The sequence below is a fragment of the Acidobacteriota bacterium genome (assembly GCA_018001935.1).
Classification (GTDB): Bacteria; Acidobacteriota; JAAYUB01; order JAAYUB01; family JAAYUB01; genus JAGNHB01.
This window is the reverse complement of record JAGNHB010000037.1, coordinates 1-56,602: the sequence shown is the minus strand read 5'-3', so window position 1 is coordinate 56,602 and position 56,602 is coordinate 1. Positions and strand designations below refer to the sequence as shown.

The 56,602-nt window shown below is 67.2% G+C and carries 41 protein-coding genes; 24 read left to right on the top strand and 17 right to left on the bottom strand.

Features of this window, described 5'->3' with window-relative positions:
• Positions 1–1,012: 1,012 nt before the first annotated feature.
• Positions 1,013–3,232 (bottom strand): HAMP domain-containing protein, encoded by a 2,220-nt coding sequence (locus KA419_13850; protein ID MBP7867021.1) that lies wholly within the window; start codon positions 3,230–3,232, stop codon positions 1,013–1,015.
• Complete coding sequence (locus KA419_13845; GenBank protein ID MBP7867020.1) at positions 3,229–3,759, bottom strand: DUF4390 domain-containing protein; 531 nt, start codon at positions 3,757–3,759, stop codon at positions 3,229–3,231. The genes KA419_13850 and KA419_13845 overlap by 4 nt, the downstream gene beginning before the upstream one ends.
• 110 nt (positions 3,760–3,869) lie before the next feature.
• Here KA419_13845 and KA419_13840 point away from each other — a divergent pair, with 110 nt between their 5' ends.
• The 21 genes from KA419_13840 to nikR all read left to right on the top strand — a co-directional run bounded on the left by KA419_13840 (position 3,870) and on the right by nikR (position 28,222).
• Positions 3,870–4,721, top strand: a complete 852-nt coding sequence (locus KA419_13840) for an ATP-binding protein (GenBank protein ID MBP7867019.1) — start codon at positions 3,870–3,872, stop codon at positions 4,719–4,721.
• Between the two features lie 429 nt (positions 4,722–5,150).
• Positions 5,151–7,817, top strand: coding sequence for a pre-peptidase C-terminal domain-containing protein (locus KA419_13835; protein ID MBP7867018.1), 2,667 nt, complete (start codon positions 5,151–5,153; stop codon positions 7,815–7,817).
• Between the two features lie 386 nt (positions 7,818–8,203).
• The gene (locus KA419_13830) at positions 8,204–8,836 is read left to right on the top strand and encodes a DUF1566 domain-containing protein (protein MBP7867017.1); all 633 of its coding nucleotides are present in this window, start codon (positions 8,204–8,206) and stop codon (positions 8,834–8,836) included.
• A 25-nt stretch (positions 8,837–8,861) separates the two neighbouring features.
• Positions 8,862–10,823, top strand: coding sequence for a cation:proton antiporter (locus KA419_13825; protein ID MBP7867016.1), 1,962 nt, complete (start codon positions 8,862–8,864; stop codon positions 10,821–10,823).
• Between the two features lie 667 nt (positions 10,824–11,490).
• Complete coding sequence (locus KA419_13820; GenBank protein ID MBP7867015.1) at positions 11,491–11,700, top strand: hypothetical protein; 210 nt, start codon at positions 11,491–11,493, stop codon at positions 11,698–11,700.
• 294 nt (positions 11,701–11,994) lie between these two features.
• The gene (locus tag KA419_13815) at positions 11,995–12,582 is read left to right on the top strand and encodes a TetR/AcrR family transcriptional regulator (protein ID MBP7867014.1); all 588 of its coding nucleotides are present in this window, start codon (positions 11,995–11,997) and stop codon (positions 12,580–12,582) included.
• A 158-nt stretch (positions 12,583–12,740) separates the two neighbouring features.
• The gene (locus KA419_13810) at positions 12,741–13,031 is read left to right on the top strand and encodes a hypothetical protein (protein ID MBP7867013.1); all 291 of its coding nucleotides are present in this window, start codon (positions 12,741–12,743) and stop codon (positions 13,029–13,031) included.
• Between the two features lie 23 nt (positions 13,032–13,054).
• Positions 13,055–14,059: a tetratricopeptide repeat protein gene (locus KA419_13805; GenBank protein MBP7867012.1), complete on the top strand. Its 1,005-nt coding sequence runs from the start codon at positions 13,055–13,057 to the stop codon at positions 14,057–14,059.
• A 57-nt stretch (positions 14,060–14,116) separates the two neighbouring features.
• Entirely contained in the window at positions 14,117–15,331 is a 1,215-nt protein-coding gene (locus KA419_13800) for a glycosyl transferase (GenBank protein ID MBP7867011.1), read from the top strand.
• A 9-nt stretch (positions 15,332–15,340) separates the two neighbouring features.
• Complete coding sequence (locus KA419_13795) at positions 15,341–16,171, top strand: HAD-IIB family hydrolase (GenBank protein MBP7867010.1); 831 nt, start codon at positions 15,341–15,343, stop codon at positions 16,169–16,171.
• A complete protein-coding gene (locus KA419_13790; protein MBP7867009.1) occupies positions 16,168–17,433 on the top strand; it encodes a glycosyltransferase in 1,266 nt (421 codons plus the stop codon). The genes KA419_13795 and KA419_13790 overlap by 4 nt, the downstream gene beginning before the upstream one ends.
• The gene (locus tag KA419_13785) at positions 17,430–18,134 is read left to right on the top strand and encodes a hypothetical protein (protein ID MBP7867008.1); all 705 of its coding nucleotides are present in this window, start codon (positions 17,430–17,432) and stop codon (positions 18,132–18,134) included. Before KA419_13790 ends, KA419_13785 begins: the two co-directional genes overlap by 4 nt.
• 157 nt (positions 18,135–18,291) lie before the next feature.
• Positions 18,292–19,989, top strand: a complete 1,698-nt coding sequence (locus KA419_13780; GenBank protein MBP7867007.1) for a DUF389 domain-containing protein — start codon at positions 18,292–18,294, stop codon at positions 19,987–19,989.
• A 332-nt stretch (positions 19,990–20,321) separates the two neighbouring features.
• On the top strand, positions 20,322–21,632 hold the full coding sequence (locus KA419_13775; protein MBP7867006.1) for a cation:proton antiporter: 1,311 nt from the start codon (positions 20,322–20,324) through the stop codon (positions 21,630–21,632).
• 40 nt (positions 21,633–21,672) lie between these two features.
• On the top strand, positions 21,673–24,387 hold the full coding sequence (locus KA419_13770; GenBank protein ID MBP7867005.1) for a cation-transporting P-type ATPase: 2,715 nt from the start codon (positions 21,673–21,675) through the stop codon (positions 24,385–24,387).
• Positions 24,388–24,686: 299 nt separating this feature from the next.
• Positions 24,687–25,223 carry a sigma-70 family RNA polymerase sigma factor gene (locus tag KA419_13765; GenBank protein ID MBP7867004.1) on the top strand — a complete coding sequence of 179 codons (537 nt, stop codon included), beginning with the start codon at positions 24,687–24,689 and terminating at the stop codon, positions 25,221–25,223.
• Positions 25,224–25,468: 245 nt separating this feature from the next.
• Positions 25,469–26,326 (top strand): hypothetical protein, encoded by an 858-nt coding sequence (locus KA419_13760; protein ID MBP7867003.1) that lies wholly within the window; start codon positions 25,469–25,471, stop codon positions 26,324–26,326.
• Positions 26,327–26,417: 91 nt separating this feature from the next.
• Positions 26,418–26,954, top strand: a complete 537-nt coding sequence (locus KA419_13755) for a sigma-70 family RNA polymerase sigma factor (protein MBP7867002.1) — start codon at positions 26,418–26,420, stop codon at positions 26,952–26,954.
• A gap of 1 nt (position 26,955) precedes the next feature.
• Entirely contained in the window at positions 26,956–27,345 is a 390-nt protein-coding gene (locus KA419_13750; GenBank protein ID MBP7867001.1) for a hypothetical protein, read from the top strand.
• A 70-nt stretch (positions 27,346–27,415) separates the two neighbouring features.
• Complete coding sequence (locus KA419_13745; GenBank protein ID MBP7867000.1) at positions 27,416–27,610, top strand: hypothetical protein; 195 nt, start codon at positions 27,416–27,418, stop codon at positions 27,608–27,610.
• Between the two features lie 183 nt (positions 27,611–27,793).
• Positions 27,794–28,222, top strand: coding sequence for a nickel-responsive transcriptional regulator NikR (nikR, locus tag KA419_13740; protein ID MBP7866999.1), 429 nt, complete (start codon positions 27,794–27,796; stop codon positions 28,220–28,222).
• A gap of 231 nt (positions 28,223–28,453) precedes the next feature.
• Here nikR and KA419_13735 read toward each other — a convergent pair whose 3' ends face one another.
• From KA419_13735 to KA419_13720, 4 genes are read right to left on the bottom strand one after another with little or no spacing between them, the layout of a single operon-like run.
• Positions 28,454–29,164: an ABC transporter ATP-binding protein gene (locus tag KA419_13735; GenBank protein MBP7866998.1), complete on the bottom strand. Its 711-nt coding sequence runs from the start codon at positions 29,162–29,164 to the stop codon at positions 28,454–28,456.
• A complete protein-coding gene (locus KA419_13730) occupies positions 29,161–29,904 on the bottom strand; it encodes a hypothetical protein (GenBank protein ID MBP7866997.1) in 744 nt (247 codons plus the stop codon). Before KA419_13730 ends, KA419_13735 begins: the two co-directional genes overlap by 4 nt.
• A gap of 6 nt (positions 29,905–29,910) precedes the next feature.
• Complete coding sequence (locus KA419_13725; GenBank protein ID MBP7866996.1) at positions 29,911–30,510, bottom strand: hypothetical protein; 600 nt, start codon at positions 30,508–30,510, stop codon at positions 29,911–29,913.
• Positions 30,507–32,462 carry a TonB-dependent receptor plug domain-containing protein gene (locus KA419_13720; protein MBP7866995.1) on the bottom strand — a complete coding sequence of 652 codons (1,956 nt, stop codon included), beginning with the start codon at positions 32,460–32,462 and terminating at the stop codon, positions 30,507–30,509. Before KA419_13720 ends, KA419_13725 begins: the two co-directional genes overlap by 4 nt.
• Before the next feature lie 474 nt (positions 32,463–32,936).
• Here KA419_13720 and KA419_13715 point away from each other — a divergent pair, with 474 nt between their 5' ends.
• Together KA419_13715 and KA419_13710 are read left to right on the top strand one after the other, a co-directional pair.
• Positions 32,937–34,226 (top strand): calcium/sodium antiporter, encoded by a 1,290-nt coding sequence (locus tag KA419_13715; protein ID MBP7866994.1) that lies wholly within the window; start codon positions 32,937–32,939, stop codon positions 34,224–34,226.
• A gap of 621 nt (positions 34,227–34,847) precedes the next feature.
• Entirely contained in the window at positions 34,848–36,947 is a 2,100-nt protein-coding gene (locus KA419_13710) for a hypothetical protein (protein MBP7866993.1), read from the top strand.
• Between the two features lie 18 nt (positions 36,948–36,965).
• On the opposite strand, the gene KA419_13705 is transcribed toward KA419_13710, so the two are convergent.
• The 9 genes from KA419_13705 to KA419_13665 all read right to left on the bottom strand — a co-directional run bounded on the left by KA419_13705 (position 36,966) and on the right by KA419_13665 (position 50,993).
• A complete protein-coding gene (locus tag KA419_13705; GenBank protein MBP7866992.1) occupies positions 36,966–37,187 on the bottom strand; it encodes a hypothetical protein in 222 nt (73 codons plus the stop codon).
• A 1-nt stretch (position 37,188) separates the two neighbouring features.
• Entirely contained in the window at positions 37,189–39,345 is a 2,157-nt protein-coding gene (locus tag KA419_13700) for a B12-binding domain-containing radical SAM protein (GenBank protein MBP7866991.1), read from the bottom strand.
• A gap of 1,127 nt (positions 39,346–40,472) precedes the next feature.
• Positions 40,473–43,184, bottom strand: coding sequence for a SpoIIE family protein phosphatase (locus KA419_13695; protein MBP7866990.1), 2,712 nt, complete (start codon positions 43,182–43,184; stop codon positions 40,473–40,475).
• A gap of 14 nt (positions 43,185–43,198) precedes the next feature.
• The gene (locus KA419_13690; protein MBP7866989.1) at positions 43,199–44,800 is read right to left on the bottom strand and encodes a hypothetical protein; all 1,602 of its coding nucleotides are present in this window, start codon (positions 44,798–44,800) and stop codon (positions 43,199–43,201) included.
• A gap of 145 nt (positions 44,801–44,945) precedes the next feature.
• Positions 44,946–46,742, bottom strand: a complete 1,797-nt coding sequence (locus KA419_13685) for a hypothetical protein (protein MBP7866988.1) — start codon at positions 46,740–46,742, stop codon at positions 44,946–44,948.
• A gap of 642 nt (positions 46,743–47,384) precedes the next feature.
• Positions 47,385–48,434: a zf-HC2 domain-containing protein gene (locus KA419_13680; protein MBP7866987.1), complete on the bottom strand. Its 1,050-nt coding sequence runs from the start codon at positions 48,432–48,434 to the stop codon at positions 47,385–47,387.
• Complete coding sequence (locus KA419_13675; GenBank protein MBP7866986.1) at positions 48,431–49,321, bottom strand: sigma-70 family RNA polymerase sigma factor; 891 nt, start codon at positions 49,319–49,321, stop codon at positions 48,431–48,433. Before KA419_13675 ends, KA419_13680 begins: the two co-directional genes overlap by 4 nt.
• Positions 49,318–49,593, bottom strand: coding sequence for a hypothetical protein (locus KA419_13670; GenBank protein MBP7866985.1), 276 nt, complete (start codon positions 49,591–49,593; stop codon positions 49,318–49,320). Before KA419_13670 ends, KA419_13675 begins: the two co-directional genes overlap by 4 nt.
• Before the next feature lie 449 nt (positions 49,594–50,042).
• Complete coding sequence (locus KA419_13665; GenBank protein ID MBP7866984.1) at positions 50,043–50,993, bottom strand: decaprenyl-phosphate phosphoribosyltransferase; 951 nt, start codon at positions 50,991–50,993, stop codon at positions 50,043–50,045.
• A gap of 842 nt (positions 50,994–51,835) precedes the next feature.
• Between KA419_13665 and KA419_13660 the strand changes: the two genes are divergently transcribed.
• On the top strand, positions 51,836–53,665 hold the full coding sequence (locus KA419_13660; protein MBP7866983.1) for a hypothetical protein: 1,830 nt from the start codon (positions 51,836–51,838) through the stop codon (positions 53,663–53,665).
• Here KA419_13660 and KA419_13655 read toward each other — a convergent pair.
• Both KA419_13655 and KA419_13650 read right to left on the bottom strand, forming a co-directional pair.
• Positions 53,638–55,005, bottom strand: a complete 1,368-nt coding sequence (locus KA419_13655) for a hypothetical protein (GenBank protein ID MBP7866982.1) — start codon at positions 55,003–55,005, stop codon at positions 53,638–53,640. The genes KA419_13660 and KA419_13655 overlap by 28 nt on opposite strands.
• A 630-nt stretch (positions 55,006–55,635) precedes the next feature.
• Positions 55,636–56,295, bottom strand: coding sequence for a hypothetical protein (locus tag KA419_13650; GenBank protein ID MBP7866981.1), 660 nt, complete (start codon positions 56,293–56,295; stop codon positions 55,636–55,638).
• Between the last annotated feature and the right edge of the window lie 307 nt (positions 56,296–56,602).

Here is a 56,602-nt window from a genome sequence, read left to right as displayed (position 1 = left end):
TTTTCTTTCTATAGAATAAAGCCTTCTTTAGAGGCCGGGCTATAGAGTTTATTACCGCCTCTCCGCGGATGGGGCTGGCCCAATCCCTGACCGTTGCTCTTGGCCTTCTCCCTCACCGGTGCGGAGAATAGAATAAACGCGCCATCCCTACCCCCGACCCCGAAGGGGTCGAATGTGAATAGAATGAACGCGCCACCCCCCCCCCGACCCCGGAGGGGTCGAACGTGAATCACATCTCCGCACGTTCGACCCCTTCGGGGTCGGGGGGATCGGTTCTCACCTCGTCTATTCACGTCCGACCCCTTCGGGGTCGGGGGATACGATTCTCACCTCGTCTATTCACGTTCGACCCCTTCGGGGTCGGGGGGATCGGTTCTCACCTCGTCTATTCACGTCCGACCCCTTCGGGGTCGGGGGATACGATTCTCACCTCGTCTATTCACATTCGACCCCTTCGGGGTCGGGGGGAACGATCCTCATACCGTTCTATTCACGTTCGACCCCTCCGGGGTCGGGGGGAACGGTTCTCACCTCGTCTATTCACGTTCGACCCCTCCGGGGTCGGGGGGAACGGTTCTCACCTCGTCTATTCACATTCGACCCCTTCGGGGTCGGGGGGAACGATTCTCACCTCATTCTATTCACGTTCGACCCCTTCGGGGTCGGGGGGAACGATTCTCACCTCATTCTATTCACATTCGACCCCTTCGGGGTCGGGGGGAACGATTCTCATACCGTTCTATTCACGTTCGACCCCTCCGGGGTCGGGGGGAACGGTTCTCACCTCGTCTATTCACGTTTGACCCCTCCGGGGTCGGGGGGAACGGTTCTCACCTCGTCTATTCACATTCGACCCCTTCGGGGTCGGGGGGAACGATTCTCATACCGTTCTATTCACGTTCGACCCCTCCGGGGTCGGGGGGAACGGTTCTCACCTCGTCTGGCCTGGCCGATCCCCACGATCTCCCGCAGTGCCATCGACCCCGGCCGCGGAAGGCACCACATCTCCCGGCTAGAAGTTCTGGAAATCGATAACCATGCGCAGGCCGTGGGGGGTCACCGGCTCGGGGCGGATCCCGGCCTCGTGGTCGTCGAGGATCTTCTTCACGATGGTCAGCCCCAGGCCCATGCCCGTCTGCTTGGTGGAAACGTACGGCAGGAAGAGGTTGTCCTGGGCGTCTTCGGGGACGCCTTTCCCCGTGTCCTCCACGACGAGGACCACCCGGCCGTGTTCCCGGTCGTGCCGGGTGCCGAGGGTGATCCGGCCCCCTTCCGCGATCTCGCGGATCGACTCGGCGGCGTTGTCCACGAGGTTCACCAGGACCCGGCGGATCAGTTCGGCGTCCAGGTAAGGGAAGGGGAGGTTCGCCTCGAGGTCGAGGTCGAAGGCGATTTCCGGGTGCAGCGGCTGGCAGCGATCCCGAATCTCGGTCACCAGTGCGTTCAGGTCCTCGGGTTTTAAAACGGGTACGGGGAGCCGGGCGAACTTCGAGAACTCGTCCACCAGGTACTTGAGGTTCCGGGTTTCCCCCTGCACCGTCTGGAGCGCTTCGGCCAGCATCTCCCCGAAGGCGCGGAAAGGCCCGGCCTCCCGCTCGCCGGACGGGATGCAGGCCTCCTCCAGTTTCCGGTACTGCTTCGCCACCCGTTCCATCGAAAGCTGAATGGGCGTCAGGGGGTTCTTGATCTCGTGGGCCAGCCGGCGGGCCACCTCCTGCCAGGCGGCGGCCTTCTCGGTCCTGAGCAGTTCCGTCACGTCGTCGAAGGCGATGACGTAGCCCGTCTTCCGCTGCTGGTCGTCCCGCATGGGGGTCACCGTCACCGCGAAGTGGAGGGTGCGCTTCCCCGCGTGGAAGAGGACCTCCTTGCTGACCCGGCCGTGGAAGTCCGAATCCTTGAGGAGGCGGACGAGTTCCTCGGCCTTCTCCCTGGGCAGCACGTCCTGGAGCCGGCTCCGCCCGTCGGTGATGGCGAGCGGGCGGAGCAGGCTCGCCGCGGCGGCGTTGGAGATGGTGACGAGGTGCTCCTGGTCCACGCAGACCACCCCGGCGGCGATGGTGTCGATCACCGTCTCGATGAAGGTGTTACGGGACTCCAGCTCCTGGTTGATCCGGACGAGTTTGAGGTTGGCGTCCTCCAGCATCGCCTCGTTGCGGCGGATCTCCTCGGTCATCCGGTTGAAGGACTGGATGAGTTCCTCGAACTCGTCCCGCGTCTCGCACGCCACCGGGGTGGACAGGTCCCCGGAGGCGACCCGCCGCGACCCCTCCAGGAGCGCGTTGATGGGCGTGGTGATCTTCCGGGAGATGTAGACGCCGAACCAGCTGAAACCCAGCAGGATCATCCCCCCGACCCCGCCCACCACCAGGAAGTAATTGGCCCGGATCAGCTGCACCTGGTTCTTGAGCTGGAAGTACTCCTTGTAAGCCTCGTTGATGAGGTAGGCGTGGTAGGCGGGGGAGGACGGGACCTTCTGGGCGAAGACGATCACGCGGGCGGGGCGGCCCGGCATCTGGGCGAAGGCGATGATCACGTCCTCGGAGGGCCGGCTCTCGAGGTAGTGTGAGGCGGCGGCGGGTTTCGCGTTCTGCAGGATCAGGGGGACGTTGTCGGGGATGTAGGGCTTCCCGGAGGCGCCGGGGGTGTCGTCCCGGAAGACGACGGCGCCCTGTTCGTCCAGCAGGAGGACGGTGTCGATGCGGCGGGTGCGGCGGAACGTCCGCAGGGCCTCCTCCGGCGCCCCCGGGGCCGGGGCTTCGAGGTAGTCGGCGAGGAAGGCCTTCGTCCGGTCGATCACCGACGCGTAGTAGGACTGCGCCAGGTCCTCGGCGTGGTTGAGGACCGCCTCCGCGGGGGCGGAGAACCACTGGTTGACGCTGTGGCTGATCAGGGTGAAGGAAAAGAACATGAACAGCCCGGCCGGGACGACGGCCAGGAAGGCGAACGCAAGGATCAGCTTGGTGCGGACGCTGGTGTGAAGGGTCCGCCCGCGTTTTTCGAAGAAGAGCTTGATGAGGTAGCGGACCAGCACCGAGACCAGGAGCAGGAGGGCCAGGGCGTTGATGACCGTGAGGACGGCCAGGAGGACCACCTGGAGATTGAAGGTGGGGGAGTCCTCCGCACCGCTCCCGGGGGTCCGGGTGATCAGGAGGAGGGAGACCAGGAAACCGGCGACCAGGAGGCTGAGGACGACGCCCCGCCGCCCGAAACGGAAGGGGACTCTCGGTTTCATGGGCAGTACAGCTTGACCCTTTTGACGGGCGAGACGGTCTCGTACGGGACGACGAAGAGGAGGCGGCGCTTTTCCATGAGCACCTTGACCTGGAGGACGATGGTGCTCTTCTGCCAACCCGCGAAATCGGGGGGCGTGATGCGGCCCTTGAGGGTGGACAACCACTGGAGGGCGCTGTCGAGGTCGCCGAAGAGGACCTCCGAGCGACCCAGGCCCTCGGAACGTCCCAGGAACTGGCGGGTCAGGTTGTTGTAGCTGAGGGACTGGTTGACGTCGACCTCGTGGAGGGTCTCGTTGAACCAGAACCGGCGCTCCCGGTAGAAGCCGAGGTGGAAGGTGAAGACCACCTCCTCCCCGGAGGCGAGGCTCTTCCACAGCAGGCCCCGGTCCAGGCCCGTCATCCGGCACAGGACGTTGACCCCCCCGTTGGCGAACGTGGCGTTCAACTGGGTGATTTCGCCTTTTTCGCTGCTGAGCAGGCCGAACAGGTTCCAGACCGACAAGAAGGCGAGCAGGGCGTGGTGCACAGGCAGAAGGTCCTCTCAAGGAGTTGGCGTCGCGAGGGTGAATCCGGTATAATGGCATCGTCCCGCCGGCCGACGCGGGGACATTTTACGAGATCGGGCAGGATTTGGCAATGCGGAAGGTTGACCACGCGTTGAGAGGAATTTTCGACGCCTACTTCCGGGAGAAGTGCCCCCATTGCGGCGGCACCTCCTGGGTGGTGGAGGAGAACGTCGCCCGCCGCTGCGAGTGCTTCACCCGGGACCTCGACCACAACCGGAAGGCCTTCGCAGGGATCCCCCCCGCCATGATGAACTGCACCCTGCAGAACTTCTACCCCCAAAACGATGTCCAGATGGAAGCCCTCACCACCGTGGGGCGGTACGTCCGCAACTACGAGGAGACCTTCGGCAGCGGGGCCGGGATGCTGCTGCGGGGCCCCGTGGGGACGGGGAAGACCCACCTCGCCGTGGCCGTCCTGAAAGCCCTCATCGAAAAGGGGTTCACGGGTGTTTTTCTCAACTTCGTGCACCTGATCGAACAGATCAAGATGAGCTTCGACGCGGACGCGGACCCGTCGGTCCCCGACATGACCCGCCGCCTCCGTCACTGTCACGTGGTGGTGATGGACGAACTGGGGGCCGTGAACCCGACCCCCTTCGTCTTCGACAAGCTCTACGACGTCATCAACCAGTGCCTGGCGAACAACGTGTCCCTGGTCTTCACCACCAACTTCTTCGACGAGGTCTCGCCGCACCGGCCGAAAAGCCCTCACCGGAGCGATTTCGAGAACCCCGACGAGCTGGCCCGGCCCTCCCTCCAGGCCGGGCGCACCGCCGGGCGTTTCCACACCCTCTCCGAGCGGATCAACGACCGCCTCCACTCCCGGATCCTCGAGAAGTGCGCCGACATCACCCTGGAAGGGCCGGATTACCGGCGTCTCAAGCGCCAGGGTCCCCCGAAAAGCTCCCCCCGGGCACAATGAGCGCAATAGGATGACAGGCCTTCAAAATACATTGAAACCTATGAGTTCGGGCCTTCTTTGTGTGTCTTTGCGTTCGGTGTGGTTTGATGGGTCCGGTCTTTCCGCGAGGATGTCAAGTTCGCAACACGCCAAGAAACAAGAGGTTGCGAAAGGTGTTTTCTGATCGCCTGGAAGGCCGTCCCGCCGCCCCCGCTGCAAACATTTCCCCCCAGGACGGGGTGTGGACGCGGCGGCGTTCGACTCCCGAAGGCGGGAAAAATGCGCCCCGGGGCCCCATCTCCTCGAACGCCCCCCGGCCCGGGAGAGAAAAGGGCCTCTTGCGACCGCGTCACGTTTGAACGCTTTCGGATTTTCACCCCTGACCGTTTCCCTGTTGACAACCTGGTGACCTCTGTATAAAATTTCATCACTATCTCTTTGGGGGAAACCATGGACTCAAGGCGTCTCCTTTTCCTGTTCGTCCTTGCCGTTCTCGCGGCCGTCACCCTCCTCGCCGGCGTTGACAACCCGGCCGACAGCCGGCATCCCGACGAAGCCCAGTTCGTGCGGAGCGGCAAGAGCCGGATCCACCTGCCGGCCCTGACCACCGAACCCGACCCGGACGTCCGCCGCCACCTGCTCTTCGAGTTGTCCCTCGCGCCGCGGGAGGAGGTCGAGTACGTGCTCCGCAGCCTCTTGGCCCTGTTCCCCTCCGAGCAGGACGAGAAGGTCCGCCTGGCCTACCTTCCGGCCGTGGCCACCCTGCTGGAGAAGACGGACCCGGGGGCGCTCCAGGTGAGTTCCGCCGATTTCCTCCGGCGCTGCGCCGCGACGGACCCGTCGGACTCGGTGCGCATCCTGGCCTTCAACATCCTCTCGTTCACGGGGATGGCCGACCCGTCCACCCTGCCCCGGATCACCCGGGTCGAGGGCCTCGACCCCGCGGCCCTCCACGGCCTGCCCGCGGCCCTCCTCCGCGTCAACGCCACCCAGGCCCCCGCGATCCTGCGGTCCCTGGCAGCCTTCGAACAGGACCCGCTCCTGGCGCTGGAAACCGCCGCCTGCCTGCAGCAGGTGGGGGACCTCACCCCCGCCGACCTGATCGGCAAGGCCCGCCAGGTCGTGGAGGCGGTCGGCGACGAGAAGACGGCCGTCAAGGCCGCCGCGATCCTGCTCGACCTTTCCCGGCGCCAGCCCAAGCTGGGCGGGGCGGTGACCGAGGTCCTCCAGGAGTGGCAGGAGCGGGGCGCGGAGAGCTATTCCGGCCCGGTGTTCGGGGAGATGCTGGAAAAGCACGGCATCCCGCGCACCATGGCGGTCCTGGCCTACACCCCGTCCAACGCCTACGCCTACGCCGCCGACTGGTGGGACAGCTGCAACCACAGCTGCTCGTCCAGTTACTCCAGCTGCACCCCCTGGTCCTACTGGGGCGGCGAACTGTGCGGCTACTCCAGCCACGGCGGCGACTGCGCCGACTTCGTGTCCCAGTGCCTGATCGCCGGCGGCCACGGCTACCTCAACAGCGGCGACCCCTGCCGGGGCTACCCCTGCGGCAAGGAGGAGATCGGGGCCACCAAGCTCGGCCAGTGCCTGGTCCTGAAAGGGTGGACCCGGACCTGCGGCTACAAGCAGGCGCCGCCCTCCAACATCGCCGTGGGCGACGTGCTGATCTACCACGGCGGGTCCTGCTCCGACTACGACGCCCACGCCACCTTCGTCATGTACGTCAGCGGCTCGGACGTGCGCATCGCCTGTCACTCCTCCATGCAGTGGAACAAGGCCTACACCTACCTCGCGTCCACCAAGCCCTACTACGAGTGGCTCCACAACCCGAACTCGAGCAGCGAGACCGTCTCCGCCCCCGCCAAACCCACGGGGACCGCCGCGGGCAGCACCGGCACCACCTACACCTACACCACCAGCGGCGGCGCCTCCAGCTTGGGCCACAGCCTCCAGTATTCCTTCGACTGGGGTGACGGCACGACCTCCGGCTGGCTGGCCGCCGGCGTGAAGTCGGCCTCCCACCCGTGGTCCACGGCGGGGACGTACGCCGTCAAGGCCCGGGCCCGCTGCGCCACCCATACCAGCATCGTGTCCGCCTACTCCGCCGCGCTGTCGGTCACCCTTACGACCCCCTGCACCGACGCCTACGAGCCCAACAACACCTCCACGGCCGCCTACGGGCCCATCACCGCCGGCACCACCTACGGCGGCAAGATCTGCACCGCCGGCGACGTGGACTGGTTCAGGATCACCACCCCGTCGAAGGGGACCCTGGCCATCACCTGCACGGTGCCCTCCGGCAAGGACTTCGACCTGGAACTGTACAATCCCAACTGGGTTGCCGGGTCCTACAACGCCGCCGGCGTGACGGAGTCCATCTCCACCAACCAGCCCGCCGGAACCTACTCCGTCCGGGTCTACGGCGACGGCGGCGCCTACAGCTCCACCGCCTACGGCCTGCGCTACACCTTCACGCCCGACGAGACCGTCTCGGCCCCGTCCACGCCCACGGGGACCACCGCCTGCAACACCACCTCCACCTACACCTACACCGTGAGCGGCGGCGCCTCCAGCCTGGGTCACACCCTCCAGTACTCCCTCGACTGGGGTGACGGCACCAACACCGGCTGGCTGGCCGTCGGGGTGAAGTCGGCCACCCACAAGTGGACCGCGAAGGGGACCTACGCCGTCAAGGCCCGGGTCCGGTGCGCCACCCACACCAGCATCGTGTCCGGCTACTCGGGCGCGCTGTCGGTGACCGTCACCGCCCCCTGCACCGACCCTTACGAGCCCAACAACTACTCCTCCGAGGCCAAAACCGTCTCCAGCGGCGTGAACTACGCGGGGTACCTGTGCACCTCGGGGGACGTGGACTGGTTCAAGTTCACGGTGGCGAGCCAGAAGACCGTCACCCTCACGTGCCAGGTCCCCTCGGGCACCGACTACGAGATGGAACTCTACAACCCCGACTACGTGACCGGGTCCTACAACGCCCCGGGCACCACCGAGTCCGTCTCGCGCACCCTCGCGGCGGGGACCTACTACGTGCGGATCTACGGGTACAGCGGGGCCTACAACCCCAACTACCCCTTCACCCTGAAGGTGGTCTACTGACGGCCCCGCGCTCTCGACGCGCGGGCGTGGATCGTCGAACGGCCTCGTTCAAGGCGGGAAAGGACAAAGGGACCCAAAGGACATAACGACCAAAAGGACAGCCGGGGGCATGCGAAGGCGGTGCGCAGGGGGTGCGTTTTCCCGGCGGCGCCTTCGGCAGCGAGGCGGATAGTCGGCGACCCGGCCGCTGTGGAAGGCGCAGCGGGGATGCAGGGCGTTTGCTTGACGGTCCGAGGTCAACGATTCAACTCTGACGGGTTCGCAAAAAGTCGGAAAACGAGCGGGAAAGTGTCTGTAAGACCTTTGTTTGAGCCATCACCCGGAGGGTGATGGCACTCTTTGCGACCGCGTCAACTCTGGGCGAGGGTTCGCATTCCGGAGGTGCCGTGAAGAAAACGCTGTGCTTCGTTCGCGGTCTGGCCCTGGGGGTGATCCTCGGGGCCTTCTGGGTGGGGGTGGCGGGCGGGCCGCCGGATTCGCCGGCGGCGGATGTTCGGGAAGGAAACACGTCCTGGAGTATCGACCCTGCAGCCTCCGGCCCCCGGGCCGGGGGGGCTTCCGGCTGCTTCACCTGCAACGGTACGCTCAGCCCGGGGGGCCGCTGGTGCGACAACGGCGACGGCACGGTCACGGACATGAGCACGGGGCTGGTGTGGCTGAAGGACGCAAGTTTTGTGCCCATGAGGGTTATCTGGCTCCCGGGGGAATACCCAGACTGTGCCCTGAGCATCCCCAGCCGCATCGCGGCGAATTCTCATTCTCTGAAGGATGGCTCCAGGAGCGGGGAATGGCGCCTGCCGACCGTGTACGAACTCCGCGGGCTGGCTCACGGAGACGAGGCGGTCCGCAGTGACAACATGTACTTCTTCCTCAATGTGCAGCCCGAAAGATACTGGACGATCACGACCTTCGTCCAGGACTTCTTCGAGGTGTACTGTTTCGACATGGCCAACGGCGAGACCGTCCTGACCACCGGAAATCACGAGTATTTCATATGGCTCGTACGCAACCGCCGGTGAAAGGGCGCAAACGGGAATCAACCGGATGGGCATCGCCACCGACATCATCCTGCTCGTGCTGTTCGCGTTCCTGTGCGGGCTGGTGTTCCGCCGCCTGGGACAGCCCCTGATCCTGGGCTACGTCCTCGCCGGGGTCCTGCTGGGGCCCCACACCGGCGGCCTGACGGTCTCGAAGGTCCACGACATCGAACTGCTGGCCGAGATCGGCGTGGCCCTGCTCCTCTTCGCCCTCGGGCTCGAGTTCAACCTGAAGAAGCTCCGGCCGGTGCGCCGGATCGCGCTGCTGGGCACCCCGATCCAGATCGCGGCCACCGTCGGCCTGGGGATGGCCGTCGGCCTCGCCTGGGGCTGGGACTGGAAGCGCTCCCTGTGGCTGGGCGCCCTGATTTCCCTCTCCAGCACCATGGTGCTTCTCAAGACCCTGGAGTCCCAGGGCTGGATGGGCACCCTCTCCAGCAAGGTCATGATCGGCATGCTCATCGTCCAGGACCTGGCGGTGGTCCCCATGCTGGTCATCCTGCCCAAGCTGAACGACCCCTCCCTGGGGATGCTCGACCTGGGGTACGCCGCCGTCAAAGCCGCGGCCTTCATCGCCGGCATGCTCCTCTTCGGGGCCCGGCTGCTCCCGCGCCTGCTCAAGGAGATCGCGGCCTGCGGCTCCCGGGAGCTTTTCCTCCTGGCCATCACCGCCATCGGGCTGGGGACGGGTTACCTCACCTGGCTGTCGGGGCTCTCCTTCGCCTTCGGGGCCTTCGTGGCGGGGATGGTGCTGAGCGAGTCGGACTACGGCCACCAGGCCCTCGCCGACATCATCCCGGTGCGGGACCTCTTCGGACTGCTGTTCTTCTCCTCCGTGGGCATGCTGCTCGACCCCCGCTTCCTGCTGGACAACCTGGGGTCCATCCTGCTTCTCGTCCTCATGGTGAGCCTGGGCAAAGGCGTCATCTTCGCCGCGCTGAGCCGCCTCTTCGGCTACGGGAACGTCGTGCCGCTGGCCGTCGGGCTCGGGCTCTTCCAGATCGGCGAGTTCGCCTTCGTTCTGGCCCGGGTGGGCGTCGCCTCCCGGTCCATCGACGCCGACCTCTTCTCCCGGATCCTGACGGCCGCCGTCGTCACCATGGTCCTCACACCCCTGGTCTCGGGCCTGACTTCCCGGCTCTACGCCATCCGGAAGCGCCGCTTCCGGCACGAGCCCCTGGAAACGGTCAACCTGCCCCGGACCGGTCTCCACGGCCACGTGGTCATCGCCGGCGCGGGCCGGACCGGGTCCCAGATCGCCCGCGTCCTGCAGCGCCTGGACCTCCGCTTCGTGCTGGTGGAACTGAACCAGCTCCGCTTCCAGGCGGCCCGCGACGGAGGGCACCCCGCCGTCTTCGGCGACGCCTCGCGGGAGACCGTGCTGGAAGCCGCCGGGGTCCGCGAAGCCAGTCTCTTCCTGGTGACCCTTCCCAACATCGTGGCCGCCCGGGCCGCGGCCGCCGAGGCGAGACGGCTGAACCCGGGGCTCGACGTGGTCGCCCGGGTGTCGGACCCGGAAGCCCTGGCCGACTTCCGGGACCTCGGCATTCTCGAGGCCGTGGTCCCGGAGTACGAGACCGGACTGGAGATGGCCCGGCAGGCCCTGCTGCACCTGAGGGTCGACCCGGTGGAGATCCAGCGCTACGCCGACGCCGTCCGCCGCGACCTCTACGCCTCACTCTCGGAGCAGGCCGAGCCGGCCCGGCTGCTGAGCCTCCTCCACGGCGCCGGCACCGGGCTGGAGTTGGAATGGGTCTGCCTGGACCCCGGCAGCACGCTCGCCGGGCGCTCCATCGGCGAGGCGGAGGTCCGAAAGCTCACCGGCGCCTCGGTGGTGGGCGTCCTGCGCGAGGGAGCCATGCTCCCGAACCCGGACGCCCACTTCGTCCTCCGGGAAGGGGACAAGGCGGCCGTCATGGGCACCGCGGACGCCCGCGACGCCTTCCGCGCCCTCGCCGCCCCGCGCTGACGCCCCCCAAACGGCCATCGCCCCCCGGGCGATGGCTCAACCAAAGGCCTTGCAGACACTTCCCCGATGGATTTCCGGCGTTTTACGACTTTGCACGTGAAGAACCGCAGTCGGAATTCGTTGACACCCGGAATTTAAGTACGCTAGAATCGATCTGTCGATGCACGGATCATTCGTCCGGCATCTGAAACGCCAAGGGTGTGACCGTCGAGCGACGTCACAGGCCAACCGCGGTGGTCGGGCCGTCCCCGCAGGACCGGAGTCCCCCGGTGCCGGCCGGTGTTCCCCGTCGGGAACCCGGCAGGGCGCGAGGGCAGGGTCCTCGGAGGCCTCATGCACGCCGACGCGCCCCGCGGCGTATTCACCCCCCGGTTTTCACGGGCAGGCTCAGTCCCGGGCTTTATTTATTCCCGCAGAAGCGAGGCAGCGCCCCCGGTGGGCCGACCGGACGCCGTGAACCCCTCCAGGCCCCCTGCCGCCCCCTCTGCCGCCCTCCGTCCGCCCCCCCCGGAGCAGCGCGCGGGGAGCCGTGCGCCGCCGCACCGGCCTTCACACCCGCGCTCTCGAACCCGCTGCCGACCCTTCACCTCGCCCGACGTTACGGGTGCGGGGCTCCCCACCGCGCCGACTTGCGAAGCGCACCCCTTTTTCGTTGAGGAGGAAACCCATGGATTCCGTTCAGATTTTCGGCATCGTCCTGGCGGTGCTGTTCTTCACCTTCGTCGTCTTCGTCGCCCTCCGGAGCAAGCGGGCGGAATCGGAGCAGCCCGCGGCGGGCGTCCCCCCAGCCCCGGCCGAACCGGAGCCCGCGCCCGAGGCGCCGCCCGAGCCCCGCAAGGCCCGGCGCGGGAAGTCCCGGCCCAACCCGGGCGCCTGACGGGACCTCACCCAGAGGACGGTTTCAGGATCTCGCAGAGACACAGCGGCACGAAGTGGAATCGTAAAGCGTTTTTATCTATAAGATTTAGGTTTCGTTTCTCCGCGCCTCCGTGCCTCTGCGAGAGAAACGCCGGGTTTCGGGAAAAACAGCTTGACAACCCCGGTCACGATTGATACGATGGTCATGGATGAACGTTAGTCATGGATGAATGATGACCACAAAGGAGAGCCGACCTTGAACCGCCGGGACCGAAAAAAGGAGCAGACGCGGGCGAGCCTTCTGGAGGCCGCCATGGCGCAATTCGTCAAGCAGGGGATCTACACCACCCGGGTCGAGGACATCACCGACGGGGCGGACGTCGCCAAGGGCGCCTTCTACAACTACTTCGCCTCCAAGGCCGACCTGGTGGCCGAACTGCTCCTCCAGGGGATCCGGCTGCTCGACGAGACCTACCTGCGGCCCGCCGCCCGCAGGCGCAATGCCCCGGGAAACCGCGTCCGGGACTTCGTGGAGCGGCACGAAGCCTTCCTGAGCGAACACCCCGAATACGCGCTGCTCTTCCACCAGTCCCGGGGGATGCTCCTCCTCGAACCGGATGCGTCCCCGAAGCTGAACGAAGCCTTCCGGCGGTACCTGGAGTGCATCGTCTCCAAACTCGGGGACGGGGCGGAGGCCGGGGCCGGGGAGGAGGAGGCGTTGCAGCACGCGGCGGCCCTGGCCGGCCTGATCGCCGGTCACCGGTCTTTCGCCGCGGCGGCCGGGCTCTCCGCGGACCAGCGGCTGACCCTTGAACTTGCCGTCAGGGGCTTTTCGAAAACGGCCGAAGACCGGCCGATCGCGAAGGGCGTGACCCCACCCCTTCCGACCCGGCACGACTGAACCATCCCGGGTGCGGCGCACGAGTGCGCCGCAGGACCAATCGGGTGGTCGGGCCGCCACCCGGATGGGCGCCCCGCAACGGGACGCCGTCGACGCACGGTTCCAACGGGGGAGCAACCGCTGTCCCCGGGCGCCGGGCGCAGCATCCGGAGGTGGCCATGCCTTACGAATTCACGACCAACCGTTACGAGGGGATCAACGACCTTTTCGTGCGCATCACGGGCGCTCTCGACCGGGACGAGGTGGCAAAGGTGACCGGCTTCCTCTCCAGGAAAGGGAAGATCCGCTTCCTTTTCCTGGACTCCCGGAAGCTGGAGTCCGCCGACCCCGACGCCCTTTTCTCCTTGGAGAACTGCCTCGCGGACCTTTCCCGCAAGGGGGTCCGGGTGGTGATCAGCGACGGCCGCATCCGGATCTCCCTCGAGGCCCGAGGTCAGACCGTCAATTGAATCCATCTCAAGGGGGGACAACCATGACCAGACGCCTGCCCACAATCCATCTCCTTCTCTTCGCCCTCGCCGTTCTCTGCCCCGCGGCCCCGGTTGCCGCGGAAGACAAACCCGCCTACACCCCTTCGGAGTACAAGGCTTACCTGAAGGCTCACGAGGCGTCCGGTCTCGACGAGAAGGAGGCCGCCGTCATCGACTTCCTCGACTGGCACGGAAAGTCGACCCTGCTGCCCAACGTCCTGTACGAACTCCAGGTCTGCTTCGAAGCCCGGCTGAAGAACCAGGAGACCCAACGGGCGGAGGAAACCGCCAAGCGGCTCCTGGCCCACTATCCCGTGGCGAGGGACCTGGCCGAGCGCGTTCTGGCGAAGATCCGGCTGGACCGGGGGGAGTACGGGCCCTACCTCGACCTGGCCGAGGCCATCTACGCCCGAAACCCCGTCCCCCGCATGGCGGCCGAGATGGTCCTGATCGCCGATAAGGCCAAGGACAAAGCCCGTTGCGAAAAGTACGCAGCACTCGTGGAGCAAACGGGGAGTTCACGGGAGACAGCCGACCTCTTCTTCACCCTCAGCCGGAACCGCCTTGAGGGAAAGGACGACGAGGGGGCTCTGGCCTGGGCCCGGCGCGTCGCGGCGGTCCTGGACGTCCCCGAGAAGCCGGCCGACTTCACCGGCGAGTGGGAAACCTACCAGGTCCAGGTCCTCAACCCTTCCCTCGGCCTGATGGGCATGGCCTGTCTCAAGGCGCAGGACTACCCCGGGGCGATCGCGATCTTCGACAAGATCCTCGCCCACAATCCCCGGGAGGCGGTGACCTACTACTGGCGGGCGGCAGCCCACGTGAACCGGGGCGAGCCGGAAAACGCCCTCCCCGACTTCGCCCGCGCCGCGGTCCTGAAGGACGAAACCGTCTCGATCAAGGCCCTGGAGATGGTGCAGAAGATCCTGGAAGCCCGGGGGGAAGACCCCTCCGGGGCCGAGGCGCACCTGGACGCGGCGAGAACCGCCCTGGGCATGCAGGAGTGACCCCGGCACCCACCCGGACAGGGCCGGCCCTGCCGATTTGAACACAAGGAGGATCCCATGGCTGATTTTTACCAGACCGGCGTCGTCGCCACCCTTCACCGCCTCGTTGAGAAGGGCCACGAGGGCCTGGAACGCGAACTGGCCGTCTACGCCCGTCAGCGGCCCGTGGCCCTGGTCCTGCCCGCCCTCTTCCGGGAGTTCGAGGGGCCGGCCATGCCGAAGATCATCGCGGACCTCAAGGAAGTCCCCTACCTCCGCCAGATCGTCCTGACCCTGGCCGGGGCCGACCGGGAGCAGTACCGCCAGGCGCGGGCCATGATGGCGGAACTCCCCCAGGAGGTTCGTTTCATCTGGAACAGCGGCCCCCGGATGCAGGACCTCTACAGCCGCTTGCGAGCGAACAACCTGCCCATCGGCGAGGACGGGAAGGGCCGGTCCTGCTGGCTGGCCTACGGCTTCGTCCTGGCGGACCGCACGTGCGAGGTGATCGCCCTCCACGACTGCGACGTCCTCACCTACGACCGGGAACTGCTGGCCCGCCTGTGCTACCCCGTCACCAACCCCAACATCAACTTCGAGTTCTGCAAGGGCTTCTACGCCCGGGTCACCGACCGCATGCACGGCCGGGTCACCCGACTGCTGATGACCCCCCTGACCCGGTCCCTCCAGCGGATCCTCGGCCACGTGCCTTTCCTCGACTTCCTGGACAGCTTCCGATACCCACTGGCGGGGGAGTTCGCCATGCGCACCGACCTGGCCCGGGTCAACCGCATCCCCGGCGACTGGGGACTCGAGGTGGGCGTCCTGGCCGAGATCTTCCGCAACTGCTCCCTCAAGCGGATCTGCCAGGCGGAACTCTGCAGCACCTACGAACACAAGCACCAGGCCCTCTCGGCGGGGGACCCGTCCAAGGGGCTCATGAAGATGGCGGTGGACATCGCCAAGACCATCTTCCGCGTGCTGGCCTCGGAGGGGGTCGTGCTCTCCGCCGGCCTGTTCCGGACCTTGCAGGTCACCTACATCCGCACGGCGGAGGACACCATCACCCGCTACCACGCCGACGCCCTCATCGACGGGCTGGTTTTCGACCGGCACGCGGAGGAGGTGGCGGTGGAAACTTTCGCCCAGAGCATCCGCCTCGCCGGGGAGTCCTTCCTGGAGGACCCACTGGGGCAGCCCCTGATCCCCAACTGGAACCGGGTCACGGCGGCCATGCCCAGCTTCCTGGACGAACTCCGGGACGCCGTGGAGGCGGACAATGCACCCGAGTGACCCGCGGTGATGCCCATCTTCTTCACCGACCTGGACGGGACGCTCCTCGACGAGCGGACCTACTCCTTCGAGGCCGCCCTGCCCGCCCTCGAGCGCCTCCGCGGGCGCAGGGCCCTGCTGGTGCCCTGCACCAGCAAGACCTGCGAGGAACTCCGCCCCATCCTTGACGAACTGGGTTTTCACCACCCCTTCATCGTGGAGAACGGCGGGGCCTTCTACTTCCCCTCCCGGCTTTTCGGGGCGAGCGTCCCCGGCGCCGAGCGCGGCCCCGACTGGATCCGCGTCGAACTGGGGGCGCCCTACGCGCGCCTCACGGAGTTCCTCCGGCGGATGCGGGAGGAGAAGGGGCTCCGGATCACCGGGTTCAACGACCTCACCCCGGAGGAGATCGTCCGGGAGTGCGGGCTGACGTACGAGGAGGCCTGCCGCGCCGCCGTCCGGGAATTCGACGAGCCCTTCCGGCTGACCGGGCCGGACCCGGAGACGGACCTGCGCATCCTCTCCGCCGAGGCGGAAAAGGAGGGTCTGGCCCTGTCGCGCGGAGGCCGCTTCCACCACGTGTTCGGGGGCAGCGACAAGGGCAAGGCCATCCGGATGCTGACCCAACTGGTCCTCCAGTGCCGCTTCGAGCCGATTTTCACCGTGGGCCTCGGCGACAGCCCCAACGACATCCCGATGTTGAAAAACGTCGATCTGCCGGTGATCGTCCAGCGCCCATCGGGCGAGTATCACCCGGACCTGCTGAGGGAGGTCCCCGGGGCCCGCCGGGCCGGCGGCATCGGGCCACAGGGGTGGAATCGCGCCGTTGGGGAGATCCTGAGGGAGAAGAGGCTGCCATGACGGACAAAGCGTGCCCCGAACTCGAGGCCGTCGGGCAGGCCGACATCGTGGTGGGGATCCCGAGCTTCAACAACGCCCGGACCATCGCCCACGTGGTCCGCGCCGTGTGCGCCGGTCTCGCCAAGTACTTCCCCGACCGGCGGGGGATCCTGGTCAACTCCGACGGGGGCTCCGCCGACGGGACGCCCGCCGTCGCGAGGGAAGCCGCCGTCAGCGATTACCGGGCCCTGTGCATCGCCCACCCGCTCTTCCCCATCCACCGGATCATCACCCCCTACCACGGCATCCCCGGGAAAGGCAGCGCCATCCGGACCATCCTCGAGATCGCGGTCAGGCTGGGGGCAAAGGCCTGCGTCGTGGTGGACGCGGACCTGCGCTCCATCACCCCCGAGTGGGTGGACCTCCTGGTCAGCCCGGTCCTGCGGGAGGGCTTCGATTTCGTGGCCCCCCTCTACCTCCGGCACAAGTACGACGGGACCATCACCAACAGCATCGTCTACCCATTGACCCGGGCGCTCTACGGACGCCGGGTGCGGCAGCCCATCGGCGGCGACTTCGGGTTCTCCGGGGCCCTGGCCTCCCACTACCTGGCCGGGGACGTCTGGCACACCGACGTGGCGCGGTTCGGCATCGACATCTGGATGACCACCACGGCCATCGCCGGCGGGTACCGGGTCTGCCAGTCCTTTCTCGGTGCCAAGATTCACGACGCCAAGGACCCGGCCACGGACCTCAGCGCCATGCTGACCCAGGTGGTGGGCTCCGTCTTCGCCCTCATGGAGACTCACCACCGGTCCTGGGCGACCCTCCGGGGCTCCCACCCCGTCCCCCTCTTCGGCTTCGAACACGCCGTGGGCCTCGAGCCGGTCTCCGTCAACACCGGGCGCATGCTGGCACGGTTCCGCGATGCCGCCCGGGACCTTCGGGGAATCTGGGAGAGGATCCTGAACCGGCGCACCCTCGAGGGCATCCTTTCCCTCGCCGCGCTCGGCGACGGGGACTTCCGCTACCCCGCCGACCTGTGGGTCCGGACCGTCTACGACCTCGGCCTGGCCTGGCACCGCGCTTCCATCACCCGGGAGCACATCCTGGGCGCCCTGACGCCGCTCTACCTGGCCCGTACCGCCTCGTTCGTCCTGGAGACCGCCGACGCCGACGCCGACGCGGTGGAGAAGAACCTGGAGGACCTGTGCCTGACGTACGAGGCCGGGAAACCCTTCCTCGTGGAGGAGTGGGACGCCAATGGAGGTAATCGCCCATGACCAATTCAATCAAGGATATCCTGGTTTCAACCTGGGAGAATCTCCGCGACGGTTTCCTGGCTTTCCTGCCCGGCTTTCTCTCCGCCCTGCTGATCATCCTCGCGGGGCTCGTGGTGGCCTGGGTGCTCAAGCGGATCGTCCGGTCCCTCCTCCGCGTGACCCGCTTCGACCGCTTCTGCGGGAACGCGGGGCTGACCCACCTCCTGGCCCGGGCCGACATCCGGGCGAACCCGTCGGACCTGGTGGGGAGAATCCTCTTCTGGCTGGTGTTCCTCCTCTTCACCGCCTCCGGGATGAAGGCGATGGGCATCGAGGCGTTCAAGCGCTTCAACACCGAACTGATCCTCTACCTGCCCAACATCGCCTCCGCCGTTCTCATCCTCATCCTGGGCGCCCTCGTGGGGTCCTTCCTCTCCCGGGCCGCCCTGCTCGCCGCGGTCAACTCCCACATCCCCTCCCCCGGCATCCTCGGTCTCGTGGTAAAATGGCTCGTGACGGTCCTGGCGTTCGCCATGGCCCTGGAACAGTTGAAGATCGCCAGCAGCATCGTCACCTCGGCCTTCACCATCGCCTTCGGGGCCGTCATGCTGGGCCTGGCCATCGCCTTCGGCCTCGGGGGGAGGGACATCGCCCGCCGGGCCCTGGAAAAGGGTCTGGAAACACGGGAGGAGAAGGAAACGGACGGCTTCTCCCACCTGTGAGCGGGGTCGGCAGGGTGGCCGTCCACCCGGCCGAAAGCCTGTAGCATCGCCCTCCGGGCGATGCACTTAGACCGTCCGTCGCCTGGAGTTTATCCCCGGAGTCCATTGCCCGGAGGGCGATGGTACGGAAGAACGTCCTTTTCCGGAGAGGAGACATATGAGGGTACAGGACCGACTGTCACGCCTGCTGGGGATCGAACCCGAAAACCGGGTGGGGTCCCTGATCGACCTGTATCAGGCCACCGAGCGCCACCCCCTGGCCTACTGGCTGCAGCTGGCCATCGCCGCGGGGATCGCCCACCTGGGGTTGGTGCTCAACTCCACGGGGGTCGTGATCGGGGCCATGCTGGTGTCCCCGCTCATGACGCCCATCGTCCAGGTGGGCGTCTCCTTCAGCATCGGGCACCCCTACCTCGCCGCCCGGGCCACCACCCGCACGCTCAAGAGCATCGTCTTCGTGGTGGGGCTCGCCGCCCTGATGACCCTCCTGCTCCCCTTCCAGGAGGTGACGTCGGAGATCCTGGCCCGCACGCAACCCACGGCGCTCGACCTGGCCGTGGCCCTCTTCTGCGGACTGGCCGCCGCCTTCACCGCCGCCCGCAACGCCCACGACGTCTTCACCGCGGCGGCGGGCACGGCCATCGCCATCGCCCTGGTGCCGCCCCTGTGCGTGGCGGGTTTCGGGGTCGGGACGGCGAACGCCGCCGTGGCCACGGGCTCGCTGCTGCTCTTCACCGCCAACCTCTCCGCCATCATCCTGGTCACCGACCTCTTCTTCCTTGCCCTCGGCTTCGGGCGGGAAAACTCCCAGAAGGTGGAACCGGAAGCCCTCAAGGACGAGGACCGGCGGAGCCTCCTCTTCCGGTTCTTCGGATCGACCCGCATCAACGGGGTCCTCGCCCGCTGGCACCATCTGCGCCTGATCCTCCCCCTCCTCTTCGTGGTCGTCGTGGCCTTCCCCCTCGGGGTCGCCCTGAGAAGGGTCACCTGGGAGATCAACACGAAACACCGGGTGAGCACCGTGCTGGACGACTTCGAGAAAAAGCACCGGGTCCTGCGCCGGCAGAGCATCGTGAGCCACGGCGCCGTCACCGTCCGCTTGACGGTGGTGGGCACACCGGGCTCCGAGACGGCCCTCCGCGGGGAACTCCTCACCCGCCTGGCCGCCGCCGCGGGGCGGCCGCCGAACCTGGCCCTCGAGGTGATCCCCTCGTCGGAGTACATGAACCGGAGCCTGCAGCAATCCAGCGAACAGCTCAACCGGCAACTGGCGGAACTCCGGTTCGGGATGAACGGGGCCGACGGGCCTTACGACGTGACGCTGCTGGCAAAGGCCCCGTCCCCGGCCCTCGAGGAGGCCCTCCGCGGGAGGTGCCGCGCGTTCTTCACCTGGCTCGGGGAGACGGACCCCGCCGCGGGGTGGTACGGGTGGGCCCTGGAAATCGGCGACCAGGGGGATGTCCTCACCCTGGGCCGCCTGGTGGGGAAGGACACGCCGACCGCGGACACCACCCTCCTCGCCGCGGTTTTCGAGAGGGAAGCGGGCCTCAGCGTCACGGTCCGGGAAGAGCGGGTCGATGCCACGGTGTTCGCCTCCGAGCGGCCGGTCAACGGGACCGGGTCCCTGGATCCGGCGTTCCGGGCCCTCGACGGCTTGGCCGCCGGGGTCCCCTTCCGCGCGAGGCTGGAACTGCGCGACCCCGCCGGGGCCCGGGGTGCCCGGACCCGGTCGGCCTGGGAGCGGATGAACGCGGAACTGACGCGCCGGGCGAAGGAACGTTTTCCCGGAGACCGCCTGGACGTCGTTGCCGACGGGGAGCGCTGGGCCCTGATCCTGCTCCCCGCCGCACCGTAGGCGCCTGCGGTACGCGCCATCTGCCGGCCGTACGCGCCATCTGCCGGATGGCGCACCCGCCCCGCGGCCGAAACCGCGCCGCCCGGCAGGCGGCGCCTACGGTACGCGCCATCTGCCGGATGGCGCACCCGCGCTCCGGCCGAAACCGCGCCGCCCGGCAGGCGGCGCCTACGGTACGCGCCATCTGCCGGATGGCGCACCCGCGCTGCGACCGGAACCGCGCCGCCCGGCAGGCGGCGCCTACGGTACGCGCCATCTGCCGGATGGCGCACCCGCGCTTCGGCCGAAACCGCGCCGCCCGGCAGGCGGCGCCTACAAAAGAAAAGGAAACCATGAACCCAAACCGTTTACTCCTCCTTCTCGCCCTCGCCGCCCTCCCGGTGTCCTACGCCTTCGCCGGGGGGGGCGCTCACGGCGACCCCTCGGCCCACTACGCCCTGGTCCTGGCCGCCGTCCTCGCCGTTGCGAAACTGGGGGGTGAGGCGGCGGTGCGCCTCGGGCAGCCCGCCGTCCTCGGTGAACTCCTGGCCGGAGTGCTGCTCGGCAACCTCCGCCACGCGGGCGTCACCCTTTTCGAACCGGTGAAGACCGACCCCTTCGTGGCCGTGGTGGCCGGACTCGGGGTCCTGCTCCTCCTGTTCGAGGTGGGCCTGGAGTCCACGGTAAAGGAGATGATGTCCGTGGGCCTGCCCGCCCTGGTCGTGGCGGTTCTGGGCGTGGTGGCCCCCATCGGTCTCGGGTGGGGCGTGGGGGTGTTGCTCCTCCCGGACGCCAGCACCTATCTCCACCTGTTTCTCGGGGCCACCCTGTGCGCCACCAGTGTGGGGATCACCGCCCGGGTGCTCAAGGACCTGGAGTGGTCGCGCCGGATCGAATCCCGCATCATCCTGGGGGCGGCGGTCATCGACGACGTGCTGGGCCTGGTGGTGCTGTCGGTGACCACCGGTTTTGTCGTCGCGGCCGGGACCGGGACCGCCCCCTCGGCCGGGGCGGTCGGCTGGATCGCTCTCAAGTCCTTCCTTTTCCTGGGGGGCGCCATCGTCGCGGGGTCTTTCCTCGCCCCCGGCTTCATGAAGGCGGCCTCCAGGCTGAGGAGCCGGGGCGTGCTGCTGACGGCGGGGATGGCCATCTGCTTCGGTTTCTCCTGGGCGGCTGACGCCGTCGGCCTGGCCGCCATCGTGGGCGCCTTCGCCGCCGGCCTGATTCTGGAGGAGTCGCAGTACGAACGCTTCATCGAGCGGGGCGAACGGTCCCTGGAAGACCTGGTTCACCCCCTATCCCTGTTCCTGGTCCCGGTCTTCTTCGTCCTCATGGGGCTGCACACCGACCTGGCGGCCTTCGGCGACCCCCGGGTCCTGGGCCTCGCCGGCGCCCTCACCGTGGCCGCCGTCATTGGAAAGCAAGCCTGCTCCCTGGGCGTCTGGACCAAGGGCATCGACCGCCTGACGGTGGGGCTGGGGATGATCCCCCGCGGCGAGGTGGGCCTCATCTTCGCCAATGCCGGGCTCACCCTGACTCTTGGCGGGGCCCCGCTGATCTCCCCGGCGGTCTATTCCGCCCTGGTGGTCATGGTCGTCGTCACCACCCTGCTCACGCCCCCGGCGCTGGCCTGGCGGATCAACCGGCTCAAGGCGAGGTCCTAGCGACCGACTGCCCTGCCGGATCGAAACCGGAGTATCAACCATGCAGACACTGCTCGGCAAACACTGGCACCATCTCCCCCGGGAGGAAGTCCTCGAGATCCTCAGCGTGGATCCGGACAAGGGGCTGGACCGCTTCGAACTCGGTCACCGGAGGGAGCACTTCGGCCCGAACCGACTGACCGAGAAGCGCGCCCGAAGCCCCCTGGTGCAATTCCTGCTGCAGTTTCATCAACCGCTCGTCTACATCCTGCTCGCCACCACGGCTGTGACGCTCGCCTTCGCCGAACTGGTCGAGTCGGCCGTCATCTTCGGCGTCGTCCTCGTGAACGCGATCGTGGGCTACCTGCAGGAGGCCAAGGCGCTGCGCGCCATCAGCGCGCTGGCCGGGAGCCTCACGAGCGAGGCCGCCGTGCTCAGGGCGGGACGGAAGGAGCGGGTCCCCTCGGAAGACCTCGTCCCGGGCGATGTGGTGTTGCTCCAGTCGGGCGACAAGGTCCCCGCCGACCTGAGGCTCGTCGCGGTTCGTGACCTCCAGGTCAACGAGTCGGCCCTCACCGGGGAATCGGTTCCCACCCCCAAGGAAGAGACCCTTCTGCCCCGGGACCTTCCGCTCGGTGACCGCCGGAACATGGCCTACTCGTCGACGCTGGTCACCTACGGCACCGCCGTCGGCGTGGTCGTCGCCACCGGCGACGCCACCGAGATCGGCCGGATCTCGGAACTCATCTCCTCCACGGAAGTCCTCCAGACCCCCCTGACGAAGAAGGTTCACGCGTTCTCCAACCTGCTTCTCGGGGTGATCCTCGGCCTGGCCGCCCTGACGTTCGCCGCCGGCATGCTGCATGGCCAGAAGGCTTTCGAAATGTTCATGGCGTCGGTGGCCCTCGCCGTCGGGGCGATCCCCGAGGGGCTTCCCGCGGCCGTCACCATCATCATGGCCGCGGGCGTGGCGCGGATGGCCGCCCGTCGGGCGATCATCCGGAAGCTCCCGGCAGTCGAGACGCTCGGCAGCACCACCGTCATCTGCACGGACAAAACCGGGACCCTCACGCAGAACCAGATGACGGTCCAGGTCATCGTGGCCGGCGGGGAGACCTTCTCCGTCACCGGCACCGGCTGGGACCCGGTGGGGCAGCTGGAAGACGGGGGGTCGAGGATCGAGCCGGAACACCACGCGTCCCTCCGCGAATGCCTCCGGGCGGGGCTTCTGGCGAACGATGCCGAGGTGGTCCACGACGGAGGGCGGTGGACGGCCCAGGGGGACCCCACCGAGGCCGCCCTGGTGGTCGCCGCCCGCAAGGGCGGTTTTCGGCCCGAGGACGCCCGTCGCGAGTGCCCCCGCCTCGACGCGATCCCCTTCGAGTCGCAGCACCAGTACATGGCCACGCTCCACGACGCCGGCCCCGGCCTCCCGCGGGTCGTCTACCTCAAGGGCGCGCTGGAGAAGGTCCTCGAGCGGAGCGGGGCGGCCCTCACCCCGGACGGCGTCGGGCCCCTGGACCCCGACACGATCCGGAAGGCCGCGGACGGCCTCGCCGCGTCGGGCCTTCGCGTTCTGGCCCTCGCCCGCAAGGAACTTCCCGAGGAAACCCGCCGGATCGGCCATGGGGATATCGGGGAGGGAATGGTCTTCCTCGGGCTGCAGGCGATGATGGACCCGCCCCGGCCGGAGGCGGCCGCCGCCATCGCGGCCTGTCGCCGGGCCGGCGTCCGCGTGAAGATGATCACCGGCGACCACGCCGTCACCGCCGCGGCGATCGCCCGTCAAATCGGCATCGGGGAGGGGGAGGCCGGCGGCCCGAAGGCGCTTTCGGGCCGTGATCTCGACGGCCTCGCGGACGCGGAACTCATCGAAGCCGCCGATCGGGTCGACGTCTTCGCGCGGGTCTCGCCCGAGCACAAGCTGCGGCTCGTCGAGGGGCTGCAGGCTCGCGGGAACGTCGTCGCGATGACCGGCGACGGCGTGAACGACGCGCCCGCCCTCCGGCGGGCGGATATCGGCGTGGCCATGGCCCTCGGCGGGACCGAGGTCGCCCGCGAGGCGGCCGACATGGTGCTCACCGACGACAACTTCGCCACCATCGAGGCCGCCGTCGAGGAAGGGCGGGGCGTCTTCGACAACCTGCGAAAGTTCATCGTGTGGACGTTGCCGACCAACGGGGGAGAGTGCCTCGTGCTCCTCACGGCCATCCTTCTCGGCGCAACCCTGCCGGTCGTCCCGATACAGCTTCTCTGGATCAACATGACCACCGCCGCCGCGCTCGGGCTCACGCTGGCCTTCGAACCGAAGGAACCCGGGCTCATGGACCACCCCCCGCACGACCCCCGCCTGCCGCTCCTCGACGGGGTGTTGATCGGGAGGGTGGTCCTGGTCTCGCTGCTCCTGTGCGGAGCCGTCTTCGCGCTCTTCGAGTGGGAACTCTGGCGAGGGAGCGATGTGGTCACCGCGCGGACGTCGGCGGTGACGATGATCGTCGTCGGCGAACTGGTCTACCTCTTCAACTGCCGCTCCCTCTCCCGGTCCGCCATCGCCGTCGGCCTTTTCTCCAATCCCTGGGCCTGGGCCGGCGCCGGGGTCATGCTGACCCTTCAGCTCGCCTTCGCGTACCTGCCGACCCTGAACCGGCTGTTCGGCTCCGCCCCGATCGATGCCCCCGCCTGGGGGGTCATCGCGTTGCTGAGCCTGGCGCTGTCGGCCGTCGTGGGCCTCGAGAAGAAGCTCAGAAGCCGGGTGCGCCGCCGGGCAGGGGCGTGATTTTCACGGGGGCACGGACGGGGTGACGTCGAGCTCAGGTGGAGTGCGGCGCGGAGGTTGCCGGAGCGCCGCTTTCCCCGTGCCGCGAAGGCTTCCGCAGCGGCGCGGGGATCTCGCCGATGGGCGGCGGTCCGACGCTCCGTGAAGTCCGGCCACGGGGTGTTTCAAGACCCAGAGAGCGCCATTCGCCGGCTGTAAGGAAGACATGGTTCTTCGGCCGATTGGCAATTTCCGGCCCCACGGGAAAAATCCGATGAACCGTTGAGGCTGCCGGGCGGACTACTTCTAGAGAGGCACGGATGAAGCCGAGAAGCCGGGTCGTCGATGAACTGCTGGTGCTGGAGGCCCAGGCGGGCCGGGTCGAGGCGTTCGAACGCCTGGCGGCCCTGTGGCACCCGCGGCTGCTCGGTTACGCGTTTCATCTGACCGGCGACCGGGAGGGGGCGCGGGAGGCGGTGCAGGATGCATGGATGTCGGTGGTACGAGGACTGTCGAGGCTCAGGGACCCTGCCGGCTTTCCCGGATGGGCGCTCAGCATCGCCCGACGACGATGCGCGGACTGGGTTCGGCGGCGGCAACGTTCGCGCCGGGGTGCCGAGGGGCTGAACGACGCCGCCCGGCTCGCCTCGCCCACCACCTCTTCAGAAGAGCAGACCGAGCGCTTGCGCGAAGCCATCCGGGGTCTCGACCCGGAATCGCGCTTCCTTGTGGAGATGTATTATCGCGAGTCCCTCTCCGTGGGGGAAATTGCCCGGGTCCTCGGGATCCCTGCAGGGACCGTCAAATCAAGGCTTTATCACGTCCGCGAACGACTGCGGACGATTCTGGAGGTGTGACCATGTCGCAAAAAGCCAGTGTGGACGACCTCATCCGGGAGGCCCTGGAGACCGAAGGGGTGAAGGACCTCTTTCACGGAAAAAAATAGTAAATGAACCGTTGCAGCTCAAGAATAGACCTGATTCTTAAGAGGCTCGGATGTGCTACGCGCTGCGGTTGACCGGCGGCTTCGGGGAATTGGCCCGACAATTCAGAAACTCAGATCTACTATGATTTTTTAGCCAAAGGCCGGAAAGGAGGAGTTATGTCGGTTTTTTACAAAGTGTTTGCCGGTGCTCTCTTCGCATGCTTTGCAAGCTGTTGCATTTATGCTGGAAGTGTTGCCAAAGATCCCGACCTGCTTAAAGGTTCTGCTTCAATTGATCTAAAAGCCGCTACCATCAAAAGCGTCAGCCCGCTGAATGTTCTGCCTGGTACTTTAGTCAGTGTCGAAGGAAACGGTTTCGGAACTAAACCCGGAATCGTCAAGCTAGGCGGTACCGTCATCGATTCATTCATTTACTGGACAGATATCGCCATTTTCTTCCGTGTTCCCCAAGCCGGACTGAAAGAACGGACCAAAGTTCAAGCCGGTGCCAGTTATTCGGAGGATCAATTGCGCCCGGCTCCGGAAGGCTCGATTACTATCCGATGGAACGTCAATATCGCCAGGCTGGATGAAGTCGTCGCCGTCCAGTGGAAGGCCTGCAGCGCTCCCGTCAAACCGGTTTTCAAAGCTCCGCTTTATGTCAAAGGCGAATGGGTCAAATCGGGTGAATTGTACGGAAATTCGGCAGTTGGCGACTGGGATGGTGGGAGCCGCCGAGCCATGGCCTTGGATCAATCCGGAAAAATCTGGTACGCCGAAGTTGTTCTGACCCCGGAAAACATCGCCACCTTCGGCATCAAGCTGTTGAAATTCGCTTTCGAGGATGGTGAAAACGATTCCCGCGCTCTCTCGCCTTTCGAATCCGATTACACCTTCATCCTGAAGAGAGACTGGGCCAAAACCGACAGCTACGCCGCGGTCATTTTAGACCCGGCTGTCACTCCCAGTAAGAAAGATGCATTGTTTGACGAGAAGACCAGCACCATCAATCTGGTTTACCCCGTCACGGAGTAATCTGAGTTGATCAGAATCCAGCGGTTGATCGAAACAGCGGTTAAGTGAACCAGAGCAGTTCGAGCACAGACCTATTCCATGGAAGGCTGTGATGCGCTCACGTAACCGGATCATCGAAGAGTTGTTGGTGTTGGCCACCCAGAGTGGGAGGGCCGAGGCGTTCGCGCGCCTAGCCGAGTTGTGGCACCCGAGGATGATGCGCTACGCGTTGCGGCTGACTAGCGACCGGGAGGGGGCGAGGGAGGCGGTGCAGGACGCCTGGATGGCCGTCGCGCGGGGACTGATGCGGTTGCAGGACCCCGCCTGCTTCGCCCCGTGGGCGCTGTGCATTGTCCGCAGCCGTTGCGCAGACTGGATCAGGCGGCGGCAGTGCCTGCGGCGGGAAAACACCGGCTTGGACGCCGCCGCCCCCTTAGCGGCAACGGCCGAACCCCGGGGCGACAACCGGTACCGTTTGCGCCGGGCCGTTCGGGGCCTCGACCCTGAACCCCAGGCCCTGGTAGAGATGTTCTATCTCGAGTCCCTGACCGTGGCGGAAATCGCCCGGATTCTCGAAATCCCGGCCGGGACCGTCAAGTCCCGGCTTTACCACGTCCGCGAGCGGCTGCGGGCGATCCTGGAGGTGTGAAATGTCGGAGAAAAAAAGCGCGGACGACCTCATCCGCGAGGCCCTGGAGGCCGAAGGGGTGAAGGACCTCGAACTGTCCGGGGAGCCGGGCATGCAAGATCTGGTGACCGGGATCTTTCGGGGTCGGATGTGGTGGGCGGGCATCATCATGACGGCGAACCTCCTGGCCTGCGCGGCGCTCGCCGTGTTCTGCGGGGTGAAATTCTTCGGTGCCGCGGAGGTTCCGGTCATGCTCCGATGGGGCGCCGGCTTCTTCCTTTTTGTGATCCTGACGGTCGGGTGCAAGCTCTGGTACTGGGCGAGGCTGGAACGCTTGGCCGTGACCCGGGAAATCAAGCGGGTGGAACTGCTCCTCGCCCACCTTGCAGCGGAACTCCGGGACCGGCAATGACGATGCCGGCTCACCGGGTGAAACCCGTGCATTGCCCCTGCAAACCCTCCCGTTCTTTCCGGGTGCGGCTATGACCGGGTGGCTCCTGTTCGCCGGCGGAGACATCCTCCTCTGCTTAGGTTCGAGCGGGTTCGCGGGGGGCGCGTCCACCCTGGCCGCCTCCCTGCGGGTTGCCGAAATCCTGCGCACCGAGCGGACCATCAACCGGGGGAAGGGTGCGGCTCTCCGGACGCTTCACGTTCTCACCAGCGCCTGGATCGCGTAGAAGGGGCAAGGAAACGTCCGACTCGCACGCGGAAACGGGAAGCGAGGCTTTCGGTCAGCGGAGGGAGCCTGGAGGCATCAACGCCTGGGCAAGGACAGATGGGAAACAGTTGGGGCCGCATCCGGCGTTGACAACCCGTGAGAGTCTGTGCGAGACTCCCCCCGATTCACGGGAGGTTGTGACATGACCCATCTGGTCCGCTTTGGCGTTTCCCTCGAGAAGAACCTCCTGGACCGGTTCGACCGGCTGATCCGGGAGCGGAACTACACCAACCGCTCCGAGGCCTTCCGGGACCTCATCCGCCAGGAGCTGGTGCGCAAGGAGTGGGACGAGAACCAGGAGGTGGCCGGCGCCGTCACCTTCATCTTCGACCACCACCGCCGGACCCTCCTCAACCGCATCACCGACCTCCAGCACGACCACCAGGCGCTGATCGTCTCCGCCCAGCACATCCACCTCGACCACGACCACTGCCTCGAGATCGTCGCGGTGCGCGGGACGGCCCGCGACATCCAGCACCTCGCCGACCGGCTGAGATCCCTCAAGGGCGTCGAGCACTGCCTGCTCAGCGTCACCTCCGCGAAGGCCGATCCCGACCATCCCGCGGACTGACCCCAACTCTCTTTTCCCCTTCTGCTGATTACGTCACCGGAAACCGGGTATTGCGCGCCCCGAAGGGGAGGGAGAATCGGTGGGGATCGGGTTTGGACGTTCGATCGCCCCGCCCCGAAGGGGAGGGGGCATCCCAGCCGGGGGCCAGGCGCGGGCGCCGGCCACGAACGGTCCGAGAGGCGGAACGGCCCGGGCGCCCGCGCCGCCGCCCCCGGAACGCGGCGGAGGGCGTCAGCCCACGGGCCCGCCCGGGCCGTCCCACCGGCGTTCGACCCGGGACGCGTCGGCGGTGTCCTCGACGATCCGTCCGCCTTCCAGGAGAACGTTGCGGTCGACCAGGCGCGCGGCGAAGGCCAGGTCGTGGGTGGCGACGAGCTGCGCGGCGGGGAGCGAGCGAAGGGTGCCGGCGAGGCTGCGTTTCCCCGGCGGGTCCAGGCCGGCAGAGGGCTCGTCCAGCAGCAGGAGGGACGGCCCCGTGACCAGGGCCCCCGCCAGGGCCACGCGCTGCTTCTGGCCGTGAGACAGGTGGTGCAGCGGGGCATCGGCCAGGTGGCCCACGCCCAGGTCACCCAGCACCGCCCGGGCGGCGGCGGCGGCCTCGGGGGGCGCAACCCCCCGACGGCGGAGCCCGAAGGCCGTGTCGTCGATCACCCGGGGGAAGAGCAACTGGTCCTCGGGGACGTTGAACAGGAAGCCGATGCCCTTCCGGACCTCCGGCAGGGTTCGTCGCCCCAGGGCAAGGCCCCCGACGCGGATCTCCCCCTCGTGCGGCACGAGCCCGGCCACCGCCAGGAGCAGGGTGGTCTTCCCCGACCCGTTCAGGCCGAGCAGGGCGACCCGCTCCCCGGGGGCGATGTCCAGGGTGATCCCCTCGAGCACGGCCGGGCCGCCGGGTTCGTAGCGGACACTCACATCCTGCAGGCGGAGGGCGGGCTCGTTCACGCGCCCCCCCGCCACCGGAGCCAGGCGGCAACCCCCGCCCAGGCCAGGGCCAGCAACGGGACCGCCACGTCGGCCGCCCTCACGGCGCCCCCGCGGGGGATGGGCCCCGCCCCGTCGTAGCCGCGGACCTCCATGGCCATGGCCAGGCGCTCCGCCCGCTGCAACAGTCTCGGCAGCCACACCGTCGGCAGGGCGACCACCAGGCGAAGGGCCGCCGCCCCGCCCCCCGAGGCGCCCCGCACGGCCAGGGCGGACGTCAGCCGGCGGGTCTCCGCCGCCAGGTGGCCGGACTGGTGCACGATCTGGCCCAGGATGGCGCGCACGATCCGGGGAAGCGGCAGTCGCGCCAGCCCGTCGTGGAAGTCGGCCACCCCCAGGGCGGCCACCGTCCCCAGGGAAACGAAGAGGCACCCGAACCCCTTCGCACACACACTCCAGGGGACGGTGAAACCGGCGGGGCCCGCGGAGGTCGGGGGCAGGAACGGGACGAGGAGGAAGAAGGGGCCGAACAGGACGCAGCCCAGCCCCGCCGCGGCGAGGGTCCTTCGCGCCGGGGGCCGGCAGGCGGCGAGCCAGGCCAGAACGGTCGCGGCGATCGCCCCCGTCCCCGGCCACGACGCCGCCGGGGCCAGGAGGCAGGCCGCGAGGGCCCCGGCCCCGGCCAGCAGGCGGGCCCGGGGTTCGAGCCGCTTCACCGGTCCCCGGCCGCACCCCCACAACTCATGCCAGGACGTCCGCACGGCGGCTCACCTCCCGTTTCCCGCGGTCGCGGCGGCGGTGGGAGCGCTTCCCTCCCCGTCCGCGTTCACGGCCCCTCCCCGTTGGACGGCCGGCGGGAGTGTGGTTCGGCGGAGCCCGCCCCGCACCGTCACCGGGATCACGGCCATCATCAGGAGGATCCCGGGCCACCCGCTGAGGAACGAGAGACCGGCCAGGAAAGCCGCGGGCAGGTCCATGAACCGGGCCAGCCCGTACACCAGGGCGACGTTGAGGGCCCGGCCGAGGAGCAGGACCGGGACCAGGACCGCCCACGTGTTGACCCCCGGCCATCGGGTTCGGACAGAAGCCACCAGGGCGGCCATCACCCCCAGTTCCATCGCCATCACCAGGGCCACCGGCGGGTAGAAGGGCGGCATGCCCGTCACCGCGCCCGAGAGCAGCGGCGTCATGACCGCCGTGACGGCGGCGGGAAGGGGGCGCACGTGGAAGCTCAGCAGGACCAGGGGCAGATACATGGGCATGAAGGCGGACCCGAGGCTGACCATGTGGAAGGCGACGGGCAGGAGGAGGGCGGCGGCCCCCAGCACGCCGCAGTAGGCCAGGTCCCGGGGGCGGGTGTCCCTCATCGCCCACCGTCCAGGGCCAGCCGCAGCCCGCACTGGAAGGTCGCCCCGGGCATCTCGTAACCGGGACGGTACTCGTAGCGCGCGTCGGTGACGTTTTCGACGCCGGCGTAAACCACCAGCGCCTGGGTCCAGGTCCGGGGCGAGACGGTCCAGCGCACCCGCGCGTTGAGGAGGAAAAACCCTTCCATGTAGGCCTGGGGGCCGGGGTAGCGCGGGTTCCCGCTCCAGCGCCCCCCCACGTACTGGGCGTCGAGGGACAGGCGCAGGCGGCGGGACGCGTCCCAGTTCACGCCGAACTGGGCGGTGTGGCGGGGGGCGTAGGGGAGCCGCTCCGGCTCGGCGTCCAGGAAGGTGTACCCCGCGAACGCGTGGAGGGAGTCCAGGGGGTCGGCCCCCACGGCGACCTCCACGCCCCGGGTGCGGTAGGACCCGATGTTGTCGTAGTGGGGCGGCGGCGCGGTGAAGCGGAGGGCGTCGGTCCCGCGGTCCCGGAAGAGGGTCAGGTCCAGGCGCAGCCGGTCGTTGAAGGCGTGGGAGACCCCGCCTTCCAGGTGGAGGACCTTCTCCGGGCGCAGGGACATCCACCGGTCGCCCTGGTTCCATTCGGCGGTGGAGAACACGGCGTAGACGCCCGGCAGGTTGAAGCCGCGGCCGGCGGAGGCGTGCAGCCTCGTCCGCCCGAAGGAGAGGGCGAACCCGGCCTGGGGGGCGGCGAAGGTCCCGAAGTAGCGGCTCACGTCGTACCGGACGCCCGCCACCGGGCCGAACTTCACCCGGTTGCCCCACTCCGCCTCCGCCAGGAGGTAGGGGGCCGCGTTCCACATCCGGACCTCGTCCTTGACCTTGACGGTCGTGCCCAGGGTCTCGCGGAAGGACCCCCCGTAGTTGTCGCCGTCGAAGCCCGCGGTCACCTTCAGGCCCCGCAGCAGGGGGAAGGTCTGGCGGGCCCGGAAGCCCCAGTTGGCGTAGTCGGTGTCCGAGTCCAGGGGGAGGTTTTTCGCCGCGTTCCACTGCTCCCACCGGATGGCCCCCTGGTCCCGGTAGAAGCGGAAATACCCCCGGGCGCGCGGCGTGTCGTTTTCCAGCGTCGCCGTCACGGTCCAGTCGCGGATGGCGAACTTGCCCCGCGGCGGCGGGGGGGCGCCGGCGGGGCCGGGGTCGTCGGCGTAGCTGTCGGTCCGGGAGAGGGTGAAGTCCAGCCGCCACCCCGGGGACAGCGTGTACCCGGCTCGGCCGAAGAAGTCTTCCACACGCCCGTCCGACTGGGGTCGGTGCCCGTCCGAGCTCCGGTACCCCGCCGTGACGTAGGCGTCGAAGGCCCCCCTCCGGAACCCGCCGTCCAGGTGGGTCAGGAGCGTCCCGAACGAGCCCCCGCCCGTGGAGATGGCGCCTTCCGAACCCTCCCGTTCCCGGCGCCGGGTGCGGATCTCCACGGCGCCGAAGCTCATGTTGCCGTAGAGGACCGGCGAGGCCCCCTTGACCACGTCCACATGCTCCACCGAGTCGAGGGAGAGGACGTCCATCAGCGGGTGGGTCCACACGCCGCTGAACTTGGGCACCCCGTCCACGAGAAACTGGACCTCCCCCCCCGGCCGGCCCGAACCCATCCCCCGGATGAAGAGCGTCCCGCCGTCCCCGCCCCCGTAGCTCCCCACGACGTTGTAGCGGGAGATCAGGACCCCGGGGGTCATGCGCAGCCCGGTCAGCAGGTCCACGGCCTGCAAGTCCTCCATCTGCGCCTTCGACACCCGGGAGGCGGAAACCAGGTCCACCGTCAGCAGGTTTTCCTCCACGAGGGGCGCCTCGGCCCGCACCTCGATTTCCGTCCGGATGGCGGGCGCCGAGGCCTGCTCCTCCGCGGGGGCGCCGTCCTTCCGGGGTTCGCTCTCCGCAACCGCAACAGGAACAAAAAGGTTCAGACCAAGCGAGAGAACGGTGAGCCAGGTTATCATGCGAGTCCTCGTGTTACGTATTTTCATAATGTGCCACGATAACCGAAGGCCGGGCGCGTGTCAACCCGAAAAGCACGGCGCGGTGCTCCGTCCCGCGCACGGCCCGAAGGCGGCGGGGGGAAGACACTCCGGGAAATCAAAGGCGTATCCGCAACGCCGATTCTTCCGCCCCTGCCTCTTCGGGTGCCGTCTTCCGGTTCGGGGGTTTGCCACCTTTCCCGCACCCCTTCAGGGTGCGTTTTCCATCCCCCTCCACCGCGTCCCGGGGGCGGCGACGCGGGCGCCCGGAACCCTCGTCACGCTGCATGCTCGTGTCCGGAGCCCGCGTCTTGCCCCCGGCTGTGACGCTCCCTCCCCTTCGGGGCGGGTCGACGTTCTTGAACGTCCATTCTCTGTTTGATTTATACCCCCCCGGACTCCACGGGGGGAAATAACCTTTCAGTTTGGGGAAAGCCGCGGAGGCCCATCCCGCCGATGACTCTTTCCTTTTCCCGCCCCGCGGCCCTTTTCATCCCCGGGTTTCAGCGTTCCTGTTGGTCCTCTTCGTCCTTTTTAATCCTTTCGTCCCTTCGCAACTCCCCCCCCGGGCAAGCGGGGCCGCCCGAAACACCGGCTTGCGTTTCCCTCGCTTTTCCGGTAGATTTCCCGCATGAAAATATCGGTTATTATCCACCTCGGCTTCGCGGCCAGACACACCGGAAAGCGTCTCCCGGCCCGGCGGGGGCGGTGGGTCCCTGCGTCCGCGATGAGGCGGGGCCGCGAACTTCCGCCGCCGGGCCGGGGGCGGCCGTGACCGGCTGGCTCCTGCTTGTCGTCGGCGGCGTCCTGCTCTACTTCGGGTCGAGTTGGTTCGTGGGGGGGGCGTCCGCCCTGGCGGCGTCGCTGAGGGTCCCGGAGATCGTGGTGGGCCTCACCGTCGTGGCCTACGGAACCTCGGCCCCCGAGATGATCGTGGGCATCCAGGCCGCCTTGTCAAACCATGGCGACATCGCCCTGGGAAACGTGGTGGGGTCCAACATCGCCAACATCGGCCTCATCCTGGGACTGACCGTCTTGGTGTGCCCGGCCCGGGTGGACGGCTCCCTGCAGCGGCGGGAGATGCCGGTGCTCCTGGGCAGCGCGCTCCTGGTCCCCCTCCTCCTCCTCGACCGGCAGATCTCCGCCTGGGACGCGACGGGGCTTCTCGGGATCGCCCTCCTGTACACCCTGTGGATGGTGCGCACCGCCCGGGTCGCCGGCGTCCGACGGTTGGCGCTCGAGAGCGCCGACGTCACGACCACCGCGTCGGACGCCGCCGGGGCGCCCCGGCTGAAAACGGCCTCGCTGGCCGCTCTGGCCGTGTTCGCCGGCCTGGCCGTACTGCTGGCCGGCGCGCACCTCTTCGTGGAGGGAGCGGTGGCCGTCGCCCGGGCCCTGGGCATGAGCGACCGCCTGGTGGGCCTGACGGTGGTGGCGGTGGGGACCTCCCTGCCGGAGCTGGTCACCAGCCTCGTGGCCTCGGTCCGTGGGCACCCCGACATCGCCGTGGGCAACGTGATCGGCTCCAACATCTTCAACATCCTCCTCTGCCTGGGGGCGGCCGCCCTCGCGGGACCCCTCGCCGCGGACCCGGCCGCCGTGAGGATCGACCTCGTCGCCCTCCTGCTGATGACCGCCCTGGCCGCCCTCTTCATCCGCACGGCCCGCACCATCACCCGGCCCGAGGGCGCCCTCCTTTTCGCGCTCTACGCAACCTACATGGCGTGGATCATCGGGAAGGGATGACGCCGTCCACGGCCATTCATGTCCTGACCGGTCCCCGCCAGGTGGGAAAACCACCACAAGAATGAGCGCCTCACACCACCCCCGACCCCGGAGGGGTCGAACGTGAATAGAATGAACGCCCCACACCACCCCCCGACCCCGAAGGGGTCGAACGTGAATAGAACGAGCGCCCCACCCCACCCCCGACCCCGAAGGGGTCGAACGTGAATAGAACGAGCGCCTCACCCACCCCCCGACCCCGAAGGGGTCGAACATGAATCAACTCTGCGCACATTCGACCCCTTCGGGGTCGGACGGAGGTGATCCTCGTTTCGTTCTATTCACGTTCGACTCCTTCGGGGTCGGGTGGAATTGATCCTCGTTTCGTTCTATTCACATTCGACCCCTTTGGGGTCGGGGGGGACGGGCCGGCGTCGTTCGATTGCGGCCCTGTCGGGGGTGGACCGTGGGCCTGGGGTCGGCGCACCCCCCGCCGGCCCGTTTCATGGCCCCTCTTTGCCGGCCACGATGCCGAGGCGGGCCTCGCCATGCTTGTCCGCCTGGGCCTGGCCGATCCCCTCGATCTCCCGCAGTCGATGTCGGTCTACTGGCAGAGGACTTTCACCTCCAAGCAGGTGCACCATGCCGGGTGCACAAAGCCAGAAGCCCTTGATTTCTCAAGGGCTTCTGACTTTGTCGTCCGTTGCCGGACAAACGATTGGTGCGAGGGACGGAATCAAATTGATTCAATCCACACCAGTCTATGCGACCAGCATGATCTGCTCCCGAACGGACCCATCACGTGTCTTCATCTGCAAAGGGACAGGAGGGGTGGATTCCATTTATCGGAATGTGAATGAATGGCAGATTGAGGGGGAGATTCCAGGTACGAGATCGATACTGGGTGAGCATATCATCGAGAGTGATCCAGGCCAACTATGGATTGGGACTGTCGATCAGGGTGTTTTCAGAGTCACATTCCCATCTAATGGGAATTCAGGCCTCAGAGTACCGAAACCACATGTAGAGCAATTCGGGGACAATCAAGGCCTACCGCCCGCAAACAGAGTCTTTGTTCACAAGATTGGGAACAACATCGTGGCTTCGACAGGAAAAGGCATTTTTCGGTTCGACAAGGAAACAAACAAATTCTCACTCGATAATCAGTTCACTGCGCTCTTTCATGATTCGCCGAGACTGATATATGAATTGAAAACTGGTCTTCAAGGGCGGATATGGATGCACACCCGAAACGAATCGGCCATCGAGGAGGTCGGGTTAGCTATCCCTCGAACAGGGAACTCCTACCGTTGGGAAGACTACCCTTTCAAGCTCTTGTCCGGAACCCGCATCGAGGAGATTTACCCCGAAAACGATGGAGTGGTCTGGTTCGGCGGTTCAGATTGTCTCTTTCGCTTCGCCCCCTATCGAGTACCAAGCCCAAGCTCCCGTTTCCCGACCCTCGTACGCAGAGTAAAAACAGCCGGGAATCGCCTTCTCTTCGGAGGGGCCTGGAAAACAGGCGCCCAGGAGGAGAATCAGATCCCTATCCTGGATTACGAGGAGAATGCACTGCGCTTCGATTATGCGGCGATCTGGTATACCCGGGATGATGCCAATCAATTCTGTATTTTTCTTGAAGGTCTGGACGAAGAATGGTCGACTTGGTCGAATCAAGCGTTCAAAGAATATAACAATTTACCTGAGGGAAACTACACCTTTCATGTCCAGGCCAAGAACATATATGACCATAAAGGGTTGGAATCAACCTACCGTTTCAGGATTCTTCCGCCATGGTATCGGACCCGATTGGCCTATGCCGGTTACGTCCTCCTCGCAGGTCTCTTCCTTTTCGTTATCGTGCGAGTCAATACAGCAAGACTCCGTAAAGCCAAGATCCACCTGGAGCAAACCGTGGAAGAGCGAACGGCCTGTCTCCGGTCTCGGACTGAGGAACTCGCTCAGGCCAATGCGCAACTGAAAGAGCTTGATCAGGCGAAGTCTGACTTTCTCAACATGGCGGCTCACGATATCCGCACTCCCATTACCTCTATCGTGGGTTTCGCCAAGCTCATTCAGAAGAAAATAGGTGATATCGTCCATCCTGGGGCCGAAGAAACACGACGTGCCCGCAGCATCAGGCAGGTGACCGAAAATATAGGAATCATCATTACAGAGGGGGACCGCCTGACAGCCCTCATCAACGATCTTCTCGACTTGGCGAAATTGGAATCCGGCAAGATCGAGTTAAAAATCGGACCCGTCCGCGTGTCGGAACTCTTCGAGCAAGCATTGACCGCTACGGCGGCCCTTTTCGAGAAAAAAAACCTGGCAATCCGAAGGGACTTGTACGATGAACTTCCGGATGTCTTTGTGGACAGAGACCGAGTACTCCAAGTCTTGGTTAACCTTGTTTCCAATGCCGTGAAATTCACGCCGGAAGGAGGGTGCATCACCTGCCGCGCCCAGAAGGGAACCGGGGCCGATGTCGGTTGTATTGAACTCTCCGTGGCCGACACTGGTCCCGGAATCCCTCCGGAGCACTTGGACAGGGTCTTCGAGAAATTTCAGCAACTAGATGAAAACAACGAACTGATGAAGGGCACCGGCTTGGGATTGCCCATCTGCAAAACCATTGTTGAACGGCACAATGGCCGGATCTGGGCCAATAACTTAGCCGATCGGGGTTGCGTTTTTTCCTTTACCCTTCCAATCAACCCTGTCCCTGAATCAGTTGTCTGAAGACCCAATCCTTAATTCTCAATCCTTGACAATAGAGGGAGAATATTGCACCGGAACGATCAACTCAAGAATTTTGATCGTCTCTGAATCAGCACCTTTCTCCTTTAGTATCCTCACGATGTCGTCGATAGTGTTCTTCTTGTCGGATAACAGCTTTTGATAGAATACTTTGAACTCATCGATCGTCATCTCACCGATCCGCTTCTGCTCGCAACCGACATCAATCTTCTTCTTGGGCATCTCAACCTCCTGTCAAATTGGGTTTTTCTATAGCTCTCCGAGGAAACATCCACGTGATCTGTGAGGCCAGATCCAGATCCTCCACGTGAGGATGAAGGTGCGTTTCGCCAGGCGTTGCCAGAGGACACCTCGTGGACTTGGTTGGGCGTGACCTTCGATCTGAATGTGGGGAAACGGCCTTCCGGCAATTTTCGATAATTGTATCAAATGTGCTTCTCAAATCGCCGACGACGGGGCCATTCCAACAGGCTCTTACATTTCCGCTCGAATCGGTATGGAGAACCCGGGGGTGGCTACACCGAGGAGAACGGTACCACCATCGGCATGAGTCAGCTATCTGGAGGCCTGGGCCAACTGCAGGGATTGGACTGTCGATCGGTTTAACGTTGCTGCCTGCTCCGGATGCTGACGCAATCCAGAGACGAAAATGGCAATCACCCCATTCATCGACGTGAACAGGAGTCAGGGCCTGTTCTTTCGTCCATGTTGAGCAAAGTTCGATATGATGGCATCCGACCCTTCCGGTGCTCACCCATGAATTCAAGTCACGTTCCTCATCGGGAAGTAAAAGGAAAAACTGGCCGATTGGAAGCCGCGATTCCGCTATTTTGGAAATCCATTCTTCTTCCGAAGCTTTTTCGCCGCCCAGCACCACGAGAGTGCCGTTTATTGCCACTACTCTGCCAATCCACCTGAGGAGTTTCACAGATGGTTTCTGCCCGTGGATGATCACAGCCCACACGGAATCATCATCCGTTTCATCAAGGTGTGGTCTCCCACACAAAGCGTCGCTCAATTGAGCGACTGACTCCCATTTCCACAAATGAGCGGAAGAGGTGTTCAGAGGTTGGATGGCCTTCATACTGAAAGCTAACCGGGTTTCCCACTGCAAAGTATTGAGATCACGAGAAGCATCAAGGCCGTATTTTTGACGCGAATCGAATAATGGAGTTCCGGGAAATAAATTTAACGTGTTATGAACGTAATATTCAACTCCCAGAGATTCTACAAATGCCAGTGTTGCACGGAAATCATCCGGAGTTTCTTCAGGCAACCCCCCGATAATGCTGAGACCTACGCGAAGCCCGGTCTCCCGCGACAATTTGACGGATAACTTCAGCTTCTCGAGAAAATCTGTCTCGGCTTTGAATTGAGGATCCTCTTGAGTTCCTGATGGACGGACCTTTCCGATGGCCCGCAACACACGGGGTACAGCAGATTCCAAACCAAATGACAGGCTGACAAAACCTGCGCGTCGCATCAATTGCAGTAATTCCACATCCACACAATCCCCCCGTGTCACACAATTCAGGGGAAGTCGGATTCCTCGCGCGATCAGCATTTCGCATATCTTTCGAGCACGGGCTGGTGCTAAAGTAAAGGCATCATCAAAAATAGGGATTGTCGGGTTTCTGCTTCTCAAAGCATCTGATAGGGCCTTCAACGCCGCCAGGTCGTCGACGACGCGGTCGGGGCTATGGAACTTGACCTTGCGGCCGGAGATGGCGGCGAAGCTGCAGTAGGTGCAGTGCTGGTTGCAGCCCCGCGCCGTCAGGTAGCCGATGTCCGGCGTAAAGACCAGGCCCGCCTGGAAGGGCGAGGGGAGGTCGTCCAGCGTCGCGAAGCCCTCGTCCGGGAACGACGACAGGCTCCCCAGCGGCGTGGCCGCCACCCCGTCCGGCGTCCGCAGCACCAGGTTCTTCACGTGCGCCAGGATATCGCCGAGTGTCTTTCTCGGGGAGGACGCGCCCAGGACCGCCTCGACGATGGGCACGATCCGCCCTTCCCCGGCGCCGCGCAGGCAGCCGTCCGCCCCCAGCAGTTCGAGCGTTTCCTCGGGGGAGAACGTGGCATTGGGCCCGCCCACGAGCACCACGGCCTCGGGGAGCGTCTCCCGCACCACCCGCACCAGGGCCCGGGTGAGGACCAGGTTGGTCTCGTAGACGGTGAAACCCACGACGGCCGGTTTCATCGCTTTCAGGTCGGCGGCGAAACCGTTCAGGCCGGGGTTGCGCGGGGGGATGTACTGCCGCGAGGGAATTCCCGACCGGTGGAGCATGGTGCGCAGGAAGGCCGTCCCCAGGTGCTCGGGGAAGTGCCGCACCAGTCCCCCCGGCGCCATGACGAAGAGGACGGGAGTGCGGGGGGACGCCTTCATCGGCCGCCCCCGCCGGGGCACGGGAATCCCCCCCGGTCGGCGCGCCGTCGGCCGGTCCCCGCCCCGCTGTCCTTCCCCATGAATCCCCTCCCGGTGCCGGTTGTCGTCTGCGTGGGAACTGTCCGAGCCTGACTATAGAGAGGAGCGATTTGTTTGTCAAGATGGATCTTGCGCGCGACGTCCGCAACCGGGCCGGGGCACGGTGCTCAGGAAGGCCGCGGTTAGCGGGCGACGCCCCGTGGAGATGCGCAAGCGCTCTCCAGAAACAATTTCGCAACCGATTTGGAGAGAATCGGTTGCGAAATGTGGTTTCTGGTCGGTTGGACGGCGACCCCACCGCCCCCGCGACAAAGATGACGCGGTCGCAATAAGTACCATCACCCTCCGGGTGATGGCTCAAACAAAGGCTTTACAGACACTTTCCGGTCCGTCTTCCGACTTTTTGCGAACCCGTCAAACGCGGATTTCCGGCACCCCTCCGGGGTGCGGCGGGTTTAGCGGGCTCCGACCGGTGGGAGTTCGCCCCTCCGGGGGAACTCCCACCGGCTAATCTCTTCTATCCCTTCGGGATAGGAGATCCGTGGGCGTTGTTTCAAGAGCCCCTTGAAATGACCCATCACGAAGACACCACAGAACAGGGGGCCCCTGGCGGGGTTCAGGTCAATCGTCCTCGCCGGTCGACGGCCCCCGGCCCGCCGTCCTGCGGAGTGCGGCGCGAAGGCTGCCGGAGCGCCGCTTTGACCGCGCCGCGCAGGCTGCCGGAGCGGCGCGGCCCTGCCAACCCAAGGGCCCTTCCGAAAAGGCGTTCCGTGCTCCTGAAGCTCTCAAAGCCGCCAGGATGCCAAGCCTCGCAAAGGGAACCCCTTCTCCGGTTCCGGCTTTGCGAGCTTGGCGCCTTTGCGAGGTCCGGATCCGGATCGTCTCTCGCCAAGGCGCAAAGCTCGCAAAGGAAGACCGCACGGGCCGCAGATCCTTCTCCCGGCCGACGTTTCGAGCGATCGATCCCGATTTTTCACGATTTGACAACGATTTTAGGTTGAAGCGCCTGGGCTTTCTCCGGGACCTCGCCCGGTAAAGTGGCCTGGAAGGCAATCGGAAACGACAACATGTTGGTAAAAACGCGGTCGCTAAAGCGCCTGCAGCCCTTCCCCGCAGCGCGCCGCGACGAGGGTCATGTCGTCGCGCGGGGGGGCGCCCGCGGCGAAGGCGCTCACCTCGTCCAGGACCTCGCGGACCGCCTGCTCCACCGGGAGCCCGTCCCGGCGCCGGAAGGCCTCCACGAGCCGGTCCACGCCGTACTCCTCCCCGGCGGGGTCGAGGGCCTCGGTGACCCCGTCGGAGTAGAGGACCAGCAGGTCCCCGGCCCCCAGGCGCAACTCGCCGCGCTCGAAGGCCGCGTCGGGGAAAGCGCCGAGGAGGGTCCCCCCCGCCTCGAGAAACTCCGGCTCCCCCCCGCCGGCGCGCAGGCGGAAGGGCGGGTTGTGGCCGGCGTTGACGTAGCGCAGGCTGCGGCCGCCGTCGTCCCACACCGCGTAGAAGAACGTGGCGAAACGCTCGCCGGACGTGGACTCGGCGAGGGCGGCGTTGAGTTCGCCCAGGAGCCGCTCCACCGCGTCGCCCCGGAGCGGCGCCGAAACCCTCAGCATCCCCTGCAGCCCGGCCATCAGGAGGGCGGCGGAGATCCCCTTCCCCGACACGTCCCCCAGGGCCAGACCCAGCCGGCCCTCCCCCAGGAAGACGAAGTCGAAGTAGTCGCCCCCCACGCCCCCCGCGGGCCGGCAGGCCCCCGTGTACGCCAGGCGGGCCATGGGGGGGAGGACCTGGGGGAAGAGCCGCTCCTGGACGTCCCGGGCGATCTCCAGCTCCCGCTGAAGGCGCTCCCGCTCCAGGGCGTCGCGCATCAGGCGGGCGTAGTCCAGGGCCAGGCCAGCCTGTTCGCCCACGGTGGACAGGAGTTCCCGGTCCTCCCGGGTGTAGGGCTCCTCGGACTGTTTCTCCCCCAGGGCCAGGACACCCACCAACCCCGCGGGCCCCGGGAGCGGCACCAGCAGGCGAACCCCGAGCCTCGCCAGGCGCGCCTCCGCCTCGTCCGCCCCGGCGATGCCGGGGCCGGCGACCGGGGACCGCCCGTCGGGCGGCACGGCGGGCACGTCAAGGATTTCCGGGGCCCCCGGCTGCGGCAGGAGCCGTTGGGAAAGGTCCCCGTCCCCCGCCATCCCGGGCGCTTCCCCCTCGTCCGGCCAGGCCCCGCCGCCGGCTGCGGTGCAGTACACGCAGCGCCACGTCCCCGGCCGGTTCCCGGGCGCGACGTCGGTCGCCCCCCGGGGGTCCACCGCCACGAGGCAGACCCGAACGTCTTCCACGTGAAGGGCGTCGCGCACGGTGTCCGCCACCACCGCGGGGAGCCGCTCGGGGTGGTGTGCCATGGCGCGGATGGCCCTGCCCAGGTCCGCGAAGATCTTCCGGACGTTGCAGGCCTCCCGGAAGAACTTCCGGTCGATCCGGTTGAGGATCCAGGGGTTGAGCCGGTTCAACCCGAAGGTGACCGCGAGGACGGCCGTGAGGAAGGCCGCGTGGACGAGCCGCCGGTCGGCCCCCGGAAGGAGCCGCTCCGCCGCCGGCCCGACATAGAACGTGAAGAGGGCGAAGAGGACGGCGCTCTCCAGCAGGAGGAACCCCCGGGATGCCAGCAGGTGCCGGATCCCCCCCCGCAGGATCAGGCGGATCCCGAGGAGGCGGTGCCGCAGGGCCGCGTAGAGGAAGGCGAGGGGCATCATCCCCATGAGGAGGATGACCACGGCCGTCATGGCCAGCGAGGGGGTGCGGTTGAAGAAGTAGCGCGTGACGGTGCTGGAGAGGAAGGCCCCCAGGGACACCAGGGACCCGGCCCACAGCACCGCCATCCGCCGCCGCTCCGTCCGGCCCGAGGCCCGGAAGGTGTTGAGGGTCAGGGAGAGGAGGCCGAGGAAGGGCGTGAGCAGGAAGAAGCGGAACATCACCACCTGGAAATTGGAAAGGAACGCCGACCAGGCCGGGTCGAGGCGCATTCCCGTGAACTCCAGGACGAACACGACGCGGGAGAGCCCGTAGGCCAGGCTCAGGCCCAGGATCGTCGGAAGGATGAAGGGAAGCCGCCGGTGCAGGGGGGAGGGCTCGGGGAACTCGAAGAAGAACCGGAGCATCAGGTAGAAGGGGAAGATGGACACGAGGTGGCGGTAGACGAGGGCGAAGGCCATCCACGCCGGGGGGAGCGTGCTGAAGGTGAAGAAGATGAACGCGGGCACGGTGTAGAAGATCAGGCAGGCCAGCCAGGCGTGGGGGTTGCCCGCCTGCTGAAAACCGAAGAGGAAGGCCGCGAACATGAAGCCCAGGGGGACCAGCTCGAAGATCAGGAAGACCCCCAGCCTCGCCCGCCAGCCGAATGCCGCCTCGGGCACGGACGGGAGCCGGAGCAGGCGCCGGCCGGGGGAGGGGCCGTCCTCGCGGTCCACCACCATGAACAGCGGCTGCCCGCGGACCCAGGCGGAGAGGTCCGCCTGGTACTCGGCCAGGGTCCGGTAGGGGGTGAGGCCGGCCAAATCGGCGGGCAGGGAGGCGGATACCCGGACGACCCGGTCGCCGACCCGGACCGGCGAGCCGGCGGACGCGTCCGCGTCCCCGAAGAAGCGCATGTCCCGAACCGCGGACACGATGACGCCCCCGCCGCTGTAGATCGGCATCACGCCCGACAGGGTCTCGGCCATGAAGCGTTCGGAGAAGAAGATCTGGCCGATGATCAGGGCGTGGTAGACGACGGCCAGCGCGAGCAGCAGGCAGAGTATCGTTCGTCGTCTGTCCATCCTGCCTTCCCCCCTCACTGCGCCACCCGCAAAGGCCAGTCCTCCGGCAGCTCGAGGAGGAACATCTCCACCTGGTCGGTCCCGGAGCGCCCCCAGTTGGTGGTGAAGAGGACCCGGGTGAAGTTCCGGTTGACCGAGGCCTGGGGCTCGGCCCAGTAGTCGTGCTCCTGGGCCGGGTCCACCCGCGAGCGGGTGTGCGCCAGCCGCACCACGCGCCCGCCGGCCGCCAGCTCCATGGCGAAGACCACGTCGTCCATCCAGGTGAACGCCGTGGGGTACCCCCCCGAGGAGGTGGAGACCACCACCCACCCCGGGCGATCGAAAGCCCGCCCGGAAACGTGGAACCCCAGGGGCGTGTGGCTGAAGTCGATGGGGTGCAGGTCCGTCACCGCCCCCGTGCCCAGGTCCAGCATGGCCAGGTGGTCGGTGCGCGTGTCCTGGTAGACGAAGACCTCCCGCCCCTGGGCGTCCAGGGCGAAGTCCCCGTGCCCGGCCACGGGGATCGGCCCGCTCCCCTGGGTCAGGGCGCGGTTGTAGACCATGAAGCCGCACGGCGACGCGTAGGTCCCGGTCTGCCCCCCGGGGCAGTCGGGCTCGAGATAGGCCACGACGTAGTTGCCCAGGGGGCTGATGCTGACGTTGTCGGCGTCAAAGCCCGCCGGGAGGCTGCGCACGGCGGTGACCGCGTCCGCCTGCCGGTCGTAGACCAGGAGGGCCACCGCCTCCCAGTTGCCGTTTTCCGCCATCAGCCCCCAGTAGCGGCCGTCCCGGGAGGGGCTCCCCTCGTACCGGGTCCAGACGGTCTGGACGTCCTGCCCGGCAAAGTCGGCGGCGAAGTCGTGCACGAGGGACACCTGCCCCGTCCGGACGTTCAAACGGTTCAGGCACGTGCCCTCGCAGCTGTAGAGGACGTCGGGGTCCGCCGCGTCCCAGCGGGGGTCGACCCCGGGCAGTTCCACCCGCTTGACCCGCCGGAGCGTCCGGGCGTCGTAGAGGTACCAGGTCCCGGCGGTGGTCCGCACCAGGATCCGGCTCTCGTCGGCGTTGAAGGACTGGACGCGGGAGTACTCGTTCTTGAGCCCCCCCGCGGTGTCGCCGGCGTCCAGGTCGGCGGCCCGGTCGGTGACCCGCACCGTACAGAAACCGAAGACGGGGTCCCGGAAGGGGGCCCGGGGGGCGGGCTCGGGAAGGGCGGGCGCCGGGTACACCGCGAGATCGGTGACGACGGGGGGCTGCGGGTCCTCGCAGAGCGCGGCGCGTTCGCGCCCGGCCAGCCGGAGGGCCTCCACCGCGGCGTCCCCGGGGCCCAGGGAGCCCGAGCCGTCCCAGTCGCCGCCGTCGGGGAGAGCGCACGGCGGGGTCCCCGCGGTGAAGTTGCCCCCGAGGGTGTGCAGGAGGACCAGGAGGTCCACGACGTCGAAGCGCCCGTTGCCGTCGAGGTCTCCCATGAGGGACGCGTTGAAGGTGGCCGGGGGCCGGGGGCAACCCTTCCCCTGCCCCGCCGCGCAGGGGGCGGGCGGGGAGGGAACGGGCCCTTTTCCCGCACCCGCCGCGGCGGCGGAAAGGGCCAGGGTCGGCACGAGCAGCAGGATCGCCACGGCCGGTTTGCGTCGCATACGACCTCCCGCGGATACCGTCTTGGGACGATTGTATCCCGGGCCCCCGGCGGCCGCAACGGTGGAATCACTGGAACCACGGAATCGGCAGAATACGCAGAGGCTGCAGACCGGAGTTCCCCGGTGCGTGCCCGGGGGGCGGAGATCAGGGGGTCCCGGCGAAGCGCACCACGCCGAACACCTCGTCCGCCCGCGTCTCCAGGGCGAAGGCGGGGTAGAGCCAGAGGGCCCCCGCGGGGGTTTCCTCCACCGCGTCGGGCTCCCCGAAGGTCTCCCGCGCCCGGGACACCGGCATCCTCTCCCGCAGCTCGCCCTCCACGAGCTCCAGGACGAAGTCCAGCTCGAGGGCGCGGACGCCCTTCCCGCGGTAGACGGCGCCGGAGAAGGTCCCGAGGTCGAAAGCGGTCCGTTCCAGGGCCTTGAGCGCCTTCTCCACGGCGGGGGTGATCTTCCCCGGCGGGAAGGCCGCGGACGCCGGCGGGGCCGTGGCCTTCCGGGCCGCGGGCGCGGCGTCGGGCGCCTCCGGGTCCAGCCGGCGGCGCACCACCGCGGCGTAGTGCCCCCGGGGCTCGAGCTGGAGGAAAGCCTCCCAGGCCTCCCGGGCCGAGGCTGCCCGGCCGCGCTCCGCCAGGATCGTGCCCAGGTTGTAGGGGACGTCGGCCCGGCCGGGGAAACGTCCGGCGACGGCCTTGAGGAGGGCGACGGCGTTGTCGCCGGTGTCGATCCCGCTCTCCCGCCCGTAGAGGTACAGCGCCACCGCCTTGCCGACCTGGAGGTCCGCGTCGGCGGAAAGCCCGGGGGGCGCCTCCTCCACCGCGGCCAGGGCCCGGGCGGCGCGCCCACGGAGGACCAGCGCCGCGCAGAGGTTCACCCGGGCCGGAACGTGCCAGGGGTCGAGCTGCACGGCCTGCTCCAGGTACCGGATGGCCGGGTCCAGGTGGGCGGTGACCGCCGGGGAGTCCCGGACGTCCGGGGCCGCCGGCGCCCGGAACCGCAGCCGTTCCGCCAGGGTGGCCTGGTCGAGCCGCACGGGGAGGCGGAACCGGGCCGCCAGGTCGACGTCCTGCCGCGCCAGGGCCCGAACGGCGAGCTGGTAGTGACACAGGCCCAGGTCGTTGTAGACCTCCCGGCTCGGGAAGCGCTGGAGAAAGCGCTGGAGGAAGAGGATGGCGTCGTGGTAGCGCCCCAGCTGGTAGAGGCGGACCCCGAAGTGGAAGAAGTCCAGTTCCCGGACCACGCCCTGGAGCTGGCTGCGCAGGAAGGTTTCCCGGTCGGCGGGCCGCGGGTGAGTCCGGTCGTCGAACAGGGCGCGCTCGGTGACCTGGGCCGCCCACTTGGCGAAGAAGCTGGAGCCCGGGGTCATCACCGCCGCCGGGTCGTACCCCGCCATGGCCATGTAGAGCATCCCGTAGGCGTCGGCCTGCAGCTCCTTCACCCGGAGGCCGTCCCGGGCCTGGGCGGAATCGCCCCCCGCGCCGGCCAGGAGCCGGACCAGCCGCGTCCGGGACTCCGCGTCCCCGGGGGCCTCCCGAAGGGCCATGAAGGCGGAGCGGTGCCAGAAATCGTCCTTGGCCAGGTGGGCCAGCTCGTGCCCCAGGAGGAAGGCGAGGCAGGCGTCGCCCTGCTCCGGGGTCACGTCCCGGTAGCAGAGGTGGAGCCCGCCCCGGGTGAGGACGATGCTGCCGTCGGGCAGGGCCACCACGCAGGGGTCGCCGTCGCCCCGGATCAGCACGAGGCGGGGCAGCCGGTTGGACTTCCGGTCGGCCGCCGCACAGACCCGGGTGAAGACCGAGGCGGCGCGGGCGGCCAGGGGTTCCGCCTCGGGGTCCACGACCCCGAACTGCTGGACCCACCAGCCCGCGTACTGGTCGGGGCTCTCGTCCTGGCCCCGCAACGCCCCGGCGGCGAGGGCCCCCAGCAGGAGCAGCCAGGCAAATCGCACGTATCTTCCCGTCTTCATCATGTCTGCCATCCCCACAATAAAGTAACCCGAACCACACGAAGAAGGAATTCAGAATTCAGAATCCAGAATCCAGAATCTAAATTCGGAATTCAGCCGGTAAAGGCGATCCTCCGTACCCTTAGGCCACAATTCCGGCGATCCGGCTTTCTTTGCGCGCTTTGCGCCTTGGCGAGATCCAGATCCGGATCGCCTCTCGCCAAGTCGCTGTAAGTCCCAACCCGGATAAACCGGAGAGAAACCACGGATGAACACGGATGAACACGGATCATCCGGACGCTCCAGAAAAAAACAGGCGGTTGTTACCTCTCGCAAAGGCGCAAAGACGCCAAGCCTCGCAAAGCCGGAAGCGGAAAAGGGGGATTCCTTTGCGAGGCTTTGCGTCCTGGCGCCTTTGCGAGAGACCGGATCCGTCGATTCCGGACCCGGATCGGCACAAACGGGGCATTTTAGCCCCGGGGCATGCCGGACGACGCTGCCGGGATTCCCTCCTCCGTCCCCGCATCGGGTTTCCCCGCTCTGAAAGCGGTGGGAGCCCACCGACGATCTCAAATCGTGCGCATTTTGCCAAAGATCTTGCTTCGCAGGGCCTACAGCCTACAGCCTATAGCCTACAGCCTACCATCAGCTGCCCCCCTGGACAACCAGCCTCAGGTCCTTCAGCTGCTTCTCCAGGCGACGCCAGTCGGTCTCGGATTCAAAACCGCCCTCCAGGGACGTCCGGATGGCTTCCAGCGTCTTCACCGCCCCCGGCGGGAGGCGGGGGATGACCACCCCCGTCTCCAGCGAGACCGGCAGGCCGGGCCCGAAGAACACCCGGTCCCGGGTCGCCACGGCCAGGAGGCCTCCCCGGACCCAGAAACCCAGCCGGCACAGGGGCTCTTCCGCCGGCCCGAGGGCACGGCCGACGGCCTCGAGCCGGGCGCCCAGCCGCGCGGGGCTCTTCTCCGCAACCAGCGCCGAGAGGGCTTCCCGAAGCGATTCGGCATTCGTCAGGACGGACACCGCCGGTTCGAGCCGCTCCCGGATCTGCCCCGCCGCCGCCGTCGCCCCCGACCGCCGGGCGAGGGCCAGGTCCACCAGGCCGTCCCCGATCCGGGCGGCGGCGCGCTCTCGGGTGATCCCCCCCCCGAAGGCGAACCCCGCGGCGCCGGACGGCTCGCCGGTTTCGGGTGCCGGCCCGGTTTTCCCGGCGGGCCCCGTCGCCAGCCGCGCCAGGGTGTCGGCGTAAAACCCCGCCGGCCCCGGCGCCGCCGGTTCCCGTTCCGCCGGGGACGATCCGGGGGTGGGAGGGAGGGCCGGAGGCAGGGCCGAATGACTCAGGTCCGGCGCCGCGGGTTTCGCCGCGGCCAGGGGGGCCGGCGTCACGGGTGCGGGAACCGTCCCGGGGCCGAACCAGCGAACGCCCAGCCAGGCCGCGCCGGCCAGGAGGGCGGCCGCCGCCAGGACCCGGCGGGCGTTGAAACGCCGCCGCGCACCCGGGAAGGCCACGACCGGCGAGGGCAGGGACCCCGCCGCCTCCGCCGAAAACCGGACCGTCTCGCTCACCACCTCCCGGCAGCGCCCGCAGTCCGCCAGGTGGCCCGTCACCGCCCGCCGTTCCCGCCCGCGAAGGCAGCCGTCCACGAAGGCGGCCAGCGTTTCCGTCGAAGGGCACTCCGATTTGTCGCTCATGGCTCCCCCTTTCCCGGGTTGACCCGCCACCCTGGCGGTCCCGCCGTCCCGTTCACCCCCTCTGACGGACCTGACGGGGGTTTTCCCCCCCGGCCGCGAAAGATTTCCATGGAAAACGGGGACTCCGGGAAGGCCAGTACGGCGGCGGAGGCGTCCGGCCCGATCCCCCCCGCCGCCAGCGCCCGCCGGAGCCGGGCCAGGATCTTCTCGAACCGCCGGTAAAGCGGCCGGGGCTCGCGCCCGAGGACCCGGGCGACGTCCACCACGGGGAGCCCGTCGCCGTAACGCAGGCGGACCGCCAGCCGGTCCTCGGCCCGCAAGGCGTCCACCGCCCGGTCGAGGACCTGCGAGAGCCGGCGCGCCCCGGGCCGGGCCTCCACCGCCTGCAGGGCGTCCTCCGCCGTGGATTCCACGGGGATGTTCCCGGCCGCCTCCGGGTCGAGAGCGGACAGCTCGGGCCGTCGGGGCGCGCGCGGGGCACACAGGTCATCGAGTTCCTTCCCGGCCGGCGCCGGGCGCCCTTCGCCGGCGAGGATGGTCAGGGCCTCCTCCCGGGAGCGGCCGTCGCGATGGACCAGTTCCTCGAGGCGGACCGCGTCCTCGCCCAGGGCGGACGCCCGGGCCGAGGGCCGCCACCGCCCCTGGAGCCGGTCCCGGTAGTCCAGGGCGAAGTGCTGGACCACCGCGACGAGGTAGGTGGACAGGCTGCTCCGCCCCTCGAACCGGCGGAGCACCCGGTAGTCGTCCTCGACGAGCTTGAGGTTCACCTCCGCGGAGAACTCCTCCGCCATCTCGGCGGAAAACCGCTGCCGCCGGCAGACGAAGGCCACCGCCCGCTCGACGAGGGGCAGGTTGTCCAGGAGGAGGCGTTCGCATTCGCTGCTCACCGGGCCCCGCCCTCCCCCCGTGAAGTGCCTTTCACGCCGGTCGGCGCCGGCCCGGACCGGACGACGCCCGGGGACGCCGGGGCGGGACCGGTCGGGACGGTCGCCGTCGCCGCTCCGGCACGCGGGACCCCGGGGGTCTCCGGGGCGCCTGTCACCGCGGGGCGAAGGGGCGGGTCCGAGGGGCGCGGGAGCCCCTTCGCCGGGGAGACGGTCAACGCCCCCGACCCGACCCGCGGGAGCAACCCCGTCACCGCCCGTTGTTCGATCCCCATCGCCCCTCCCGGAAAACCCGCGTCTCCCGTTCATTATAGTACAGGATGCGTGACCCCGCCCGCGGTTGTATCGCTCCCCGCTCTTTCCCTCCCGGCTTGTCCGCAGGCGCTTCAGCGGTCTTCCCTCGCGGGCTTTGCGCCTTGGCGAGATCACGATCCGGTTTCTTTGCGGGCTTTGCGCCTTGGCGAGATCACGATCCGGTTTCTTTGCGGGCTTTGCGCCTTGGCGAGATCACGATCCGGTTTCTTTGCGGGCTTTGCGCCTTGGCGAGATCACGATCCGGTTTCTTCGCGGGCTTTGCGCCTTGGCGAGGGGCGATCCGGATCCCGACCTCGCGAAGGCGCAAGGCACGCAAAGAAAAACGGGTCGCCAGGGGGCACGAAAGCCGGCCTTCACCGGGCCGCGCCGCCTCCGGGGCGCGAGACCGCCGGAACCGGGCCCCCCGGGCTCAGGGGTGCACGAGGCCCCGCCACCCGCCGGCGCCCCAGAGGATGACGAGGGTGACCAGGGCCCAGGCGGCGGCGTTGAGGATCATCCCCGCGTCGCGGGTGATCAGCTCGGTGGGGTCGCCCTCCTCGTTGTGGAAGAGGAGGTAGAGGTAGCGGAAGATCCCGTAGGCCACGAAGGGGACGGTGTAGATGAGCTTGTCGGTGGCGTAGCGCTGGACGACCACCGGGTCGAGGCAGAACATGGAGTAGGCCACGATGGTGAGGGTCCCCGTGGCCACGATGATCTGGTCCAGGAGGCGGGGGTCGTACTTTTCCAGGACCCGGCGGTGCCGGCTGCGAACGTCCGGGGGGACCCCGCTCTCCTCGCCCTGGAAGCGGACCACCTCGTTGCGCCGCTTCCCGAAGCCCAGGAAGAGGGAGAGAAAGAAGGTGATGACGATGATCCAGCCGGTGACGGGGACGTCCACGGCAAAGGCGCCGGCGATGACCCGGAGCACGAACCCCACCGCGATGCAGAAGGCGTCGATGATGGGGATGTCCTTCCCCCGCCAGGAGTAGAAGAGGTTCAGAAGGACGTAGCCGCCCAGGACCGCGCCGACGGGGAGGAGCTTCGCCGGCGGGGCGGGGAGCCGGGTGAGGGCGTGCAGGAGGGCGGCCGCCGCCGCCAGGCACAGGGCCGCCACCGCCAGGGCCTCCCGGGGGGACATCGTGCCCGCGGCCAGGGGGCGGCTTTTTTTCCGGGGGTGGAGGCGGTCGGCTTCCCGGTCCCGGAGGTCGTTCAGGATGTAGACGACGCTGGAGGTCCCGCAGAAGGCCAGGAAGACGAGGGCCGCCTGGAAGCCCCCGACCCCCGCCAGCTTGCCGGTGAAGAAGCCCGCGGCGAAGACGAAGAGGTTCTTGACCCACTGGCGGGGCCGGAGAATCCGGACGGCGTCGCGAAGCGTGATCATGGCCTGTCCTCGTCCTGGTCTTTCGGGCTCGGCGGCCGCGTCCGGCGCACTCGCCCGGGGCCGGTGCCCTATCCCCGCCGGCCGGCGGTCCGGCCGGTCGCGCTTTCCCGGGCCGCGCACGCTCGCGCCGGCCCCCGCTCACCGGAAGCGGCCGGACGACCGCCGGCACCCTCCCCCGAACCCGCGAAATCCGCCCGATTATACCCCACTCCCCCCCGACCGCCCACAGGATTCTGCCGGCGCCGCCCCGTCCGCGGTTATCGTGCGCCGGCCCCGGACCCCGTGCCGCCAGGAGGGTCACCGGATGGATGAACGCAAGGTCGCCAGGGCGCAAAGACCGATGCGGCGCCACAAGGTGGCGCCGCCCTCCAGGGCGGCGGTCAAACATGATGCGTTCGTAAAAAGTTTTTTCTCTCACAGAGGCACGGAGGCACAGAGAAATGCAAATCGTATTTAATAGAATCAACAATCCTTACGATTCTTCTCCGTGCCTCCGTGCCTCCGTGAGATCAAAAATCCGGACTTCTTGCGAGGGCATCAAGGTTATCCCTTTGTAAAAAATCGGTTTCGGGGGGGTCGCAGCCGGGGAATCAGGGAATCCCCCGTCACGAAATCCCGACGAAGGTCGCGGGGCGGCGTGAAATCCAGGGCATGCCCCTTTGCGAGGCTTTGCGGCCTGGTGCCTTTGCGCGGGCTGACCCCGGGTACGGCGCTCCGCGGATTTTTCACCGCCCCGGGCCGCCCGCCTTGACGCGACGCGCATTCTCGGGTATCTTGGGTTCGCTTCCCCCCGGGCCTCCCCAACGGCCGGAGCGGGCAATCCGCGAACACCGCGAGGACGCATGCCGACGCGAACGGTCATCATCAACATCCACGGGAGCCTCCCCTCCGACACGCGCCCCACGGTGGGCAACGGCCTGCGCGCCCGGGCCCTGGGCGACGCCCTCGCCGCCCGGGGAACCGCGGTCAGCTACCTCGCCCACCGGCAGTTTTACGCCGAAGAGACCCCGCCGCCCGGCGTCACCCTCTTCGACACCGACCTCGACTTCCGGCGCGCGGTGGAGACGGCCGCCCCCGACCTGCTGGTCTGCGTCCAGGGGGAAGGGCTGGAGTACCTGCCGGAAGAGGGGTTCCCCGTCCCCGTCCTCGCCGACTGGATCGCCCCCCGGATGCTGGAGTTCGCCTTCCAGGGCCTCCCCCTGGAGAAGTGGCTCCCCTGGTGGGTCGCGGCGGCCCGCAAGGCGGACTACCACGCCTGCTGCACGGAACGGCAGCGGGCCTACCTGAGCTTTCTCCTGCAGCTGGCGGGCATCCCCCTCGAGCCGGACCGCACCCTGCGGGTGCCCCTGGCGGCCGGGACCGTCGCCCCGCCCCGCCCCCCGCGCGGGCCCGAGCCCGTCTTCGTGGCCGGGGGGGTGTCGTGGCCCTGGATCCGGTCGGAGCGCTTCCTCCGCCTCCTGCTGGAGGAGATGGACGCGGCCGGCCGGGGTCACCTCCACGTCTTCGGCGGCACCTACCTCTTCGGCACCGACGCGAACGCCTACCGGGACCCCACGCGGGCGCTCCCGTCCTCGGCGCGGCTGACGGCCCACGGGATGGTCCCCTACCCGGAACTGCTGGAGGCCTACGCGGCCGCCGACGTCGCCCTGGACCTCTTCGAGGAGAACGCCGAGCGGCGCCTCGCCCTCTCCTTCCGCGAAATGGACTACCTCCGCTGCGGCGTGCCCCTCGTCTGCCCCGCGTTCTCCGAGATCGCCGGCGAGGTGGCGAAGGCCAGGGCCGGCTGGGTCCTGGCCGACCTCTCGGACCACGCCGTCCGCGCGGTCTTCCGGAAAATCCTCTCGAAGCACCCGCTGCCGGAGTCCTTCTCGCAGGCCGCCCGCGGGATCGCCGCGGGGCCCCACGCCCCCGACCGCGTCGCGGAACCGATCCGGGCCCTCCTGGACCAGGGCCCGTCCAAGGCCGCCTACGGTCCCGCCCTCTTCCAGTCGGCCCTCCTCTGGTCCGAGCACGCCCGCCTGGAACTGGAACGTCTCTCCGCCCGCCTCCGCGCCGCGGAGGAGGAGAACCGCAAGTTCCGGGGCGAGCTGCAAACCTACCGAGCCCTCGTGGAGGAGAAGGAGGCCGGCCTGCTGCGCTCCGCGGGTTCAATGGAGGAACTCCGCCGCTACGCCGACGACAAGGAACAGCGCTTGGCCGAAGCGCTCCGGATGACGTCGGAGAAAGACCAGGCCCTCGGCTGGCAGCGTTCTGAAATCGCCCACTTCGAGAACGCCCTCGCACGGGTGGACGAACGCATCGCGGAGGTGTGGGCGCAGTACCGCCGAAAGGAGGAGGAGTGCGCCCGCAAGTATGCGGAGTGGGACGAGGAGCACCGGAAATCGATCGCTTGGTGGGAGGCGGAGGCCGCCCGCCGGGAAGCGGCTTGGCTGGCGGAACGCGAAGGCCTCAACGCCGCATGGGAAGCCGAGCGGACCCGACTGAAGTCCGAGCGCGAGCACATCGAATCCGAGCGCATCGCGGTGTTATCCGACCTGGAGAGAGAGCGCGTCGAGTCCCGGGCCGCGCTGACCCGTCTCGAAGACGAGAAGCGCTCCCTGGAAACCGCGCTCAACACCATCCGCAACAAACTCCCCTACCAGATCTACCGGAAGCTCACGGGGAAACCGTGAGCCTCGGGGACCGCGCTCCCTCCCGTCACCCCGCGTGACCCGGTCGTCCCTGGAACCTCCCAGCAGAAGACGGCTTCAGTGCCAACCATCCGAGCGCGGGAGCCAAACGGGAGTTCCGAGGGCTCCTGCACCTCCCGGAAGTGAATCCCCGCCTCGGTAAGACGCACCCTCAGACTCCGAAACCACCCGAAGTGGATGACCACCGGCTGCCTTTTCAGGTTTATCCGTTCCAGTTGTCTGCCGATTTTCCGGGATTCCACCAGGGCTCCCCGGAGATTCGCCGCGGAAACCAGCCCAACGTTCAAGGATAAAACGGCCAGGAGGACGAAGGCAAACCGACGAGCCCATCCGCCCGCCATCAGGGCGGCCCCGGCCACGACGCAGGGAAGGAGCCAGGCCTGAGGAGCGTAACGGGCCCACCAGGCCTCCGGGTTGACGAAGAGGGTGGCCAGGATGACCGCGAGCAGGGGAATGCTGCCTCCGGCAATCCGGGGATGGGTCCAGAAAAGCCAAGCCAGAAGCAGGGAGGCCAGGATCAATGCCCCGCCGAAAAAGGGCCCCCACCCGGCCACGCGGACCTGGTAGCCGGTCCGGAACTCGGCCACTTCAACCCAGGACACGGAAAAGGGAAGTTTGGCATGGCTTGAACGGGGTGTCATGGCATCCTCCGAGACCGCAAACACCGACCGGAAAAGGCGGTGGGCCGGTGAGAGGTTCTGGAAGTCCGCGGGCCGGTCCTTCACACTGAAGACCTTCTCGTAATAGGCCTCGGGTCCGGCCATCGGGTGGAGGGGGTGCCCGTTTCGCAACGCGTTGGTCACGTAGGGGTTGTATCCAAAAAAGAGAAGCGAAAGGCCGGCGACGCCTACACAGAAGAGGGCGAGCCGGGCCGTTTCGTGGAAGGACCGGGAAATCACCAGGCGGTGAATCAGCAGGCCGGCCACGAGCAGGCCGGTGTAGGCGATCCCCGTGAACTTCAGGTTCACGAGGAGGGGCAGACTGCATCCGGAGAGGGCGACCGCCCAGGGTCCGCCACCCTTCCCGCGGGCGAGAACCAGCAAGGACACGGCGAGGGAAACGAAGAGGGACATGAGCTGGCCGTCTTGATAGTAGGTGAAGGCCTGGCAGGCGGTGACCGGGGTCCAGCTGACGAGGGCCGCCAACCAGACGGAAACCCCTTTGGGCCACTTCCTCATGGAAAGGAAAAAGGCGAGCGCCGCGCAGAAAGCCCCGGCCAGAAGGAGCCAGTTCACCGTTTTACCGGCCTCGATCCGACCGGTGGCGACATAGATCACCGCCTCCGCGATCCAGGAGGCCTTCGGGAAATGCTGCAGTTGCATCGTGTGCGCGTTCGGCTGAGACGGGCACACCTGTCGGAAGGGGTTCCAGCCTTCCGCCAGACGAATTACCGCCTCCTGATGGTAGGCCTGACCATCCCAAGAGCAGTCGTAAACCCTCTCGGATCCGGCAACCGACAGGAGGAGAATCCCGGCGAAACCGGCACACGCCGTCCCAAAGCGGCGGAGATGCACTTTGGGTCGCCGTCTGCCGGGAAGCCACCAGGCGGCGACCGGGGTCAACCCCAGGGCCAGCCAGAAATGCCAGGGTGAGAGGGGAATCCCCAGAACATAACCTGTTGTGCCCAGCCCAAAGAGAAGGAAGACGAAACCCGTGGCCATCAGACCGGCGATCCGGCAAACGTCTTCAAACCCCGAACCGGGGTCAGCGAGGTCCCCAGAGTCGAAGGAGCACCCACCTCCATGGGGTGGGGCCGTGGGGCCTTTCCGAATGGGTGATCCAGCCTCGCCCGTGGCCGGTCCCTCCCGTCGCCCCGACGTCAACGGTGCGGTCACCTCGCTGATGTCCATGATCACTTCTCGTCAGACCCGCGTTTCAAAGGAGATCAGCTTTTCTATCCGATCCCGGGTCAAGGAAAGGTGGACCAGCCTTCTTGAAGTAACCGTCACCGATTATTTCGCCGTTTTCTCCTTGGCGGACGATGCCGGGGGAGCCGCAACCGGTGCAACTTTGGGCGGATTGAGGGCGATCAGCCGGAAGTTGGCTGCAAGGTTCCGATCGCCGATCAGCTTGACTTCGGAGAATCCCAGCGTGAAACGGTTTTGGCCTTGGGTCAGGGCGTCCGCGGGTACGGGAAGGGTATACGGGGTCGACCGCCCATCCATGGTCACGGTCTGTGCAAGGGGCTTCCCGTTGACGCTGATGGTGATGGTCTGCTTGGCGATCTCCTTGGGCTTCCACCCGATCAGCACCAGTTCGCCGCCTTTTTCGGGTTCGTCCACCCAGAAACGGAAGGAGGCTTTCTCCTCCACGGCCCAGATGATCTTGTTCCCTTCGGTACCCTCGGTGACGGGGGCCCACCCCTCGAGCACCAGGTACTTGGCCTGGGGCGCCCACTCCTCGGCCGTGTTGAGCACGTTGGCAATGATAGGTGGCTTCTGGTCTTCCGTGGCCGGGGCGGTTGTGGCGGTGGTCGCCTTGCCCTCGGTCTCGGCAGGGAGGTCTGTCACCGTCAACTGGTCGTCAGTCTGCTTGCGGCAGCCCGTGGCCAGGGAAAGGGTCAACGCCAGCAGCGCTGTCAGAACCATCCATTTGCGGGAATTGGTTTTCATCGGACTTCCTCCATTTTTTTCGTTTCTGCGGGAATGACCCGCATCAAGCAGGCCGGAACCGCGAACCCCGGATGTCTTGCGGACCGACATGCGAAACGGTTATTATGGGCGGATCCGCCGATTGTGTCAAGAACCTTGAGTCGCTCCTCTCCAAACCCTGTGAGCCCCGGTGTGCAACCTCCAGCACTTTCGCAAGGGAAAAAGTTGGCATGATCTAACCCCGCCCTGATCGGGCTATCAGCTCGCGGAACGCCCGGGGTCACCTCACAAATCATTCTTGCAATATCAAGTTCCCTCTTGACTAGCC

Coding starts and splice junctions, on each gene's coding strand:
- KA419_13765 (MBP7867004.1), top strand. CDS start 24,687: ATGAAGCCGAGAAGCCGGGTCGTCGATGAACTGCTGGTGCTGGAGGCC.
- KA419_13725 (MBP7866996.1), bottom strand. CDS start 30,510: ATGAGGGACACCCGCCCCCGGGACCTGGCCTACTGCGGCGTGCTGGGG.
- KA419_13770 (MBP7867005.1), top strand. CDS start 21,673: ATGCAGACACTGCTCGGCAAACACTGGCACCATCTCCCCCGGGAGGAA.
- KA419_13750 (MBP7867001.1), top strand. CDS start 26,956: ATGTCGGAGAAAAAAAGCGCGGACGACCTCATCCGCGAGGCCCTGGAG.
- KA419_13780 (MBP7867007.1), top strand. CDS start 18,292: ATGAGGGTACAGGACCGACTGTCACGCCTGCTGGGGATCGAACCCGAA.
- KA419_13810 (MBP7867013.1), top strand. CDS start 12,741: ATGCCTTACGAATTCACGACCAACCGTTACGAGGGGATCAACGACCTT.
- KA419_13800 (MBP7867011.1), top strand. CDS start 14,117: ATGGCTGATTTTTACCAGACCGGCGTCGTCGCCACCCTTCACCGCCTC.
- KA419_13715 (MBP7866994.1), top strand. CDS start 32,937: ATGACTCTTTCCTTTTCCCGCCCCGCGGCCCTTTTCATCCCCGGGTTT.
- KA419_13775 (MBP7867006.1), top strand. CDS start 20,322: ATGAACCCAAACCGTTTACTCCTCCTTCTCGCCCTCGCCGCCCTCCCG.
- KA419_13790 (MBP7867009.1), top strand. CDS start 16,168: ATGACGGACAAAGCGTGCCCCGAACTCGAGGCCGTCGGGCAGGCCGAC.
- KA419_13820 (MBP7867015.1), top strand. CDS start 11,491: ATGGATTCCGTTCAGATTTTCGGCATCGTCCTGGCGGTGCTGTTCTTC.
- KA419_13650 (MBP7866981.1), bottom strand. CDS start 56,295: ATGAAAACCAATTCCCGCAAATGGATGGTTCTGACAGCGCTGCTGGCG.
- KA419_13755 (MBP7867002.1), top strand. CDS start 26,418: ATGCGCTCACGTAACCGGATCATCGAAGAGTTGTTGGTGTTGGCCACC.
- nikR (MBP7866999.1), top strand. CDS start 27,794: ATGACCCATCTGGTCCGCTTTGGCGTTTCCCTCGAGAAGAACCTCCTG.
- KA419_13850 (MBP7867021.1), bottom strand. CDS start 3,232: ATGAAACCGAGAGTCCCCTTCCGTTTCGGGCGGCGGGGCGTCGTCCTC.
- KA419_13680 (MBP7866987.1), bottom strand. CDS start 48,434: ATGAGCGACAAATCGGAGTGCCCTTCGACGGAAACGCTGGCCGCCTTC.
- KA419_13665 (MBP7866984.1), bottom strand. CDS start 50,993: ATGATCACGCTTCGCGACGCCGTCCGGATTCTCCGGCCCCGCCAGTGG.
- KA419_13815 (MBP7867014.1), top strand. CDS start 11,995: ATGGCGCAATTCGTCAAGCAGGGGATCTACACCACCCGGGTCGAGGAC.
- KA419_13705 (MBP7866992.1), bottom strand. CDS start 37,187: ATGCCCAAGAAGAAGATTGATGTCGGTTGCGAGCAGAAGCGGATCGGT.
- KA419_13720 (MBP7866995.1), bottom strand. CDS start 32,462: ATGATAACCTGGCTCACCGTTCTCTCGCTTGGTCTGAACCTTTTTGTT.
- KA419_13840 (MBP7867019.1), top strand. CDS start 3,870: ATGCGGAAGGTTGACCACGCGTTGAGAGGAATTTTCGACGCCTACTTC.
- KA419_13825 (MBP7867016.1), top strand. CDS start 8,862: ATGGGCATCGCCACCGACATCATCCTGCTCGTGCTGTTCGCGTTCCTG.
- KA419_13690 (MBP7866989.1), bottom strand. CDS start 44,800: ATGCGACGCAAACCGGCCGTGGCGATCCTGCTGCTCGTGCCGACCCTG.
- KA419_13835 (MBP7867018.1), top strand. CDS start 5,151: ATGGACTCAAGGCGTCTCCTTTTCCTGTTCGTCCTTGCCGTTCTCGCG.
- KA419_13670 (MBP7866985.1), bottom strand. CDS start 49,593: ATGGGGATCGAACAACGGGCGGTGACGGGGTTGCTCCCGCGGGTCGGG.
- KA419_13700 (MBP7866991.1), bottom strand. CDS start 39,345: ATGAAGGCGTCCCCCCGCACTCCCGTCCTCTTCGTCATGGCGCCGGGG.
- KA419_13745 (MBP7867000.1), top strand. CDS start 27,416: ATGACCGGGTGGCTCCTGTTCGCCGGCGGAGACATCCTCCTCTGCTTA.
- KA419_13655 (MBP7866982.1), bottom strand. CDS start 55,005: ATGCAACTGCAGCATTTCCCGAAGGCCTCCTGGATCGCGGAGGCGGTG.
- KA419_13760 (MBP7867003.1), top strand. CDS start 25,469: ATGTCGGTTTTTTACAAAGTGTTTGCCGGTGCTCTCTTCGCATGCTTT.
- KA419_13695 (MBP7866990.1), bottom strand. CDS start 43,184: ATGGACAGACGACGAACGATACTCTGCCTGCTGCTCGCGCTGGCCGTC.
- KA419_13660 (MBP7866983.1), top strand. CDS start 51,836: ATGCCGACGCGAACGGTCATCATCAACATCCACGGGAGCCTCCCCTCC.
- KA419_13795 (MBP7867010.1), top strand. CDS start 15,341: ATGCCCATCTTCTTCACCGACCTGGACGGGACGCTCCTCGACGAGCGG.
- KA419_13785 (MBP7867008.1), top strand. CDS start 17,430: ATGACCAATTCAATCAAGGATATCCTGGTTTCAACCTGGGAGAATCTC.
- KA419_13710 (MBP7866993.1), top strand. CDS start 34,848: ATGCCGGGTGCACAAAGCCAGAAGCCCTTGATTTCTCAAGGGCTTCTG.
- KA419_13805 (MBP7867012.1), top strand. CDS start 13,055: ATGACCAGACGCCTGCCCACAATCCATCTCCTTCTCTTCGCCCTCGCC.